General features: G+C 49.1%; 42 protein-coding genes, 3 tRNA genes and 1 pseudogene. 28 read left to right on the top strand and 18 right to left on the bottom strand.

Annotated elements, in window-relative coordinates:
• Positions 1 to 76 precede the first annotated feature (76 nt).
• The 3 genes from fusA to rpsL all read right to left on the bottom strand — a co-directional run bounded on the left by fusA (position 77) and on the right by rpsL (position 3,307).
• Entirely contained in the window at positions 77 to 2,203 is a 2,127-nt protein-coding gene (fusA, locus tag QZ311_RS09215) for an elongation factor G (protein ID WP_297066957.1), read from the bottom strand.
• Between the two features lie 58 nt (positions 2,204 to 2,261).
• Positions 2,262 to 2,738 (bottom strand): 30S ribosomal protein S7, encoded by a 477-nt coding sequence (gene rpsG, locus QZ311_RS09210; protein ID WP_123615515.1) that lies wholly within the window; start codon positions 2,736 to 2,738, stop codon positions 2,262 to 2,264.
• A gap of 185 nt (positions 2,739 to 2,923) precedes the next feature.
• Entirely contained in the window at positions 2,924 to 3,307 is a 384-nt protein-coding gene (gene rpsL, locus QZ311_RS09205; RefSeq protein ID WP_016562585.1) for a 30S ribosomal protein S12, read from the bottom strand.
• A gap of 397 nt (positions 3,308 to 3,704) precedes the next feature.
• Between rpsL and metG the strand changes: the two genes are divergently transcribed.
• Positions 3,705 to 5,747, top strand: coding sequence for a methionine--tRNA ligase (gene metG / locus QZ311_RS09200; protein ID WP_297066955.1), 2,043 nt, complete (start codon positions 3,705 to 3,707; stop codon positions 5,745 to 5,747).
• A 178-nt stretch (positions 5,748 to 5,925) separates the two neighbouring features.
• Positions 5,926 to 6,960, top strand: a complete 1,035-nt coding sequence (locus QZ311_RS09195; RefSeq protein WP_297066964.1) for an asparaginase — start codon at positions 5,926 to 5,928, stop codon at positions 6,958 to 6,960.
• A gap of 137 nt (positions 6,961 to 7,097) precedes the next feature.
• Here QZ311_RS09195 and cysK read toward each other — a convergent pair whose 3' ends face one another.
• The 6 genes from cysK to QZ311_RS09165 all read right to left on the bottom strand — a co-directional run bounded on the left by cysK (position 7,098) and on the right by QZ311_RS09165 (position 15,108).
• Positions 7,098 to 8,033, bottom strand: a complete 936-nt coding sequence (gene cysK, locus QZ311_RS09190) for a cysteine synthase A (RefSeq protein WP_297066954.1) — start codon at positions 8,031 to 8,033, stop codon at positions 7,098 to 7,100.
• Between the two features lie 72 nt (positions 8,034 to 8,105).
• Positions 8,106 to 8,816 carry a DNA repair protein RadC gene (radC, locus tag QZ311_RS09185; RefSeq protein WP_297066952.1) on the bottom strand — a complete coding sequence of 237 codons (711 nt, stop codon included), beginning with the start codon at positions 8,814 to 8,816 and terminating at the stop codon, positions 8,106 to 8,108.
• A 49-nt stretch (positions 8,817 to 8,865) separates the two neighbouring features.
• Positions 8,866 to 9,906: a glycosyltransferase gene (locus tag QZ311_RS09180; RefSeq protein ID WP_297066951.1), complete on the bottom strand. Its 1,041-nt coding sequence runs from the start codon at positions 9,904 to 9,906 to the stop codon at positions 8,866 to 8,868.
• 52 nt (positions 9,907 to 9,958) lie between these two features.
• The gene (gene nspC / locus QZ311_RS09175) at positions 9,959 to 11,089 is read right to left on the bottom strand and encodes a carboxynorspermidine decarboxylase (RefSeq protein ID WP_297066949.1); all 1,131 of its coding nucleotides are present in this window, start codon (positions 11,087 to 11,089) and stop codon (positions 9,959 to 9,961) included.
• Positions 11,090 to 11,126: 37 nt separating this feature from the next.
• The gene (locus tag QZ311_RS09170; protein ID WP_297066947.1) at positions 11,127 to 13,463 is read right to left on the bottom strand and encodes a UvrD-helicase domain-containing protein; all 2,337 of its coding nucleotides are present in this window, start codon (positions 13,461 to 13,463) and stop codon (positions 11,127 to 11,129) included.
• Positions 13,464 to 13,485: 22 nt separating this feature from the next.
• Positions 13,486 to 15,108, bottom strand: a complete 1,623-nt coding sequence (locus tag QZ311_RS09165) for a C69 family dipeptidase (RefSeq protein WP_297066945.1) — start codon at positions 15,106 to 15,108, stop codon at positions 13,486 to 13,488.
• A 698-nt stretch (positions 15,109 to 15,806) separates the two neighbouring features.
• Between QZ311_RS09165 and QZ311_RS09160 the strand changes: the two genes are divergently transcribed.
• From QZ311_RS09160 to QZ311_RS09125, 8 genes are all read left to right on the top strand, one after another.
• Positions 15,807 to 16,391 (top strand): DUF3575 domain-containing protein, encoded by a 585-nt coding sequence (locus tag QZ311_RS09160; RefSeq protein WP_297066943.1) that lies wholly within the window; start codon positions 15,807 to 15,809, stop codon positions 16,389 to 16,391.
• Positions 16,392 to 16,412: 21 nt separating this feature from the next.
• A complete protein-coding gene (locus QZ311_RS09155) occupies positions 16,413 to 17,915 on the top strand; it encodes a DUF3868 domain-containing protein (RefSeq protein WP_297066941.1) in 1,503 nt (500 codons plus the stop codon).
• Between the two features lie 70 nt (positions 17,916 to 17,985).
• Positions 17,986 to 20,196 (top strand): Mfa1 family fimbria major subunit, encoded by a 2,211-nt coding sequence (locus QZ311_RS09150; protein ID WP_297066940.1) that lies wholly within the window; start codon positions 17,986 to 17,988, stop codon positions 20,194 to 20,196.
• 51 nt (positions 20,197 to 20,247) lie between these two features.
• Positions 20,248 to 21,270, top strand: coding sequence for a FimB/Mfa2 family fimbrial subunit (locus QZ311_RS09145; RefSeq protein WP_297066939.1), 1,023 nt, complete (start codon positions 20,248 to 20,250; stop codon positions 21,268 to 21,270).
• Positions 21,267 to 22,613 (top strand): hypothetical protein, encoded by a 1,347-nt coding sequence (locus tag QZ311_RS09140; protein ID WP_297066936.1) that lies wholly within the window; start codon positions 21,267 to 21,269, stop codon positions 22,611 to 22,613. Before QZ311_RS09145 ends, QZ311_RS09140 begins: the two co-directional genes overlap by 4 nt.
• A gap of 90 nt (positions 22,614 to 22,703) precedes the next feature.
• Positions 22,704 to 26,006 carry a hypothetical protein gene (locus tag QZ311_RS09135; RefSeq protein WP_297066934.1) on the top strand — a complete coding sequence of 1,101 codons (3,303 nt, stop codon included), beginning with the start codon at positions 22,704 to 22,706 and terminating at the stop codon, positions 26,004 to 26,006.
• A gap of 198 nt (positions 26,007 to 26,204) precedes the next feature.
• A tRNA-Asp gene (locus QZ311_RS09130) sits at positions 26,205 to 26,278 on the top strand.
• Positions 26,279 to 26,592: 314 nt separating this feature from the next.
• A complete protein-coding gene (locus tag QZ311_RS09125; RefSeq protein ID WP_297066962.1) occupies positions 26,593 to 27,600 on the top strand; it encodes a YeiH family protein in 1,008 nt (335 codons plus the stop codon).
• A gap of 122 nt (positions 27,601 to 27,722) precedes the next feature.
• Here the strand turns inward: QZ311_RS09125 and QZ311_RS09120 are convergent, their stop codons facing one another.
• On the bottom strand, positions 27,723 to 28,910 hold the full coding sequence (locus QZ311_RS09120; RefSeq protein WP_297066932.1) for a lipid-A-disaccharide synthase: 1,188 nt from the start codon (positions 28,908 to 28,910) through the stop codon (positions 27,723 to 27,725).
• Positions 28,911 to 29,163: 253 nt separating this feature from the next.
• Here QZ311_RS09120 and QZ311_RS09115 point away from each other — a divergent pair, with 253 nt between their 5' ends.
• The 3 genes from QZ311_RS09115 (at position 29,164) to QZ311_RS09105 (ending at position 31,937) form a co-directional block, all read left to right on the top strand.
• Positions 29,164 to 29,622, top strand: a complete 459-nt coding sequence (locus tag QZ311_RS09115) for a PepSY-like domain-containing protein (RefSeq protein ID WP_297066930.1) — start codon at positions 29,164 to 29,166, stop codon at positions 29,620 to 29,622.
• Between the two features lie 282 nt (positions 29,623 to 29,904).
• Positions 29,905 to 30,615: a glucosaminidase domain-containing protein gene (locus QZ311_RS09110; protein ID WP_297066928.1), complete on the top strand. Its 711-nt coding sequence runs from the start codon at positions 29,905 to 29,907 to the stop codon at positions 30,613 to 30,615.
• Positions 30,612 to 31,937 (top strand): DEAD/DEAH box helicase, encoded by a 1,326-nt coding sequence (locus QZ311_RS09105; RefSeq protein WP_297066926.1) that lies wholly within the window; start codon positions 30,612 to 30,614, stop codon positions 31,935 to 31,937. Before QZ311_RS09110 ends, QZ311_RS09105 begins: the two co-directional genes overlap by 4 nt.
• 90 nt (positions 31,938 to 32,027) lie before the next feature.
• Here the strand turns inward: QZ311_RS09105 and QZ311_RS09100 are convergent, their stop codons facing one another.
• Entirely contained in the window at positions 32,028 to 32,780 is a 753-nt protein-coding gene (locus QZ311_RS09100) for a nitroreductase family protein (protein ID WP_297066924.1), read from the bottom strand.
• 207 nt (positions 32,781 to 32,987) lie between these two features.
• On the opposite strand from QZ311_RS09100, the gene QZ311_RS09095 reads away from it, so the two are divergent.
• The 6 genes from QZ311_RS09095 (at position 32,988) to QZ311_RS09070 (ending at position 37,866) form a co-directional block, all read left to right on the top strand.
• Entirely contained in the window at positions 32,988 to 34,478 is a 1,491-nt protein-coding gene (locus tag QZ311_RS09095; RefSeq protein ID WP_297066922.1) for a potassium/proton antiporter, read from the top strand.
• 214 nt (positions 34,479 to 34,692) lie between these two features.
• Positions 34,693 to 34,766, top strand: a tRNA-Asp gene (locus QZ311_RS09090).
• 112 nt (positions 34,767 to 34,878) lie between these two features.
• Positions 34,879 to 35,601 carry a DNA alkylation repair protein gene (locus QZ311_RS09085; protein ID WP_297066920.1) on the top strand — a complete coding sequence of 241 codons (723 nt, stop codon included), beginning with the start codon at positions 34,879 to 34,881 and terminating at the stop codon, positions 35,599 to 35,601.
• 212 nt (positions 35,602 to 35,813) lie between these two features.
• Positions 35,814 to 35,887 (top strand) — tRNA-Asp (locus QZ311_RS09080).
• A 260-nt stretch (positions 35,888 to 36,147) separates the two neighbouring features.
• Complete coding sequence (locus QZ311_RS09075; RefSeq protein ID WP_297066919.1) at positions 36,148 to 36,861, top strand: MIP family channel protein; 714 nt, start codon at positions 36,148 to 36,150, stop codon at positions 36,859 to 36,861.
• 135 nt (positions 36,862 to 36,996) lie between these two features.
• Positions 36,997 to 37,866: a neutral zinc metallopeptidase gene (locus tag QZ311_RS09070; RefSeq protein WP_297066917.1), complete on the top strand. Its 870-nt coding sequence runs from the start codon at positions 36,997 to 36,999 to the stop codon at positions 37,864 to 37,866.
• Between the two features lie 91 nt (positions 37,867 to 37,957).
• Here the strand turns inward: QZ311_RS09070 and bcp are convergent, their stop codons facing one another.
• Both bcp and QZ311_RS09060 read right to left on the bottom strand, forming a co-directional pair.
• Positions 37,958 to 38,413: a thioredoxin-dependent thiol peroxidase gene (gene bcp / locus QZ311_RS09065; RefSeq protein WP_297066915.1), complete on the bottom strand. Its 456-nt coding sequence runs from the start codon at positions 38,411 to 38,413 to the stop codon at positions 37,958 to 37,960.
• Between the two features lie 153 nt (positions 38,414 to 38,566).
• Positions 38,567 to 39,016: a cupin domain-containing protein gene (locus tag QZ311_RS09060; RefSeq protein WP_297066913.1), complete on the bottom strand. Its 450-nt coding sequence runs from the start codon at positions 39,014 to 39,016 to the stop codon at positions 38,567 to 38,569.
• 241 nt (positions 39,017 to 39,257) lie between these two features.
• On the opposite strand from QZ311_RS09060, the gene QZ311_RS09055 reads away from it, so the two are divergent.
• Both QZ311_RS09055 and QZ311_RS09050 read left to right on the top strand, forming a co-directional pair.
• Positions 39,258 to 39,632 (top strand): helix-turn-helix domain-containing protein, encoded by a 375-nt coding sequence (locus tag QZ311_RS09055; RefSeq protein ID WP_297066911.1) that lies wholly within the window; start codon positions 39,258 to 39,260, stop codon positions 39,630 to 39,632.
• A complete protein-coding gene (locus QZ311_RS09050) occupies positions 39,616 to 40,614 on the top strand; it encodes a glycosyltransferase family A protein (RefSeq protein WP_297066909.1) in 999 nt (332 codons plus the stop codon). Before QZ311_RS09055 ends, QZ311_RS09050 begins: the two co-directional genes overlap by 17 nt.
• 3 nt (positions 40,615 to 40,617) lie before the next feature.
• On the opposite strand, the gene QZ311_RS09045 is transcribed toward QZ311_RS09050, so the two are convergent.
• From QZ311_RS09045 to pyk, 4 genes and pseudogenes are all read right to left on the bottom strand, one after another.
• Positions 40,618 to 41,838, bottom strand: coding sequence for a cysteine desulfurase (locus QZ311_RS09045; protein ID WP_297066907.1), 1,221 nt, complete (start codon positions 41,836 to 41,838; stop codon positions 40,618 to 40,620).
• A 40-nt stretch (positions 41,839 to 41,878) separates the two neighbouring features.
• Complete coding sequence (gene sufD, locus QZ311_RS09040; RefSeq protein ID WP_297066905.1) at positions 41,879 to 43,234, bottom strand: Fe-S cluster assembly protein SufD; 1,356 nt, start codon at positions 43,232 to 43,234, stop codon at positions 41,879 to 41,881.
• The gene (sufC, locus tag QZ311_RS09035) at positions 43,231 to 43,995 is read right to left on the bottom strand and encodes a Fe-S cluster assembly ATPase SufC (RefSeq protein WP_297066903.1); all 765 of its coding nucleotides are present in this window, start codon (positions 43,993 to 43,995) and stop codon (positions 43,231 to 43,233) included. The genes sufD and sufC overlap by 4 nt, the downstream gene beginning before the upstream one ends.
• Before the next feature lie 677 nt (positions 43,996 to 44,672).
• Positions 44,673 to 46,109: pseudogene (gene pyk, locus QZ311_RS09030) on the bottom strand (pyruvate kinase); the annotation flags it as partial.
• A gap of 819 nt (positions 46,110 to 46,928) precedes the next feature.
• On the opposite strand from pyk, the gene QZ311_RS09025 reads away from it, so the two are divergent.
• The 4 genes from QZ311_RS09025 to QZ311_RS09010 all read left to right on the top strand — a co-directional run bounded on the left by QZ311_RS09025 (position 46,929) and on the right by QZ311_RS09010 (position 50,767).
• Positions 46,929 to 47,507 (top strand): hypothetical protein, encoded by a 579-nt coding sequence (locus QZ311_RS09025; RefSeq protein ID WP_297066901.1) that lies wholly within the window; start codon positions 46,929 to 46,931, stop codon positions 47,505 to 47,507.
• A complete protein-coding gene (locus QZ311_RS09020) occupies positions 47,507 to 48,196 on the top strand; it encodes a PsbP-related protein (RefSeq protein ID WP_297066899.1) in 690 nt (229 codons plus the stop codon). The genes QZ311_RS09025 and QZ311_RS09020 overlap by 1 nt, the downstream gene beginning before the upstream one ends.
• Before the next feature lie 6 nt (positions 48,197 to 48,202).
• On the top strand, positions 48,203 to 49,912 hold the full coding sequence (locus QZ311_RS09015) for a WG repeat-containing protein (RefSeq protein WP_297066898.1): 1,710 nt from the start codon (positions 48,203 to 48,205) through the stop codon (positions 49,910 to 49,912).
• A gap of 321 nt (positions 49,913 to 50,233) precedes the next feature.
• Positions 50,234 to 50,767, top strand: a complete 534-nt coding sequence (locus QZ311_RS09010) for a hypothetical protein (RefSeq protein ID WP_297066896.1) — start codon at positions 50,234 to 50,236, stop codon at positions 50,765 to 50,767.
• On the opposite strand, the gene QZ311_RS09005 is transcribed toward QZ311_RS09010, so the two are convergent.
• A complete protein-coding gene (locus tag QZ311_RS09005; protein ID WP_297066894.1) occupies positions 50,759 to 51,514 on the bottom strand; it encodes a helix-turn-helix transcriptional regulator in 756 nt (251 codons plus the stop codon). The genes QZ311_RS09010 and QZ311_RS09005 overlap by 9 nt on opposite strands.
• Before the next feature lie 417 nt (positions 51,515 to 51,931).
• Between QZ311_RS09005 and QZ311_RS09000 the strand changes: the two genes are divergently transcribed.
• From QZ311_RS09000 to QZ311_RS08990, 3 genes are read left to right on the top strand one after another with little or no spacing between them, the layout of a single operon-like run.
• Entirely contained in the window at positions 51,932 to 52,273 is a 342-nt protein-coding gene (locus tag QZ311_RS09000; RefSeq protein WP_366511799.1) for a sigma-70 family RNA polymerase sigma factor, read from the top strand.
• On the top strand, positions 52,270 to 52,929 hold the full coding sequence (locus QZ311_RS08995) for a DUF4974 domain-containing protein (protein WP_297066892.1): 660 nt from the start codon (positions 52,270 to 52,272) through the stop codon (positions 52,927 to 52,929). Before QZ311_RS09000 ends, QZ311_RS08995 begins: the two co-directional genes overlap by 4 nt.
• The gene (locus QZ311_RS08990) at positions 52,926 to 55,472 is read left to right on the top strand and encodes a hypothetical protein (protein ID WP_297066890.1); all 2,547 of its coding nucleotides are present in this window, start codon (positions 52,926 to 52,928) and stop codon (positions 55,470 to 55,472) included. Before QZ311_RS08995 ends, QZ311_RS08990 begins: the two co-directional genes overlap by 4 nt.
• Positions 55,473 to 55,691: the final 219 nt, after the last annotated feature.

Raw genomic sequence — 55,691 nt, 5'->3', positions numbered from 1 at the left:
ACCAAGTTGTAATCATAAGATTTAAGTTTGATTCTGATTGTTTGGTCCATATCTTTGTTGAATGAAAGTGTTTGTCTTACTTGATGAGGTCAACACGGCCCTGGCATTCGGTGAGCACGTTCTTTGTGATTGAGCTGCTTACCTCTGCATAGTGGCTGAATGTCATGGTTGATGTCGCACGGCCTGAAGTGATGGTACGGAGGGCTGTCACATAACCGAACATTTCGGCAAGAGGAGCCTTAGCCTTCACGATGCGTGCACCTGAACGGCTGGTTTCCATACCTTCAACCTGACCACGACGTTTGTTGAGGTCACCAATAACGTCACCCATGCTCTCTTCGGGAGTAACGACCTCTACCTTGAAGATAGGTTCGAGAAGCACAGGACCGGCCTTTTCAGAAGCCTTCTTGAATGCCTGGATAGCGCAGAGCTCGAATGAGAGCTGATCCGAGTCAACCGGGTGGAATGAACCGTCGATAACGGTCACCTTGAGCTGGTCAACGGGGAAACCTGCGAGCACACCGTTCTTCATAGCTGCTGTGAAGCCCTTCTGGATAGAGGGGATGAATTCCTTAGGAATGTTACCGCCCTTGACTTCATCAATAAACTGGAGGCTGCCTTCGAAGCCTTCGTCAACCGGCTCAACGCGAACGATGATGTCAGCGAACTTACCACGACCACCGGTCTGCTTCTTGAACACTTCGCGAAGTTCGACGGGCTTGGTGATTGCTTCCTTATAGGTTACCTGAGGACGGCCCTGGTTACATTCAACCTTGAATTCACGACGAAGACGGTCGATGATGATATCGAGGTGAAGCTCACCCATACCCGAGATGACAGTCTGGCCTGTTTCTTCGTTTGTCTCAACGCGGAATGTGGGGTCTTCCTCAGCGAGCTTCTGAAGACCGACACCGAGCTTGTCGAGGTCCTTCTGAGTCTTAGGCTCTACTGCGATACCGATAACGGGATCGGGGAATTCCATTGCTTCGAGAACAATAGGATGGTTTTCGTCGCAGAGGGTGTCACCAGTGCGGATATCCTTGAAACCAACGCCTGCACCTATATCGCCACAGTCGATTGATTCTTTAGCATTCTGCTTGTTTGAGTGCATCTGGAACAGACGGCTGACACGTTCCTTCTTGCCTGAGCGGCTGTTGAGGACGTAGCTACCGGCTACGACGTCACCGGAGTAGACGCGGAAGAAGGTAAGACGGCCTACATAGGGGTCAGTAGCAATCTTGAACGCCAGCGCACACATTGGAGCTTCCGAAGAAGGCTCACGGGTCTCGACCACATCGGCATCGTCAGGGTTAGTTCCTTCGACAGCTCCAGAATCAACAGGACTGGGAAGATAAGCGCAGACAGAGTCGAGAAGACACTGAACACCCTTATTCTTAAACGAAGAACCGCAAATCATGGGGACAACTTCCATCTTGAGGGTAGCGTTGCGGAGTGCACGACGGATTTCGTCCTCAGTGATGGTCGAGGGATCGTCGAAATACTTCTCCATGAGAGCATCGTCGAATTCAGCGATTTTCTCAAGCATCTTGTCACGCCATTCTTCAGCCTCGTCTACGAGTCCTGCGGGGATATCCTCGACAGAGTAGTCAGCGCCCATTGATTCATCGTGCCATAAAATAGCCTTCATCTTGATGAGGTCGACAACACCCTTGAAAGTTTCCTCTGCTCCGATAGGAATCTGGATAGGACAGGGATTTGCGCCGAGAACATCTTTGAGCTGACGTACCACCTCAAAGAAGTTTGCACCCGAGCGGTCCATCTTGTTGACATAACCGATACGGGGTACATTATATTTGTCAGCCTGACGCCATACGGTTTCAGACTGGGGCTCAACACCACCTACAGCGCAGAATGCAGCGACAGCGCCGTCGAGCACACGGAGTGAACGTTCAACTTCGACAGTGAAGTCAACGTGTCCCGGAGTGTCAATAAGGTTGATCTTGAACTGGTCTCCTGCATACTTCCAGAAAGTTGTGGTAGCAGCAGAAGTGATTGTGATACCACGTTCCTGTTCCTGCTCCATCCAGTCCATGGTAGCTGCGCCATCATGAACCTCACCGATCTTGTGGGTAAGACCGGTATAGAAGAGGATACGCTCCGAAGTGGTTGTCTTACCGGCATCGATGTGAGCCATGATACCGATATTACGGGTATATTTTAAATGTGCGTCTGATTTAGCCATTTTTGTTTTGTGAATCTAAATGTCCAATGAAAAATTTATTTCCGATTCAAACTTCGGCTTAGAAACGGAAGTGTGCGAAGGCGCGGTTAGCCTCGGCCATCTTGTGCATATCTTCCTTACGCTTGTAAGCACCGCCCTGATCATTGAATGCGTCTACGATTTCAGCAGCCAGCTTGTCAGCCATAGTCTTGCCGCCACGTTTGCGTGCATAGAGGATAAGGTTTTTCATCGAGATAGATTCCTTACGGTCGGGACGGATTTCGGTAGGCACTTGGAAAGTTGCACCGCCCACGCGACGTGATTTCACCTCCACTTGGGGAGTGACATTTTCGAGAGCTTTTTTCCAGATCTCAAGCGCGGTCTTCTCTTCGTTGGGAAGTTTTGCCTTCACGAGTTCGAGAGCAGAGTAGAAGATTGTGTACGAAGTATTCTTCTTGCCGTCATACATGAGGTGGTTAACGAACTTCGATACTCTCACGTCATTAAACACGGGATCGGGGAGAATCACCCGTTTCTTTGGTTTTGCTTTTCTCATTTTTTGAGCAAATGTTTTGTTTTTGGTTGCTTGGTTGCTGCATCTTTAATCTTCAACGGCCGCCCCTCCGGGGGCCATTTACTCAACCTTTGATGTTTTAGCCTTCCAATCAAATCAAAAACGAGGGGTTAACGACTCTGTTTTTAATTTAATTAATTGATTTTCAGAAAAGGAATGCGGTATGATTACTTCTTAGCAGCCTTGGGGCGCTTTGCACCATACTTGCTGCGACGCTGTGTGCGGTCCTTAACGCCGCTTGTATCGAGCGTACCGCGGACGATGTGGTAGCGCACACCGGGGAGGTCCTTCACACGACCACCGCGAACGAGCACGATTGAGTGTTCCTGAAGATTGTGGCCTTCACCGGGGATATAGCTGTTGACTTCCTTGCCGTTGGTGAGGCGCACACGAGCCACCTTACGCATAGCCGAGTTAGGCTTTTTGGGGGTGGTGGTATACACACGCACACAAACGCCACGACGCTGCGGGCAAGAGTCAAGTGCGGGTGATTTGCTCTTATCTTCAAGAGCCACGCGTCCTTTTCTTACTAATTGCTGAATAGTAGGCATCTTAGTTTATTTTGGTTTATTAAATAATGATTAGAAGTGTTTTCTTTTCTGATTATACACATCTGACACTATCTACATCACTGAATTTCAAATCATTAGCGATGCGATAACGACAGATTGCTCCTAAAAGCGTTGCAAAATTACAACTTATTTTCCTAACTGCCAAACATTTCCGCTTTTTTCTCAACAACTTCTTACCAATTCATATTTTTGCAAAAAATCAAGGATAGGTCTGAAGAGTTTTTTAAGGCAAACATCAGTTTTGATAGATATTTAAGCTGTAAACTGTCAAAAATTTTTCTCGTGCAGATGATATTTTCATTAAATATGCACTAATTTTGCACTTTAAAACAAGAATCACAACTTTTTTCGCATAATTTCATCTCAACGAACTATAATGGAAAAGAAATTCAAGCGCACTCTCATCACCACTGCCCTGCCCTACGCCAACGGGCCTGTCCATATCGGGCATCTTGCCGGAGTCTATGTACCGGCCGACATCTACGCACGCTATCTCCGCCTGCGCGGCGAGGACGTGGTCATGGTCGGCGGTAGCGACGAACACGGTGTGCCCATCACTCTGCGCGCACGCAAGGAAGGCATCACTCCTCAGGAAGTGGTCGACCGCTACCACACGATTATCAAGGAGTCGCTTGAAGAGCTCGGTGTCAGCTTCGACATCTATTCGCGCACAACTTCAAAACTCCACCACGAGACAGCTTCCGAATTTTTCCGCCACCTCTACGACAAAGACGAATTCACTGTACAGACAGCACTCCAGCCCTACGACGAGAAGACGGGCGAATTCCTCGCCGACCGCTACGTAGTCGGTACTTGCCCCCGCTGCCACAACGAGAACGCCTATGGCGACCAGTGTGAGGCATGCGGCTCGTCGCTCAACGTGACCGACCTCATCAATCCGCGCTCAGCCCTGACAGGCGAACCAGTCAAGATGCGCGAAACCACCCACTGGTATCTCCCACTCGACAAATGGGAAGGTAAGCTCCGCGAGTGGATTCTCGAAGGCCACAAGGAGTGGAAGACCAACGTCTACGGCCAGTGCAAATCATGGCTCGACGCCGGATTGCAGCCACGCGCTGTCAGCCGTGACCTCAAGTGGGGTGTCCCCGTGCCCGTAGAGGGAGCGGAGGGCAAGGTGCTCTACGTTTGGTTCGATGCCCCCATCGGCTACATCTCCAACACCAAGGAACTCCTTCCCGACTCATGGGAGAAATACTGGAAAGATCCCGAAAGCCGCATCATCAATTTCATCGGCAAGGACAACATCGTTTTCCACTGCATCGTCTTCCCCGCGATGCTCATGGCCTACGGCGACAACTTCCAGCTTCCCGACAACGTACCCGCCAACGAATTCCTCAACCTCGAAGGCGACAAAATCTCGACATCGCGCAACTGGGCCGTGTGGCTTCACGAATATCTCCGCGACTTCCCCGGCAAGCAGGACGTGCTCCGCTATGTGCTGACAGCAAACGCACCCGAAACAAAAGACAACGACTTCACATGGGCCGACTTTCAGGCAAGAAACAACAACGAGCTTGTGGCAATCCTCGGCAACTTCGTGAACCGTGCCGTCGTCCTCACACATAAATACTTCGGAGGCGTAGTTCCCGTGCGCGGCGATATGAGCGCTACCGACAGCGAAGTCTTAGCTGAACTCAACCGCATCAAGAGCGCCCTTTCCGAAGCCCTCGACACATTCCACTTCCGTGAAGCCTTGAAACAGGCCATGGAAATCGCACGCCTCGGCAACCGCTATCTGCAGGAGACAGAACCTTGGAAACTCGCCAAGACCGACATGACACGCACCGGGACAATCCTCAACGTGGCTCTTCAGCTCTGTGCCAACCTTGCAGTGGCCTTCGAACCCTTCATCCCCTTCTCGACCGGACGTCTCGCCAAGATGCTCAACCTCGGCGAACTCTCATGGGATATGTTAGGACAAACCGACCTCGTGGCCGAAGGGTCAGAAATCGCACCTGCCGAACTTCTTTTCGATAAAATCGAAGATGCCGAAGTCCAGAATCAGGTACAGAAACTCCTCGACACAAAGAAAGCTAACGAAATTGCTGCATGGAAGGCCCAGCCTCAGGCCGAGACCGTGGAATTTGACACATTCGCAGCCTGCGACCTCCGTGTCGGGACTGTGGTTGAATGCGAGAAAGTGCCAAAGGCCGACAAACTGCTCCGTTTCCTGATTGACGACGGTCTGGAAAAACGCACCATCGTTTCCGGCATTGCCAAATATTACAAACCGGAAGATCTCGTCGGCAAGCAAGTATGCTTCATAGCCAACCTTGCCCCACGAAAACTAAAAGGCATTGTTTCAGAAGGCATGATTCTATCGGCTGAGAATTCCGACGGTTCAATCGTGCTTCTTTCTCCGTCGGCAACAGTAGCCCCCGGAGCAAAAATCGGTTAGTCCACAGCTTTTGAGCATAAAGCTCTGACTAATCAACAGTTTCCAATACCACATAATTTTAAGGCCGGTGACGAGTCCGGAATTTTACCGCCGACTCGTTACCGTCCTTAAATTTCTAAAGCACATAAAAATTATACATCAAAAAGTTAACCTTTCCAACATATACCTTTACCCCATGATTCAGACACATAAACCCCGGCTTCTGATAATCTACACCGGGGGTACAATCGGAATGATCGAGAACCCGGAGACACACGCCCTCCAACCTTTTGATTTCAGCCACCTGATTGACAACGTACCCAAAATCAAAAAGCTCGATTATGAAATTGAGAACATCCAGTTCAATCCTATCGACTCAAGCGATATGGACCCGGCCGGATGGGCTGATATAGCGACCGCCATCGCCGACAACTACGACAATTATGACGGTTTCGTCGTTCTCCACGGCACTGACACCATGGCCTACACCGCCTCGGCACTGTCATTCATGCTCGGCAACCTCCACAAACCTGTCATCATCACAGGCTCACAGCTGCCTATCGGCGAAGTCCGCACCGACGGAGAGGAAAATCTAATCACCGCCCTACAGATTGCGGCGGCAACGACATTCGACGGTTCTCCCATGGTGCAGGAAGTAGCCATCCTCTTTGAAAACTATCTGTGGAGAGGAAACCGCTCGACCAAGATGAGCGCCGACAACTTCAACGCATTCAAGAGCAACAATTATCCCCAGTTGGCCAAAATAGGCCTTGGCATCCATTTTGCCGAAGAAGCTCTCTGGCGACCCAAAGAACGCAAGCCGCTTTCATTGAATACGGCTATGGACAGTGGAGTCATGTTCATCGACCTGCATCCCGGCATGACACAACAGACCCTCCGCTACCTGCTCCACACCCCCGACATACGCGGAATTGTACTGCGCACATATGGAGCCGGCAACGCCCCCACTTCCCGATGGTTTATTGAGGAAATCGCACAGGCAGTGCAGCGAGGCATCGTCATTGTCAACGTCACCCAATGCGTCAACGGTGGTGTCCACCACAGGCGCTATGTCGCAGGCGACAAACTTGCAAACGCAGGCGTTATCTCCGGCCACGACATGACCTCGGAAGCCGCCATAACAAAACTCATGTACCTTTTCGGACTTGGTCTGACACCTTCGGCAGTAGCCACACGCCTCGCAACAGACATCTGTGGAGAAGTGACACTCTGATCCGACAAACCAAAGCCCACATAACCCCATAAGAAAAAGCTGCCTTCATGCACAAAGTGAAGACAGCTTTTTTCTTATGGGGTTGTCTCTTATTCAGGGAGACTGTTTAAAATTTCATGTTTATTTTTTGACAGCCTCTAAGCTTCAGCAAAAAGTTCAGTCGAGAGATAGCGTTCACCGGTATCCGGGAGCAACACCACTATATTCTTGCCTGCATACTCCGGCATTCGTGCAAGCGACGTCGCAGCGTGGAGAGCCGCCCCTGACGAAATTCCTGCCAATATCCCTTCTGTACGTGCCAGACGGCGGGCAGCCTCATATGCCTCCTCATTACCGACTGTCACCACACGGTCAACCAAACTACGGTCAAACGTATCGGGAATAAAACCAGCTCCTATACCCTGAATTTTATGCGCACCCGGCTTTCCGCCGCTGATTACGGGCGAACAGGCAGGTTCGACAGCAACAATCTCAACGGCTGGATTCTTTGATTTGAGAAACCGTCCGACTCCGCTCACCGTGCCTCCCGTACCGACTCCGGCGACAAACACATCTACATGCCCCTCAAGAGCCTCCCATATCTCCGGACCTGTCGTGGCGAAATGAACAGCCGGATTTGCAGGGTTGGTAAACTGCCCGAGGATGACAGCTCCCGGAGTCGACATGCAGATTTCCTCGGCCTTGGCTATAGCACCTTTCATACCCTCCGCGCCTGCTGTGAGCACAATCCGTGCCCCAAGAGCCTCAAGGAGCTTACGGCGCTCTATGCTCATCGTCTCAGGCATTGTCAGTATGACCTTGTAGCCACGGGCTGCACCGACAAGGGCGAGACCGACACCGGTGTTACCGCTCGTCGGTTCTACGATTGTCGCACCGGGCTGCAATGCGCCCTCCTGCTCCGCAGTTCTTATCATGTTGAGCGCCACACGGTCCTTCACCGAGCCTCCGGGATTGAATGCCTCAATCTTGGCATAGACCGTTGCTAATGTTTTTTCTGATTTGTCATACTCTCCGAGTTTCACCAGCGGAGTATGACCGATAGTTTCAAGAATCGAATCTACGATCTTCTTCATAAATAAATAGTTTTGACGTTAAGATATATAGATAGCACTATTGCAGTATAACAACACCGACGGAATACCGGTTCATAGCCTCCCTTCGTCAGCATAGGAATAAGCTCTGTCACGCGCGATGATGACGTGGTCGAGGACACGCATGTCAAGATAGGCCGCCGCTTCTTTTATCTTTGAAGTAAGACGGTCATCCTCGACACTTGGCTTGGGATTGCCCGAAGGATGGTTATGGACGAGTATTAAGCCTGACGCAAGGCAATCGACAGCACGTTTCATCAACAGTTTCACATCGACAACAGTACCCGCAGTCCCGCCCTGCGAGAGACAGCGCCTGAATTTGATGCGGTTGCTGCGCGAAAGCATAAGCACCCAGAATTCCTCGTAATCGAGTCCTTCAAGCGACGGCGACATGAGCATCGCGACATCGGCACTCGACCTGATGGTCACTTCCCGGTTCTCGGCCATCTGCTCCCGGTTTCGTCGACCAAGCTCGAAGGCCGCGGCAAGACTCACAGCCTTGGCCGGCCCTACCCCTTTGTATTTCGACATCAGCTCATCCATGCTCAGACGGGCGAGATTATCGACCCGGTTGTCACAGTCGCGCAAAATCAATCGCGCGAGATCAATCACTGACACCCCCGGCAGACCGCCGCCGAATATCAGGCCGACAAGCTCCGCGTCGCTCAGCGCACGGATTCCGAGATTAAGGGCTTTTTCACGTGGCTTTTCGTCATCGCCGAGGTCGTGTATGCGACGGTTGGCGAAAGGGGAGAGAGTTTCCATAAGTGTTTAGTTTTAGATTTGTAGTGTGTTGAACATCATGTCCGGGCGGTCATTTCCCTTTGCGGATAAGAATTTCTTCCTCGACGTCACGCCCCCTTCCAAGTATGATTTTGATGAAATAGGCCTTGATAAAACCGCACCCGTAGCCACATATCTGGATTACACTCGCCGGCACAGCCTTGGCCGCTATGACAAGCGACCGGGTGCTTATGAGCGCCGTGACAAATATTGCAAGAAGATAGACAGCCAATGGAAGCAAGAACCACGGACTGACTATAACCGAAAGCAGCAACAACGCCACTCCGATGATTACCGCAATTGCCGGAAGCGCATGGACAGCCTTGAGCGAGCCTGGATAAAGCAGTTTGAGTGTGATGCGCGACATTCCGAAAACATAGACCTGACGCAGAAACTTACGGAAATCGACCCTGCGTTTGTGATAGACGAAAGCCGGACGGATAAGGGCGATGCTGAATCCGGCGTTACGGATACGCGTCGACATGTCAATATCTTCCGAAAACATCTCACGGAAGCCCCCTACCCTCTCGTAGACTTTTCGCGAATAGCCCATGTTGAACGTGCGCGGGACAAACTTCTCAAGACTGACTTTACCTCCGCGGATTCCGCCGGTGGTCAGAAACGAAGTCATGGCGAAATTGATTGCCTTCTGCGTAGTCGTAAACGATTCGTGAGCCGAGTCAGGGCCACCGAAACAATCCGTGGGATTTGCGTCAAGCTCGCGGGTAAGCACGGCGAAATAGTCGGGCGGAATGACACAGTCACTGTCAAAAAAGATGAAATATTCACCGTTCGCTCGCTCCAGTCCGTAGTTGCGGGCTATGGAACGACCTTCGTTCTCCTTGAAATAATATTTCACATCCACCCCTTCGGCCTCACGCACAGCATCGAGACATGGCGCGGTCGAGCCGTCCTCGACTATTATCACCTCAAAATTTTTAAGGCTTTGCCGGGAAAGGCTGTCAAGAAGGTCGCGCACTTCGTCGATACGGTTGTAGACGGGAACAATGACAGAGAATCGCGGACTCTTCTCCGCCGGATGACCGCCGATAGCATTTTGCGTTCTGTCCATAGCTGAAACGTAAGAATGTGAAAAATGGATAGGATATATTTTTTAGAGACCGTCAGCTCATACGGTGTTTGTAGTCCTCATAGGTAAACCGGCGCAGATAGGTGCAGTCGCCGTTGAGGTCACACATCACTATATCGGGATGCTGGATGCCGTTGAACATGGTTGTCTTTACGGTCGTATAGTGGTTCATGTCCTCAAGCGTGAGCCTGTCGCCTGCTTTCAGGGGATTTCTGAAACACCAGTCGCCAACGTAGTCACCGCTCAGACACGAATTGCCGCCGAGACGGTAGCGCGGAAGCCCTTCGGCCTCGTCAACACTCTCGGTGATGGCGGGTTTGTAGGGCATTTCCAGACAGTCAGGCATGTGACACGCGAAGCTCGCGTCGATGACGGCGGTCTTGATTCCCTGATTGTCGACAACGTCTAGCACTTCCGTGATGAGGTCGCCCGTGCGCCACATCCACGCGCTGCCCGGCTCAAGCACTACGCTCAGCCACGGATAGCGCGAACGGAAACCGCGGAGCACCTCTATCAGATGGGCCGTGTCATAGCCTTCGCGGGTCATGAGGTGGCCGCCTCCGAAATTCACCCATTTGAGCTGTGGGAAATAGCGACCGAACTGTTCTTCGAAAGCAGTGAGCACCTTTGCGAGATCATGGCTTGTGCTTTCACACAGAGCATGGAAATGAAGCCCCTCGATGCCTTCGGGCAATACTCCGCCGAGCTGTTCGGCCGTCACTCCGAAGCGCGAACCGGGCAGAGCCGGGTTGTACATCTCGGTCTCGATGACCGAACATTGCGGATTGACCCTCAGTCCGGGCGAAACTCCGGCTGCCAGAGTCCGCTCGCCGTAGCGTTCCCACTGGCTCAGGGAATTGAACGTCAGATGCGTCGCACGCGCGAGAAACTCCCCGATTGTCCGTTCGGTGTACACGGGGCAGTAGACATGCGCCTCACCCCCGAGCTCCTCATTGCCCAGACGAAGTTCATTGAGCGAGCTGGCTGTAAAATCACGGTTATACTCCCTGACCACCGGAAAACTCCGCCACAGGGCGTTGGCCTTGAAAGCCATGATGATATTGACCCCGGCTTCGCGCTCCACGCGTGTAATCAGTTCAAGATTCCTGCGCATGCGCTCTTCATATACTATATAATATGGTGTAGGTAGCTCAGAAGCTTTCATTTGTTCTATTCGATTTTTATGACATTGTTTAGAATATTCATCCGACTATGGCGAATTTTGCGAATTTCAGCATCAGAGTCCGCTCGTCGGTAGAATCAAACTTCACTGTGATGCGGGCGTCAGGGCCTGAACTGTCGATTTTGACAATCACTCCGCCTCCGAACTTGGCATGTTCGATACGCATATTCTCCGAAAGTTCCCCGACACTGTGGACGGCATAGCTGCCTCCGGCGGTCGGTGCTGTAGCTGTTCCGGCGACAGCCGGACGGCTTGGCGACAGCGGACGGCGGTCGGACATCGCTGGCGAACGCAGCGAATTCAGACTGCGGGCGCTCCCGGCCATAGAAGATGTGTAGTTGACAGTCGGACGGACCTTCGGGGCTGACGCTCCGAGCACGTCGTTTGTGGCAAGACGCAGGTATTCAGTGTCAATATCGCCGAGGAAACGCGACGGACGACACGCCACAGTCTGCCCGTTGCGGAAACGCGAACCGGCATAGCTGAGCATACAGAATTTGCGGGCACGCGTGATAGCCACATACATGAGCCTCCGCTCCTCCTCGATCTGAGCCGGAGAGTCCTGAGCCATAGCCGAAGGAAACAGTTCTTCCTCCACACCGACAACAAACACATTGTTGAACTCAAGACCTTTGGCCGCATGGACTGTCATCAGCGTGACGCGCTCTTCATTTCCGTCGGAGTTCGAATCCTGATCGGTGGCAAGCGACACTTCAGCCATGAAATCGGCAAGACCTGTCGCGCTGTTGCCCTCCTCGGTCCTTGTTTCGACAAATTCCTTCACACCGTTGAGAAGCTCCTGAAGGTTATCCTGCTTCGAGATGCTTTCGGGAGTGTTGTCATGGAGAAGCATCGCAAAAAGCCCGGTGCGGTCGATTATCTCCGTCGCGAGCGTGACAGCATCGTCTCCGCTGCGGTTGCTCTGCACGAACCCGGCTATCAGCCCTGCGAAGGCATCAAGCTTGCGCATTGTCCCGGCATTGAGACCGGCAGGATGTATGTCGGGCTCCTGAATGACGGTCCAGATGCTGACATTGTCGTCGATTGCACGACGGACAAGCTTATTGACCGTCGTCTCGCCTATGCCACGCGCGGGGAAATTGATGATGCGCTTCAAGGCCTCGTCGTCGTCAGGGTTGAGAGCCATACGGAAATAGGCTATGGCATCTTTCACCTCCTTGCGCTGGTAGAACGAAAGTCCGCCATAGATTCTATAGGGGACATTGCGCTTACGCAAGGCCTCTTCGAGCACACGGCTCTGGGCATTCGTGCGGTAGAGGATTGCAAATTCCTCGGCGCTGTCGCCCGACCTCATTTTGAGCTGAGAGACACGCGAGGCCACCTGATAGGCCTCCTCGAAGTCACTGTAGCATTTCACCACTTCGATCGGCGCTCCCTTCTCGTTCTCGGAATAGACCTGCTTCGGAATCTGGTCGCGGTTCTTGTCGATGAGCGAGCCGGCAGCGTTGATGATGTTGCGCGTAGAGCGGTAGTTGCGTTCGAGCTTGAAAGTCGACAGGTCGGCATATGTCTTGCGCAGGTCGAGGATGTTGCGGATATTAGCGCCACGAAACGAGTAGATGCTCTGCGCGTCGTCGCCGACGACACACAGCTTGCCACTCTCGCGGGTAATCTGCGTGACGATGACATGCTGCGCAAAATTGGTGTCCTGATACTCGTCGACAAGCACGTAGCGGAAAAATTCCCTATAGTGGCGCAGGACCTCGGGATTGTCGCGCAAAAGGACGTTCGTATAGTAGAGCAGGTCATCGAAATCCATCGCTCCGCTTGCGACACAGCGGTCACGGTAGGCACGGTAGACGGCATACATCTCCGGGCGCTTGGCACGTCGGTCGGCCTCGATCACGTCGCGGCTGATGGCATAGTCCTCCGGGGAGACAAGAGCGTTTTTCGCGCCGGAAATCGCCGAGAGCACGGCCGCAGGCTTATAGATTTTCTCGTCGAGCTGCATGTCTTTCACAATCGTCTTGACAAGCGACTTGCTGTCGGCCGAGTCATAGATGGTGAAATTGCTCTTAAAACCGATAAGCTCCGCATTGCTGCGGAGAATACGGGCGAATATCGAATGAAACGTCCCCATCCAGAGCTTCGAGGCTGTCTCACGGCCGACGAGTTCTTCGATACGCTCGCGCATCTCCCTCGCGGCCTTATTGGTGAAGGTCAAAGCCAAAATGCGCCAAGGCTCGAAGCCAAGGCGCAAAAGATGGACTATTTTATAGGTGAGCACGCGGGTCTTGCCTGAACCTGCGCCCGCAATCACGAGTTGAGGGCCGTCGCAGTATTCCACGGCAGCACGCTGCTGCTCATTGAGTCTGTCAAGATAGTTTTCTGTCATTTAATGCTTAGAGGGTGTTCCGTCACTTTATGAGGAGATGGTCGCCTGTCTGGTCGGCTATCGAACGGTAGTAGCGCTCGTCGTAGCCTCCATAGATCGGCGACACCGGCATTCCTTCGGGTGTGCGCTCGAACTTGCCGTCCTTCTCGCGCTTGATGTTTCCGTCCATGTATTTCACAAGCAGATAGTCGCCCAGATCCTTGTAGCGCTTCACATAGCGCTTCGAAGCGTCGGCCGAATGGGCGTTGAGGCGCTGGCGTGCCGTAGCGGCGTCCATAGAGGGAAGTTCGGCGATGAATTTGTCGACTTCGCCTTCGAGCGTTGCCTCCTCGGCCTTCTGCACCTTGCGGATATCGTCGATCATCTTGCTATACTGGTGATAGGCCTGATTGGCAACGTAGCTTGTCACCCAGAAGGCTGCGTCCCACGAGAGGGTGAGCAGGTCGCCGTTGCCGACTGCAAATTCGTGGGGGATGGAAGTGATGCCGTTGTACATGGGGACATACACGCAGGTGTTGGCATCATCAACGCCAAACCAGAGGATGCCGCGCATGAGTTCGGGATGAGCCGAGTTCATCTGCGACACGAACGAGAAGCCTGTCTGCTGGGTGGCGATGGCGCGTTCGTTGAGATACTCCTTGCCGTCGACCTTGAAAGTCATCGGACGCCAGCGGTAGGGAACGGCATACGGGCCTGCGCCGATGTCCTGAGTCATATCCATGGGAGTGCCTTCGAAATGGTCGCGCATCATCCACTTCATGTCGTTGACGCTGACTTTGCGGTTGGGCTTCACCCAAAGAGGGAAAGCCTCGCCCTCGCCGCGCATCACGTAGGGGAGATAGGCATCCATCCCGTCGGAGTAACGGTTGAAATAGCTCCAGACACGGCCGTCGCATCCGCGTGTGGCGGTAGCGTCTAGCTCGCCATAGGCCAGCGAGAAGCTGAAATCCTCGTCCTTGCCCTTGTAGTAGCCCATCTTGCGCGCGAAGTCGATGACATCGGGCGAATAGATGGTGTTTTCCTTATCGTTGAGGGGGAATTTGTGGATGCGCGGATGGTTGGCATGACCCGAGATGCAATCGTCGGGGATGCGGCGGGCCACCCACACAGCGCCCTTCTCCTTGCCACCCTTGCCTATGAGCTCCATGACCCAAGCTTCCTCAGAGTCGGCGATCGAGAATGACTCTCCGCTCGAATGATAGCCGTAGTCCTTGACGAGATCGGTCATGACCTTGATGGCCTCGCGGGCAGTACGCGCACGCTCGAGCGTCACGTAGATAAGCGAGCCGTAGTCCATGATGCCGGTTGTGTCGGCCAGTTCGGCACGGCCGCCCCATGTGCTCTCGGAGATGGTCAGGCCGTGTTCGTTCATGTTGCCTATGGTCGTATAGGTCTCGGCCACCTGCGGGATATCGCCGAGATACTTTCCGGTGTCCCACTCGACAATCTTGCGCACTTCGCCGGCAGCATGCTTGCCACCGGGGCGGTTATAGAGTTCGCCATAGAGCGTGTGGCTGTCGGCAGCATAGGTCACGAGGACCGAACCGTCGGCCGTGGCCTTCTTACCGGCGATAAGACTCGTACACGCAAGCGCCTCGACCGGCAACAGTGCCGCCATGGCCAGAAACAGGGATTTCATTTTCATATTTTTATAAGGTAATTGGTTTATCAGGCTGTGGATGAGATGTCGTTTATATTAAATCGGTATAGTCTCAGGCAAAGTTAAGAATTATTTTTACATTTTTGAATGATGTATCACTTTTTTTATCTAAAGTTTTGCTATTTCATAATTTATGTATAATTTTGCGTCAGAATTAGACTTTTAGCCTGATTTTGGAACTTTGTACGTTTTAAACCTGTTCTTTGATGCTTGCCGTGTATCGGCAAGCCACTCCCATCTTTTTCAGGGCTTAATGCCGCACAAAACATATGGATTAATTATTATACACAGCATCAGTAACTTCAAGACGAATGTCATGAGCGACATCTGCCATAACGCACAGACAATTTTACCCCCCCATTTGCTATAAAGTATTGGGAATCAAATATTTACCCCCCAGCCTGAAACCGGCCAAGGTTTCGGTTCGCGGGGTTTTGTTGCATAGCCCCGTCACCGGACCATCCCGGCGGGGCTTTGTTGCATTCCCCCTGCCGGAGGTAGCCGTCCCACCGCCACCCCTTCACGGGGCACTGCGGTCAGCCCTCCTCGCAATCCACACAATAATAGCTCTCCTCGCAAAGAAGTTAGGTATCCTTAAAAACTTCATCCGATTTAACGTTTCATCCGATTTATCATCACGCAACCGCTCCTGCGACAGCAGGCGGAATGTAGAAACTACACATATGAGATTCAAGATTCTTTTGGCCGGAGTCCTGCTTGGGCTTCTGAGCCTCTGTGAAGTCAGGGCGCAGGACGCAGCCGTCAAGACCAACATCCTCTCCGACATCGCGCTGTCGCCTGAGGTGAGCGCCGAAGTCGGCCTCGCGCCCAAATGGACATTCGAGCTGACAGGAAGGCTCAACGCATGGGATGTCAACGACCACTATTGGAAACACTGGCTCGTGATGCCCGAAGGCCGCTACTGGTTCTGCCGCAGATTTTCAGGACATTTTGTCGGTGCTCACATCTTAGGGGGGCAATACAACTTCGGCAACCTCGACAACAACATCAAATTTCTCGGGACTGACTTCTCGAAACTCTCCGACGAGCGCCATCAGGGATGGATGTTCGGCGCAGGCGTGGCCTACGGCTACTCGTGGATTCTCGACCGCCGATGGAACATCGAGGCCGAAATCGGACTCGGATGGGTCCACACGATCTACGACGTGTATCCCTGTGCGAAGTGCGGGACCAAGAAGCTTTCGGGCAAACACCACAACTACTTCGGCCCGACTAAAGCCGCTATCAATCTCATCTACACATTTTAACCCCCCTCATACATGCGAACCATGAAACGGATTGCAAGCATACTTGCCGCCCTCGCCTTAGCGACTCCTGCCGTCATGGCATTCAAGTCGACTGCCGACAGCACCGACATAAAGCTCTATGACATAAACGTCGCCGTCGACGAAGCGGCCGGAAAACTCAAAATCGACATCGACCTCGACATCGAGAAATACAGCGTCAATTCCGAACGCGAAATCATATTCACACCCGTCATCGTGGCCGACAATCTGTCCGACAGCCTCGCGCTCGAACCGATAGTCATCGCCGGACGCAACCGCTGGTTTCACTACCTCCGCGACGGCGAGCTTGAAGACCCTCTGAAACCCATCTACCGCGCAGGCAAGAAGAACGCCCACGCCGTCTACACACGCGAAGTCACCTTCGCCCCTTGGATGGAGCGCTCGACTGTCGAGATGCGCGCCGAATCAGCCAACTGCTGCGACGCCCCCGACCGCCTCACAGGCCCGTCGCCCTCGGGCAACATTCCCCTCGCGCAGATCGACGTGACCCGCCCCGCTTTCGAACCAGCCTTCGTCTACGCTCCGCCGGTCGACGCAGGCCCTGTCATCAAGTCGCTCAGCGGATCGGCCTTCATCACCTTCATCGTCAACCGCACCGAGCTTGAGCCCGACTACATGATCAACCCTCAGGAGCTGCGCAAAATCTACAACTCTATCCAGTATGTCAAAGACGACAAGGATGCGACCATAACCCACGTCCACATCAAGGGTTTCGCATCGCCCGAAGGTCCGTATGACAACAACGTGCGTCTTGCAAAGGGCCGTACCGAGACCCTCCGCCGTCACGTCCGCGACCTCTACCACTTCCCCGACACCGTGGTCACTTCGAGCTACGACCCCGAGGACTGGGCCGGTCTCCGCAACTATCTGACCGACTCGCTCGACTACCCGATTGAACACCGTCGTGAAATCATCGACATTGTCGACGGCCCGCTCGGCTACGATGCCCGCGACCGCGAAATCAAGGTACGCTTTCCCAAGGACTATGCCGTCATCCTCAAGCAAATCTATCCTTGGCTGCGCCACTCGGACTACACTGTCGAATATGCCATCAAGACCTATACTGACATCGCCGAAATCCGCCACGCTTTCGAGACCGACCCGACTCGCCTGCGCAACGTCGACTTCTACACCCTCGCGCAGACCTATCCCGAAGGCTCTGACGAATATTGCAAGGTTTTCGAGACTGCCGTCGAGGTCTACCCCGACGACCCGATGCTCAACCTCAACGCTGCCAACAACGACATGAAGCGCGGTGAGCTTGACGAGGCGCAGAGCCACCTGCTCAAAGCCGGCAACACTCCCGAAGCCCACTACGCACGCGGAATCCTCGCTGCCAAGCGCTCGGACTACAACGAGGCCGTCAAGCGGTTCAAGGCAGCAGCCGACGCAGGCATGGACGGTTGCGACACGCTCATCAATCAGATCAGCAAGCTTAACACATATCACCCCGTGACATATCTCATCAAACCTTCGTCTAAGTAACAGACACACAACGCATTCACCGAATTTATTCAACACATTAATATATTAAACAACCAAAATTTGTCACAAAATGAGAAAATTTAAATTCCTCAGCATGGCTGCTATTGCTGCCATGATGCTCGGAGCTTGTTCCGACGACAAACTCAGCGACGGACCAGACAGCCCGAATGGTCCCGGAACTGAAACTCAAGACGGTGTGTATTTCACCATCGACATTGACCTGCCCAATGCAAAAAGCTCCCGTAGCCAAACTGGTAATCCGGGCGACAACGGTAGCACAAGTAATTCTGGAGTAGAATATGGTAAAGACTATGAAAATATAGTCGAAAAAGCCATTATTATACTTGCTGAAGCAGAAACAAATAACTTTATAGCAGCAGCACAGATTACAAAAACAGACCTGCGTGCTTTAACAGCAGACAAGTTGACTTACCAAGCTGTTTCACAGTTCACCAAGACACAACTCAGCAATTATTATAACAAGCCGAACCATAAAACAGAAGCCAATATTTTCTTGTTCTGTAATCCCACTAACGAACTTTCGAATATAGTATTTGGACATACAGAAGGAGAAAATACTGTTGCTGGAATTGCCTCCGGCAGCAATGACTGGATTAATAAGATTGGCCATGCTACTATAGCAGCAGACGAAGCTATCTGGGCTAAAAACTCATTCCTCATGTCAAATGCGCTCATAGCCACACGCGAGATTCCTCATACTCTTCAAGATTGGAATTTCTATACATCCAAGAGCAAGCCTTTCGATCTCTCAGGCACAAACGGAGATGTAAACATTGACAATGGAACAACTGATCGCGGTGCTGTAAAGGTGGAACGTGCTGTCGCTCGTTTTGACTTCAAAGACGGCTCTATTGGAGGAAATGGATGTAATGACAAAGATGGATACAATGGTATCGGAAACCGCACATATGAAGTAGTATACACCACCGACGGCGATAAAAAAACTGCAATTGTAAACATTCAGCTTGAAAAAATGGCTCTTATAAACATGAACAAGAGCTATTACTTCCTTCGTCATGTCTCAGAAGATGGAAAGCAGACCAATGCAGAGATTTGTAAGCCAGAACTACCTTGGTATGCAATTGGAAGTGGAGAAATCACAAAGAAGGGAAATTATGTTGTCGACGCTGATTATACATGGAAGCAATCTGTAATTGCAGCAACAAATATCAATCCCATCCCCACCACTTTTGACTACAGCGAAGGTTTACACTACCCATTCTTCAAATCAGATGGTACAATCGACAATAATGGCAATGAGGATCGATGGGGAACAGTATCTTGTGAAACTGTCTTAAAAGGAATTGAAGACAACAATGACTCTTGGAATAATGGTAATAAACTCGGGGATTATCGTATCTGGCGTTATGTAACCGAAAACACAATTGCAGGTCCTGTTGAATCACAGATAAATGCAATCTCTACAGGTGTTGTATTCAAGGGTAAAATGGTTGCACCAGACGCAGCAGTTAACTCTACCGATGCTGATATCAAAGAACTTGCTGATGCAATAAATAATGAAGATGAGTCTTTTGGCGATTCATATCGTGCACCTATTCTTTACCTTTTTGCAGGCAATCTTTATCTTTCATGGACAAAAATACGCGAAGCCGCTATCAAAGCTGCTATTCCGGGATTCAAATGGGTCGCTGTTGAAGGTGAGACCGATGGAGGACACTGGGAGCCTATATCAATCAACCGCAGCAACAGCCTTTACGTTGCTGTATTCGGAACAGGCGGTTTTGGAAGTGTAGATTTTAAATATAATGTTGTAGACAGCCAGACAGGCAATGTCACTCAAGAAGGTGTTTCTATCAAATATACCGACACACTTGCAGAAGAAGTTGGTTGTGCAAACGATGCATGGAATAAATGGAATGACGCCAAAAAGCCAGCAGATGCTAACAATGAATTTAAAAACGCATTTAAGAAAGCTGTCACCGATGCGAATATAACCATTTATCAGAGAAGCAAAGACAAGGATCTTGGCTGGGGTTACTATTGCTACTACTATTACTGGAATCGTCACAATGACAACCTCAACAATGGTGTGATGGGCCCGATGGAGTTTGCTGTAGTCCGCAACAATGTCTACAAACTTGCTGTAACTAAGCTCAGCCAGTTAGGTCACCCGCGCATTTCTGAAAACGACCCCGACAAACCCACTCCCGGAACTCCTGATGAAAAGGAAGATGTTTATCTCACAGTTACTGCTCAAGTCCTTCCTTGGGTTGTTCGTGTCAATGACATCGAATTCTAATCGGAATCCACTGACGAATCATTTTTAAGAGTAATCCTTCAAAAAACAGCAATGAAACTGTTTGGACGAAATATCATCTCATCTATCATACCGGCGGCGCTTGCCGTCGCCGGTATGGTTTCCCTTTCATCGTGCGACGCGATCATCTACAACGATCTCGACCCCTGCGACGAGGGACTGCGGTTGCGTTTCGTCTATGACTACAACATGGAGTTTGCCAACGCATTCCCCTCACAGGTCGACTGCCTGACGCTCCTTGTTTACGACAAAGACGGAAAATATATCGAAACCCGCACCGAGTCAAGCGCCGCGCTGCTCTCCGACGAGAACTGGCGCATGCAGCTCGACCTCCCTGCCGGATCTTACCGCCTCCTCGCCTACGGAGGCATGGCCTGCGATGAAGCCACGTTTGGTTTCACCGCCACCCCCGACGCATCGCTCCCGATCGAGAACGTAGGCGTCAGCCTCAACCCCGGGCTCATCACATCGCCCGTCGGGACACAGCTCCACAATCTTTTCTACGGGGCGCTCGAAGTGACTGTCCCCGAAGAGTCGACCGACTACACCGAAGCCACAGTCGAAATGATGAGAGACACCAACAACATCCGCGTTGTCCTCCAGAACGTCAACAACACCTCTGTCGACAACCGCGATTTCAACTTCTCAATCACCGCCGACAACACTCTTTTCGACTGGCAAAACAACATTATCCCCACCTCCGTCACCTCCTACAGCCCGTGGGCACGCGGACAGCAGATTGCCGGAATCGACCCCGACACCGAGCAGGAATTCGAGGTAGCCTATGCCGAGTTCAGCATCTCGCGCCTCATAGCCAACCACGAGTCGCGCCTCGAAATCACCAACGCCCGCGACGGTTCGAAAGTGCTCTCGCTTCCGCTCATCAACGTGCTCCTGCTCCTCAAGAGCGACCAGTATGCATGGATGGGTTCTCAGGAATTTCTCGACCGCGAGAACACATGGAACATGGTTCTGTTTCTCCAGAACGGCTACTGGATTTCAACCCATATCACCATCAACGGATGGGTGGTGCGCATCAACAACGCAGACTTATGACGCTTAAACGATTTGGACATATAGCCCTTTGCCTCATTGCTGGCCTGGCAGGGATTTCGTGTGACGGCGACCGCAACGCCGCCACTCCTGACCCCATACCCGCCGAAAAAATGGTCAATCTGGCATTTTCAGTAGTAGCCCCCGATGCCGTCAGCCAGTCCGAATCGAGAGCCATCGTCATCGACCCCGACAAAGACAATTACTTTGAACGGGAAGATTCACAATATGAAAAAATCCACACTCTCCGCATCATAATCCTCCGTCCCGGCACTGATTTCCAAGGCAATCCCGTCAAGGACAAGGACGGAAAACCAATTCTCGACAACGACGGCAATCCATATAAAAAAATCATCGAGCACAACCGCTTCTTTACCTTCAACGATAACGGAGTGGTCCGCTACGACGATATGAACATCACGGTTCACGGAGGCGAGAACAAAACCATATATATAATAGCCAACGAGGAGGGCATCAACTCCAACCGTCCCGAGGGGGAGACAGCGGTCAATCTGAGCGACCTCACCCCCGATGACCCCTATGTGGCAGGCACTATAGAGGACATCGAGATTCACGCAGCCGGCGGCATACTCTACGACAACCGCACCGAAGCGGCGACGAAAACATATATCCCTATGGCGGAGGTCTATGAGGATGTCTACATCGAGATGCCCGAAACGCCCGAACTGCGCGAGCAGAAGGTCGGCCCGTTTTTCATCACCCGAGCTGCGGTGAAGTTCAGTTTCAACATCACGGCAGAAGACAACGAAGGTCTCTACCTCAAATCGCTGACTTTCAACAGCCTCGCCGACAAGGAGTATCTGCTTCCCCGAAACACCGAGTACAAACCGGAGAAACCAACATTCCATCAGAGCAACAACTCCGGCAAAACCGACGGCATCAAAAATCCGTCAGACACCGGCAACTCCGATATTGACCCTGACATCTCGGGCCGGTTCATTACCGAATATGAAATTCCCGAAGATGCCAAACACTCGCCGTTTACATTCAACTTCAAGGATGAAAACGGCTTTGAACTGAAAAAAAAGCAAACAGAAATCGCCCCGGTTATATATTTCTGTGAAAGCAAGTTCGGTCTGCCTTTCAATGGAGAGCCCGTTGCCAACGGCACGCCCTACTCCGTCGAACTGGTTCTTCATACGAAGTTCGGCGACCAGACAGTAGTTGCGACTTCCGAGGAACTTGCGCTCGGCAATCTGCCGATTCTTCCGAGAAACACGCACGTAAAAATCAATATCAACTTAATCAAAAACGAGGCTACGGTCGAGCTTGTGCCCTACACCGGCGTATGGCTCAATCCCGATTTCGGCATCGACCGCGAATGATGCCCCGAGCCTCCACGACATCCACCACCCCAGACATATCCACCACCTATATATATTATATAATAGTAACAGGACGTATCCATTATCACGATGAAATCGAAGATCTACAACATATTACTCACCCTCGTCATTGCCCTCGCAGCCGTAGCCTGCGCGGAAGATCCCCTCTACGACCCTTCGTATATCGGCGAAGGCGAGGCCGAAGTCACCGCCGAGGTGACTTTCACTCCGCTCTACCCATCTTTGAGCCGTTCGGTCACCGGCGGAACACCCGGCGATGCGATAAAGGAAATAGAGAATCTGTGTATCGTTTTCTATAATGAAAAAAATGAATACGTCAATCATTTCTATTATGATGAGCCACTAACGACCGAATCGAAAGAGAGGCCTGATGACTATAATGATACTAACCGCGCAGAGACAACGACAAGGAAAGCCACAGTCAAAATCCCTAAGCTTTCCTATGGAAAATATCATGTCTATGCGGTGGCCAATGTGGATAAGGGACTGTTGACCGACGAGATTGTTAAAAATATCGAAACGCTGAAGAAATTCGAGCTTGTATGGAATGAGGAAAAAGTAGCTGCCAACAATCAGATGTTTGGCTACTTTTCCGCAAATAATGCAAGCACAGGATTCGAAGCGCCAGAAATAGTCATCAATCAGAAAAGCGTCAAACTCCACGCATGGATAAAACGCGCGGCGTCGAAAGTGACAGTCGCATTCGACGGCAGAAACCTGAAGGAAGGAGTTAAAATCTTTATCAAATCCGTCGCCATAAAAGACATACCGAAATATTGCTATCTCGGAGCTGACAGCCCGGCCGAAGCTGAAAAGGAAATAGAACTTATCAAGAATGGACAGGTTATGATTTATGGAAGTGGAGATTCCTACACTGAGGACTGGATTGGATACATATCAAAAGACCATCCAATTAATGGCTACAATCAGGATATAGTGAACAGCAATGATGATGCCGACACCAAACTTAAAGCTCTTCATTCGGAAACCACCAACGCATTCTATCTATTTGAGAACAAACAAGGCATGGGGGTAGAAGGAACTCCATCCGACAAATATCAGCAGGTCAACCAAAAACACAAGGATGACCACATAGTTTCATACCCTGACGGTGTAGACCCGACCAATATAGCATGGAAAGATGCTAAAAAATATGGTTCATACATCGAGGTCAAGGCTCATTATGACTCCAACGACCCTGTTGAGCAATCAGGCGAAATCACTTATCGTTTCATGCTTGGCATGGACACGCATCTTGATTATAATGTAGAACGCAATCATCACTACCAACTAACACTTAAATTCAATGGCTGGGCTAATGACGTAGACTGGCATATTGACTACAGGAAAGGCCCAGACAATGTATTGCGCTTCCCTCACCCCTTCTACATATCATATCTGTATGGACAAACGACCATGATACCTATTGAATTCGAGGTCGATGAAGCGCGTACCATCAAAAAAGTAGAAGCTACTATAAAATCCAATGGCTGGGGACCGGCAGAAGTAAAAGATGAGACCATCGGTTATTCAGGAAGCGACCAGCCAAATGCAAATGGCGAATATTATTTTTATGTATCGTCTTCGAATGTTAACAATCCCGAAGCTTTTCCATGGAATGGCTTCTTGTCACTAACGAAACCTAAGAATCTCCTTGCCCTCACCGGCACACCACCTTGGACTGTTGAATCCAATAAAGCTCATTACTTAAGCGAGAAAGCAGACCTCAGCCATCGTGTTTACGAAGGAGACGATGTTAAAATCAGCACTATTCCACTCTACGACGCTATGGCAAATAACAAGTTGTTTGTCGAGCGCGTAGACCGTACCTATTTTGTTAAATTACCTATCTGGACGCGAGCTCGCCAGCTTATAGCGGAAACAGCCTATACAGGTAATAACCCTTATAACTCATACTATCGTCATGCAATCGTCCATGTAGAAGTCACCCTTGATGACGGCACTGTCCTCAAAAGCGACGTAGACGAGATGGGACAAATTACCGACGAGTCAAAAAAGGACGTACTGATAAAGCAAGTGAGACGACTAATCAATCCTAAAGGAATTTGGCGTAGTAACACGAATCCAAAACCTTTTCATGTCGTATTGAAAGTACTCGAAAGCGAGAATAGTGAGAATTTCATAAATCTTACAAGCGACGGTGCTTGGCGTGCCTACGTAATTCGTGATACACAAGCGGATAATGCGACAGGAGAAAGCGGATTTGTCTCTCTTAAGGGAGCAGCAGGCACAACGACCGCAACAACAACATTTGAATTTAATAAAGAAATCATGACTCGTAAATCAATTGAAGGTACTGACCAGTCTGAGATTGATTTCACGGTTAATTTTTCAGGTCCTAACACATCTGGCAAACCAAGATATGCAATTATACGAGTAGAATACAATTATTGCTCCTGTTATCACCTTATTTTCGTCCGTCAGGGATATGAGGCGGACGATACGTTTGGTGACGGACGTAAATGGTGTACTGTAAATTGTGTGAATCAAAACACACTTGCAGATAATCCTCTTGATGAAGGGTCATTATTTAGATTCAATAACTGGAATGGTATAAAATCAGAAAGCAACGTAAACAACAAGTCTCCTTGGACAAGAATAACGCCTAATGATTTTATCGGTAATGCCGGAACAAATTTGAGTACAACATCAGTCGATGGCAATAAAGATAATATAAAGTGGAGTGATTTAACTTCTGATAATCCATATACCACGGAATTTACCCCTCCAACAAATAAACTACCAAATAATAAAAAACTACGAATTGCAACCTATGAGGACTACATCAAGTTAGTTCCTAATACAGAAGATGAGGATAAAATCGAGTCATTTCCGATAAAAAACGGATATGGTGTTTTATATGGCGACGAGGCAAAAGAAACTGCAAATACTATTGAAGAAGCCTATGGATATAAGGTTTATAACAAGGATCAACAAGCATATGGAATGAGAGGATGTTTTGTATATGATATACGTACCGGTAAAAATCTCTTTTTCCCAATTGGTTCATCCGGCTATGGACATAGAAAAAGCTATACAGGTGGTTATAGCGGAGTCCTCAGATATAGCTCATCTGCCAGATGGGGTTATTTTGATGCAAAGACAGCGGACTATACAAATGGACTCTATTCTGCTCCGTTATTTTTAGATGTATTCCGTTCTTTCGGAGCAATCTATTGGTTCAATAAAAGTAAAGTAGATGATGTAACAACCAATCCTTCCGTATATAATAAACCATGTTGGGATATCAATTATTCTACATTCGATTTCAAAGCCATATATAATTCAAACGTATGGAGTAGTACTTATTTTTCAGACGCCTGCTTTGTAAGATGTATTGAAACTGATTAGCAGTTTCAATACATCCTGCGTTCCCAAAGAATAGCCGGGATTTGCAGCTAAAAAACTTTGATTTTAAACATTTCTCTGAAAAAATTTGGATATTTCAGAAAACTCACTTAACTTTGCACAAGCAAAACGGCAGTAATCACTATCGCCCATAAGAGTAGAAGCGCAGCTGCCGTCGAGCATATCTCACGTGTAAAACTTGGTGTGGTAGTTCAGCTGGTTAGAATACCTGCCTGTCACGCAGGGGGTCGCGGGTTCGAGTCCCGTCCATACCGCTGAGGAGAGAGGAGAATGAGTAATTATTAATTTCTTCGGAAATTATCTTTACTCATTCTTTTTCATATACATCGACTCTCGTCTCTCCGACATACATTAGAGAATTATATCGATACTATGTGGCGACCGCTTGCCCGATAAGCCGTCAGTCAGACACACAAGCAAATATATAATCCTTTATAATCATCGTGTCCGTATGGCGTTGCACAGCCGGACTCAGTCAATCTACAAGAAAACTTTTATACTTTTTCAATAATTAAAAATCTTTCAATTCTTCTTAACTATGCCAAAGTTTACAGAAAAGCGTGTCAGCATGATCCATGGCATACTTCTCATAGCACTCTTTGCGTGTGCAGCCTTCTACATCGGCGAAGCCCAGTTTTTCAAAGAGCTGTCGTTCAGCCCGATGATCATCGGTATCATCCTCGGTATGCTCTACGCCAACTCGCTCCGCAACAACCTGCCCGAGACGTGGGTCCCCGGCATCCAGTTCTGTTCTAAGAAAGTGTTGCGCCTCGGCATCATCCTCTACGGCTTCCGCCTGACGTTTCAGGACGTTGTCAACGTCGGCGTGTCGGGCATCGTCATCGACGCCATCATCGTCGTCACCACCATCCTCGGCGGTATCTGGATCGGACGCATGCTCAAAATGGACCGCGACACAGCGCTTCTGACCTCGATAGGCAGCGGCATCTGCGGTGCGGCAGCCGTGCTCGGCGCAGAATCGGCCATCCGCACACAGCCCTACAAGACCGCTGTCGCAGTGGCAACGGTTGTGATTTTCGGCACAATCTCGATGTTTCTCTATCCCGTGGCCTACCGTTCGGGCTGGGTCGACCTCACACCTCAGGAGATGGGCATCTATTCAGGCTCGACCCTCCATGAAGTGGCCCACGCTGTTGGCGCAGGCAACGCTATGGGCACAGAGGTGTCAAACGTAGCCATTATCGTCAAGATGATCCGCGTGATGCTGCTCGTCCCGGTGCTCATCGTGCTCGGCATATGGGTTTCGCGCCGTGGCGCTCAGACAGGCGAGGCAGGCGAAAAGGGCAAGGTCAACATTCCTTGGTTTGCAGTGGGCTTCCTCGTGGTCATCGGCTTCAACTCGTTCAACCTTCTTCCGGCAGCGCTCGTCGACGCAATCAACTATTTCGACACCTTCCTGCTGACAATGGCTATGGCCGCACTCGGCGCTGAGACCAGCATCGACAAGTTCAAGAAGGCAGGCGCAAAGCCGTTCGTGCTCGCATTCGTGCTCGACCTCTGGCTCATCGGAGGCGGCTATCTCCTTGCAAAATACGTTGCCCCGATCTGGCTCTGATAATCCGGCCGTCAACAAGGGCATCGACAAACAATCATCCGCCACGGATGTCGCGGGGACGCATTTCCCCTCCGGCATCCGTGGCGGATGATTGTTTGGTTCTATACCGACATCACCCCGGCTCAGCGTCCGCCAAGCGAGCGGTAGATGCGCTCGGCGACATTGGCCGCCGCAGAGCTGTCGGTGTGGAGTATGCCGCGCACACGGTCATAGCCGTCGAGCTGCGCACGGCGTTCGGGAGTGTCGCCGACGAGCGGAGTGAGCTGACGGTCGACCATGTCGGGAGTGCAGTTGTGGACGAGCATTTCAGGCACGACGCATCCCCTCACGCCTGTCCTGACCGCCTCGCGGTTGACCTCGTCGCGCGTCCGGCGGTCAATCCGTCCGCCGATGAGATTGGGAAGCGAGGCATAGGGGATTTTAAGAATGTGAAGGAAGATGTCGTGGGCCCACTTCCAGCCCACCGCCCTGTAGCAGACCACCTGCGGACATCCGGCAAGCGCACACTCGAGCGCCGCAGTGCCCGAAGTCACCATCGCCACACGCGAATTGGCCATCAGCCCGAGCGTAGCCCCGTCGACCACCGGGAAATCAGTGAACCGCGCATAGAACTCACGGCTGAGCGAGGGCGCACCGGCCACCACGGCCTGCAAGCCGGGATGACGGCGCGCCACAGCGTCCATCACCGGCAGATTGGCCTTGATCTCCCCCACCCTGCTTCCGGGCACGAGCGCAAGCAGCGGACGGTCGTCGAGCCCGTGGGCGGCCAAGAATTCATCGCGCGACGGCAATGCCCTGATCGCCTCCTCGACCTCCTCAACCGAAGGATTGCCGACATAGGTCACGCCGACACCGCGCTCGGAAAACCATGCGGGCTCGAATGGAAGAATCGAGAACACCTCGTCGACATAGCGTCGGATCTGCTTGATGCGATATGACTTCCATGCCCAGAGCTTGGGCGCGATGTAGTAGTAGACCTTTATGCCAAGCGACTTGGCATACTTGGCGAGCTTGAGATTGAAACCGGGATAGTCGACGAGCACCACCGCATCGGGGCGCTGGGCGCGTATGGCCTCCTTAGCCGTCGAAAGATTGCCGAGCACCTCGGGCAGATGTCTTGCCACGTCGATGAAACCCATGAAAGCCATGCGGCTGAAATGGATGAGAGGAGCGCGCCCCGAAGCGGCCGCCATGCGGTCGCCGCCGAGAAAACAGATGTCAGCCCCGGGGTCGAGCTTCAGAAGCTCCTTTATCACCTGAGCTGCATGCAGGTCGCCGGATGCCTCTCCGGCCGAGAAGAAATATTTCATAGTCTGGAATGTCAGTTAGAGGATGTCAAATAACATTAGTTAAAATCTCAGCGAAGATTTTGAATTGGATATGGCTCTGAATTGAAGGAGCATGCAAAGATAAATCATTTACGCCTCACTTCAAAACCTCCCGGTCCAAACATTAATACTTCTAAAATCGCCGGTCTGGCCACAATAAAGCCCCCTGACCGGACGTTGATATAGACGTATCATACAGAAACTATCAGAAACACACACATTTTTCAAAAGACTTATGAAGAAACTTCTGACCTTGCTGCTCGTCGTCACACTGACAGCAGGCATGGCGCATGCCTCGATTTTCGACAAGTACACATTCAAACGCGAAGACCTTCCCGAAGCGGCGCGCGAAATGCTCGACGAGTATTTCCCGAAAGCGACCGTAAACCTGATTAAAGTTGACCGCCACCTGCTCAAAAAGACCGACTATGACGTCACACTTCTCAACGGGACAAGAATCGAGTTTTCAAATGCAGGCAAATGGCAGTCGGTCGACTGCAAGAAGCGCGCAGTGCCCGAAGGCCTCGTCCCCAAGACCATACGCAACTATGTGAGCAAAAACGGCAACGGCGCAAAGATTGTCAGCATCAAGAAAAAGCTCTCCGGCTATGAAATCGGACTCTCCGACGGCATCGGGATGAGTTTCAATCTCCTCTACCAGTTCAAAGGCTTCATCACCGAAAGCGAAGAATAAGCAACCGCCTGCAAACCTTTTTTGCTGCCCGCGACAGCGACTTATGCAGCCGCCCGCTCCCTCGACAGGGAACGGACGGCTGCTTTTTTATCTGACCCGTGCCCGCCACGTGCCGATGTCAGCCCGAATGAATCCGTCATGCCTAAAAATGGCCGTGCGGAATGTAAAATTTAATGAATTTTTCCCAAAATTTCATAGTTTGGAGGATTTTTGCTAACTTGCGCGTTAATAATAGTGTCAAATTCACGTTTACTATTATTTTTATACCACTCCAGACCATCTATGCACCGTATTTTATTTCCGCTCCTGTTCATGCTCCTGCCACTTCTGTCCGCAGCCAAAACCCCTATTTTCGGGAAAGCAGAGATAGATGTCGAACTGATGTATGACTACGTGCGCCGCCATAATCCCAAATTCGAGCGTGAAGTCGCCGAAGCGTTCTACAGCGTCGGCGAACGCTACGGTATCCGTGGCGATATCGCTCTCTGTCAGGCTATAATCGAGACCGGCTGGTTCAGATTTGACAACGGGACTGCCGTGAAACCCAACGCCCACAACTATTGCGGGCTCGGAGTGAAGAAACGTGGCGACAAGGGCTGCAAGTTCCGCGACATCGAGGAAGGAGTCACAGCCATGATGCAACATCTCTATGCCTATGCCTGTTCAGGCAGTCTGCCTGACGGCGAAGACATAATCGACCCGCGTTTCACCTATGTCAAGCGCGGATGCGCCCCGACATGGGAAAAACTCGCAGGCCGATGGGCCATGAATCCACGCTACGGCAAAAACATACTCCAGATTTACTCCGGTCTCGTCACCCATGCCAAATCAGGCACTCTCGCCTCGCAGCAGAACAGCAACAAGGCCAAAGTCATCCAGCGGATTGAAGTCGAGCTCCCCGACGGACTTCTCGACATCGACCACCTCAGCCCCGAATATGTCCACGATGTGGACGACAGCGATGACGTAGCCAACAACGACCTATTCAAATGAAAGAAAAAGAAATACTCGCAAACATAGCCTCGCGCCTTGCCATAGGCGAGCTCAACGAGATGCAGCGACGCATGACCGGCCTGCAGACAAAAGGCACTGTCACACTCATCGCCCCGACAGGCTCGGGCAAGACACTGGCATTTGCAATCCCGCTGCTCAAAAGCCTCGGCGCTCCCGACGGCAAAACGAGGGCAGTCGTGATTGCTCCCTCGCGCGAACTTGTGGTGCAAATCTATGAGGTGATCCGCCCGATTGCATCAGGATTCAAGACCGTGGCCTTCTATGGAGGACACTCGATGCAGGAGGAGACAAACTCTCTGGCCGTCACCCCCGACATCATCGTGGCCACTCCCGGCCGTCTGCTCGACCATATCAAACGCGGAAATCTCGACCTCGCGACAGTGCGCACACTCGTGCTCGACGAATATGACAAGGCTCTTGAACTCGGGTTTGCCGACGAGATGAAACGCGTGTGCCGTAAACTCACATCGGTGTCGTTTGTCATCCTGACCTCAGCGACGGTGCTCGCCGAGCTGCCCGACTATCTGCCCAAAAGCACCCGCACGGAGCTTATCGACTGCAGCGGTTCGGCATCGCCGAGAAAACAGATGCAGATTGTCCACATCCCGTCGCCGTCGCGCGACAAGCTCGACACACTCATCGACCTTCTCCACTCGCTCCCCGACGGGCGTGTCATCGTCTTCGCCAACCACCGCGAGAGTGTGGAGCGCATCCATGCCGCCCTGCGCAAAGCCGGACTTCCCGCGGGACTCTACCACGGAGGTCTCGAACAGAACGAACGCGAAAACGCCGTCGAACTGCTCAACAACGGGACTACCCCGATACTCGTCTCGACCGACCTCGGCTCGCGCGGTCTCGACATAGCCGAACTGTCGGCCGTGGTCCACTACCACCTTCCCCCGTCGGCCGAGGCATGGACCCACCGCAACGGCCGCACCGCGCGTCAGGATGCAAAGGGTGAGATATATGTAATCACCGCCGAGGGAGAGAATATCCCCGACTACGTGGAATGGGACAGAGACTATGTGCCTCAGGGCACGACCGACCGTCCGATCGTATCGTCGACCGCAACCCTCTATTTCAACGTCGGGAAAAAAGAAAAAATCTCGCGTGGCGACATCGTCGGCTTCCTCATCGCCAAAGGAGGCCTTGACGCGTCACAGATAGGACGCATAGCGCTGCGCGACCATTCAGCCCTCGTCGCCGTCCCGCGCACTGAGGCCCGACGGCTTGTCAAGGAGCTCGCGTCCGAACGCATCAAAAACACCCGCGCCAAAATTTCGGTTCTCGAAGGAAAATAAAAGTAAAATCCGCCAAGCGTCAAACACCCCTGACCACGGAAATATTCTGTGGTCAGGGGCGCTTGTCAATCGGTGATACCTTACCGCGAATCACCGGACAGGGTCAAAACCGCGACGCTGGAGGGCACGGAGCATGCGGTATTGCATCGCTTCGCGATAGTAGCCCACGATATGCGAGGCCCAGTCGTTGTCGGTCTTTGCACCTTCGCGTGTCTGATTGTAGTTGCTGACAGTAGCGTCATATTCCTCAAGCTCGTCAAGCATAGCATCATCGTCCTGACGATAGTGGTCCTTGTGAATCACGAGCGACAGAGGCTGCTTAGGCTTGAGGTCAGGCATTTCACGCGGGACACCGATTGCAAGCCCACAGACGATGAAAGTCTTGTCGGGCAGCTTCATCATCGACGACAGCGCCTCAGGAGCAACTGTGCGCGCATAGCCGATGGGACATGTCCCGAGGCCGAGCGACTCAGCCATCGTCACCGCACCCATCATGGCCAGTGTGGCGTCAACCACTCCGACAATGAGTCCGTCGGCCGTATGTTCGAATTCAGGCATGTCGATATTTTTTGCCTCGCTGATGAGACGGATTTTATGATAGTCGATCATAAAAAGCAAAAAATGCGAACAAGTCTTAATCTGCTTCTGATTGGTCAGAGCATAGATCTGTTCCTTGACAGCCTGATCGGTAATATCAATTACCGAAAACTGCTGTCCGTTATAACTTGTAGGTGTGTTGCGTATAGCCTCGTAAATAAGCTGCATCTGTTCGTCGGTCACCGCCTCACGCTCATAGCGACGGATACTGCGACGATTCAGCAGACTGTCTTTAACGCTTTTCATGTCTTTATGCCGGTAAGATGATTAGTAAATTTAACTTCTCGAGATGGAGCATTAGTGCAGCCACGGATTGCCGTATAAACAAATTGAATTGTGAATATGTTTAACAAAAGCATCCGTTTAACATATTTTCAGGAATTGCTTTGTTTGGCCAAAATAGGTAACTTTGCAAAACATAACCAACCACTTGGCAACCACCACTGTTCAACTATGGATTTTATCACATCTGAAAACATACTCCTCATCGGCTCGACCCTCCTCATAGCCGGAGTGCTTGTCGGCAAATCAAGCTACCGTTTCGGACTTCCACTGCTGTTGATTTTCCTTCTCGTCGGCATGGTCTTCGGAACTGACGGCCTCGGCATCCAGTTCAGCGACATGCACACCGCGCAGTTCATCGGCATGGTGGCGCTGTGTATCATCCTTTTTTCAGGCGGCCTCGGCACGAAACTCTCCTCGATAAGGCCTGTAATCGTTCCGGGTCTCATCCTCTCTACGGCAGGTGTGCTACTCACAGCGCTCATAACCGGCCTGTTCATCATGTGGCTTTCAGGCATGGAATGGACCAACATCCACTTTGCCTTCCTCCCGTCGCTGCTGCTAGCCGCCACCATGTCGTCGACCGACTCGGCCTCGGTGTTCGGCATACTCGGAAGCCAGAAAGTGGCTCTGCGCAACCACCTCCGCCCGATGCTTGAGCTTGAAAGCGGCTCAAACGACCCTATGGCCTACATGCTGACCATAATCCTGATAGAAGCTATCTCGCTCGGCGGAGGACTCTCAGCCGGAAATATAGCCGTTGAGCTAATACTGCAATTCGGAGTCGGAGGCGCTGCCGGATTTCTGATGGGCAAGCTGACCCTATGGCTCATCGGCGCATACCGACGCATCGGACGCAGTTCGGGCGCTCAGGAAGACGCGTCGCAGGCCACTTCGATGATTTCGATATTGATGATCGGATGTGTGTTCTTCACATTTGCCATCACGACCGCCCTCGCCGGAAACGGCTATCTCGCGGTCTACATCTGCGGTATAGTCCTCGGCAACTCCACCCTCCCGAACCATCGCGGCATCTCGAAATTCATCGACGGCATGACATGGCTCGCCCAGATAGTCGTGTTCCTCATGCTTGGCTTGCTTGTGAATCCGCATGAAATGATCGACGTAGTGGCTGTCTCACTCCTTATCGGTGTATTTATGATTCTCATCGGACGCCCGCTGAGCGTATTCGTCTCACTCGCACCTCTGCGCAATATAAGCACCCGCTCCAAACTGTTCATCTCGTGGGTGGGCCTACGCGGAGCAGTGCCAATCATCTTCGCCACCTACCCCGTGGTCGCCGACATCGAAGGGGCGGGACAGATTTTCAACATCGTGTTTTTTGTCACTCTTCTTTCCCTCCTGATTCAAGGCACAACGGTCATAGCCTCGGCAAAAAAATTGAAGCTCATCGACACTGATGCAAAGGAAGAGGATGATTTCGGAGTCGAACTCGCCGACGACCTTCCGACTTCGTTGCAGACACTCACACTGACAGAGCAGCATCTTGCCGGAGGAAACACCCTGCGCGACATGCAGCTCCCGGCGGGTTCTCTCGTCATGATGATCCGACGCGATTCGCGCTACATCGTTCCTAACGGCACGCGCCGTCTCCTTCCGGGCGACACACTGCTGATAATCCGCGAAGAAAAAGACTCCTGAGCAGCACTTCAACCGCCTGATAAACCACGAAAATGACCAATCAGCCACACATCGGAATAAAAACAGAACAAAATCAAAACTTTATTTCCTTTTTGCATTAAAAAATTTGCATATCTCGGGAAACTATCGTAACTTTGCACTCGCAAAACGGAAGTAACACCGATTGATAAGAGAATCAATAATAAACGGTATCCGTAAAGCATCTCAAAACCTTGGTGTGGTAGTTCAGCTGGTTAGAATACCTGCCTGTCACGCAGGGGGTCGCGGGTTCGAGTCCCGTCCATACCGCTGAGGAGAGAGGAGAATGAGTAATTATTAATTTCTTCGGAAATTATCTTTACTCATTCTTTTTTTTATATATTTACGCAACGTCAACTCCCAAAACGATACACACCCGACTATGGATGAACTACTTTATGAATGGACAGACATGCTGGCGGCTGAAATAGTCCCCGGCAAACGCGAAGTGCTGATGCGTTTTTTCAAGACCGCACCGGGAGAGTATGGTGAAGGTGACCAATTCTTAGGCATCACAGTCCCGTCGGTCAGAAAAGTGTCAAAGCTGATGACCGACGCTCCTCTGGAAGCTATCAGCCGAATGCTTGGGTCTGAAATCCATGAACACAGGCTGTCAGCGCTGCTCGTCCTCGTCGAGCGTTACCGACGCGCCAAAAACGACAAAGGGATGAAAAAACAGATTGCAGACTTCTATCTGTCAAACACCCGTTCAATCAACAACTGGGATCTTGTTGACCTCTCAGCGCCAAAAATCATCGGGAACTTCGTTCTCGAAACCGGTGACTATGAGATTCTTTATCGCCTAAGCCGCTCGTCTGACCTCTGGGAACAGCGCATAGCAATAGTCTCGACCTACACGCTGCTTTGCAACGGCATCACTGAACCGACAGTAAGCATTTCGCAAAGCTATCTCACCCACAAACATGACCTCATACATAAAGCCACAGGATGGATGCTGCGCGAAATGGGGAAACGGACCGACGAACGCCTGCTCACAAAATTTCTTGATGAAAACACACGGCGCATGCCAAGAACAATGCTCCGATATGCCATCGAAAAGCTTTCGCCCGAACAAAGACAATATTACCTGCATCTGCCACGATGAGTAAATGAGCCTTATATTCCATCCCTACTGAAAGCAGTGTGATGCTAATCTATCCTCAAATAGAACAATTATCCATCTGTTTTTCGCAAGAATATATAACTTTGAAAAAAAGTTCAATAAAAAATTGCACAATTGAGGATTGATTCATACCTTTGCAGTCGCAAAAAGGCAGTAAGATTACAAGTCCATAGCTTTGATGCGATTCAAACCTTGGTGTGGTAGTTCAGCTGGTTAGAATACCTGCCTGTCACGCAGGGGGTCGCGGGTTCGAGTCCCGTCCATACCGCTGAGGAGAGAGGAGAATGAGTAATTGTAAATTCCTTCGGGAATTGCGTTACTCATTCTTTTTTTGTATATTTGCCTCAGACGTCCCCTATGCCATCAACCCATTGTGGCTGCCAAATGATTTCACTGATAAAATCGGCGTCTCTACAAAACATTCACTTTCCAAAATTTGTTGATGAAACGAGGGAATGTTATATATTTTGCCTACACTCAACTCAAACCTAAAAATAAATTTACGTTCAACTAAAACTCTATCAACTAATGAAAAAGTATCTTGCAGAGATGATTGGTACGTTCGTACTGGTCTTGATGGGCTGCGGTAGCGCAATTTTCGCCGGAATCGGAGTCGGGACAACCGGCTATGGAGTCACAACCCTCGGTGTCGCAATGGCCTTCGGCCTCTCGGTAGTGGCAATGGCCTACACCATCGGAAATATTTCAGGCTGCCATATCAATCCGGCAATCACTCTCGGTGTGTGGTCGAGCGGACGCATGAGCGGACGCGAGGCCGGAGGATATATGCTTTTCCAGTGCATCGGTGCTCTACTCGCCTCTTTCGTACTCTGGATTCTTGTACATACCGGCAATCAGGCAGGAATAGAAGCCGTGTTCAACGACACGACAACCACCGGAGCCAACAGCTTCATGCCCGGTAATATTGTTCCGGCGTTTATAGCTGAAATGATCTTCACGTTTATTTTCGTACTGGTAGTGCTTGGCTCTACTGACCAGAAAAAAGGCGCAGGCAATTTCGCAGGTCTTGCAATCGGTCTCACCCTTGTGCTCGTACACATCGCATGTATCCCCATCACCGGAACATCTGTAAACCCCGCACGTTCACTCGGCCCGGCCATATTTGCAGCCATCGAAGGTAACGCACAACCCATCGCACAGCTTTGGCTCTTCATCGTTGCCCCATTTATCGGTGCAATCCTCAGCTCATACGTATGGAAAGCGATTTCATCTAAAGATTAATCCATCCAACAGGAATACAACACATCATATGTGAATGTGAAGGCTGTGTCAGAAAGCCGGCAGTCGATTTTCTGACACAGTCTTTATACAATCTATTGCAGACATCAGACTGCATCACGAAAAAAATTTAAGACTATGCGACTCAACGGACGACGCGAAAGCTCAAATGTCAGCGACCGCCGCGGCAGCGGTGGCGCACGGGGTCTAAAAATCGGAGGCGGTATAGGCGCGGTCATCATCGCGGCAATCATCGCTTGGATTTCAGGAGGCAACCCGCTCGACGTAATCACCTCAAACGTCGGGAATCTGACTTCCGGCAATCAGACAACCCAAACATACACCCCGACAGAAGAGGAGGAGGAACTCGCACAATTCTCCCGGCAGATTCTCGCCGGAACTGAAGATGTCTGGACCAAAATCTTCGCCTCAATGGGCAAGGAATACGAGCCACCTACACTCGTATTGTTTACAGATGCCGTTCAGAGCGCCTGTGGCAACGCCACCTCGCAGGTCGGACCATTTTATTGTTCGGCTGACCAATGTCTGTATATCGACCTGTCATTTTTCCGGGATATGCGCAAGACGCTCGGAGCTGACGGTGATTTTGCCTACGCCTATGTTATAGCCCACGAGGTCGGCCACCACGTCCAGCATCTCTTAGGCACACTCGATCAGGCTCACTCCAAAATGAACAGAGTCAATGAAACCGAAGCCAACAATATCAGCGTGCGCATCGAACTGCAGGCCGATTTCCTTGCCGGAGTATGGGCCAACCATGACAACGCCATGTTCAACTCACTTGAACCGGGCGACATTGAAGAAGCTCTCGATGCTTCAATGAAAATCGGCGACGATTATCTTCAGAAACGGGCTCAAGGCTACTCTGTCCCGGATTCGTTCACACACGGAACATCAGAGCAACGCAGCCGTTGGCTGAAACGCGGTCTTTCGACAGGAGATATCACAAAAGGCGACACATTCTCCATCCCCTACTCATCCCTATGACATATCTGTCATTTAACAAAAATCATCCGGCGGATTCTGAGTTATTTCAGAGTCCGCCGGATGATTTTTGGTTATACGCGAAAAGAATCGACTATTCTCCGATGAGTCCGAGAAGCTGCTCACCGGCCTTCTTTGTGTCGACTTTAGTGATTATATGGGTTATCTTGTGGTCGGCATCAGTAATGAAAGTCGTACGCACCGTCCCCATATACTCACGTCCGGCCATCTTCTTTTTCTGCCACACACCGAACGCCTGATTGACCTCAGTCGATGGATCGGAGAGCAGGATGAACGGAAGCGCGAATTTATCTGCAAATTTCAAATGACTCGCAGAGGAATCCTTGCTGATTCCGATGACTGTGTAGCCCTTGGCAGTCAACTCGCTGTTATGGTCGCGGATCGAACATGCCTCAGCCGTGCAGCCCGGGGTATTATCCTTCGGATAGAAATAGACAATCAACGGTCTGCCTGCAAAATCAGAACTTTTCACCTCGTTACCCTCTGCATCGAGACCGAGAATTTCAGGAATTTTATCGCCGATATTCATATGCTAATTTTATTTTTGTGATTAGAATTCAACATGAGAGTGTTCAAATTTAATAAAACTTATACTTATAAGCAACGAACTCCACCACTATAAAGTTGTCATCAGTCAATAATAGCACGTGAAACCGAAAAATTCCCTGTTTTCAATCATGATTTACCACTTTACAGGCTCGGCAATAATATCGCCGTCCGTAATATCGTCAGCCGTAAATGTGTCGCCACGATACTGCACACAAAGCATGACGAGCGGTTGCGCACCATTGTTTCGAACCGAGCGACGCCCTGCGGGTGCAACGCGCACCACACTGCCTTCTCCTACCGGGAACACATCGCCATCAACCTGAAACTCCCCTTTGCCCGACAGGAAAAAGTAGAGTTCCTCATGGCTTTTATGAGTATGCAGGAAACCTGTCTCCTGTCCCGGCGCAAAAACCTGAAAGGAGAATTCACCGCCCGTAGCGCCGACAGCCTGACCGCCGAACACCTTACCGGGGATTTTGATTTCGGGACTTAATTCGAGTACATAGTCCTTGATTTCTGTAAGGTTGCCAAGATTGATTGCGCCATAGTTTTCAGCGCCCGAAAGTTGTTGAATCTGCTTCATGACCAATAGTATTTTAAAGTTTTCATGCTGCAAAGTTAGAGTGTTAATTCTTATCCATCAAGAAGTTACTTTCAACACACATAGTTACTTTTTTATTACTTTTGCAGAGACTCAGCTATCTACAACGATGATTTTTCCGAAAAAAATTTAAATCAACCATAGCCACATATTCAAAATCACTACTAACTTTGCAAAATAAAGCACAATGAAACCTTAATACCTTAGATTTGCAGCGACAAATATGAACGAAAAGCCCAACGACAGTAAATATCCGGTTGAAACCTGCCCTATCCGCAATGTAGTCGCACGTTTCGGCGATAAATGGTCATTGCTTGTTCTGCTCGTAATCGACAGAGAAGGGATAGTAAGGTTCAATGAACTCCACAGACTCATCCCCGACATTTCAACCCGCGTACTCTCGTCCACGCTCAAGACACTTGAAGCCGACAGCCTCATCAACCGTAAGGTCTATGCTCAAGTCCCGCCAAAAGTGGAGTACTCTCTGACAGAAACCGGAATGTCGCTGATTCCGATTGTCAATCAACTTACCCTATGGGCACAGGAAAACATGGAAAATATCATCAAACACCGTAAGGACTATGCATCGAGGAATTAATCCCAGACTAACAATATTTACAGCTCTATCAATGGTCATCCCGGTCTACAACAGGGAACACACACTGCCACGCACCTTGCGCTCGATTGAACAGTTAGGCCTATGGCCGCGACGCCTGATACTCGTCGACAACAATTCGACCGACAACTCATGGGAAATAATGCAGCAATGGAGCACCCGGATGAAAGAGCGCAAGCGAGATGTAGTATTGCTTAAAGAGCCAAAGCCGGGAGCATCCGCGGCACGCAACAGGGGACTAAAAGAGGTCGAGACCCCATACGTGATGTTTTTTGATTCCGACGACGAGATGCGATGGATGCACGTGTTAGATTTCGCACATGCAATAACGGAAGACCCTGAATATGATATTTTCGGACGAGACATATTATATGAGGATGCGGACGGACGTCGACGCAAACTATATTTCACCGCGAAGTCACCGATGTTCAATCATATTTTCCGTGGTTGCCTGTCGACACAACGCATGGTCATAAGAACGGAGCTTATCAGGGAGGTCGGAGGCTGGGATGAGACACTTCCGGCATGGAATGACTATGAACTCGGTGTCAGGCTACTGCTCGCAAGCAACCTGGTCATTGACATCGGCGAGAAACCGACTGTCGTGACCTACCATAGTGCCGATTCCATTACAGGCTCATCCTACAGCGCACGCCATGAACAATGGGAAAAATCACTCGACCGGGTGGAGGAGCATTTCAGAAAAGCCGGACGCGATGACCTTGTGAGACTTACGGACGCACGGCGTATGATACTTGCTTCGCAATATCGTCGCGAAGCAGACAAGTGCAAAGACACCGCAATGCGTGAAAATGCAATCCGTCAGGCCAAACGTCTCTATGCCGAGGTCATCGAAAAAACCGACAGCCCGAGGAAAATGAAGGCGATCTATCTTCACAACCGCCTGTTCAAACGCCTGACATGGGTGCTCGCACGGATTATCTTTCCTCTGAAAAAAGATTAGGCCTCACCGCAGCATTTCGCTCACACGCTTGAGAGCGGCGATGAAAGCATCGCATTCCTCAATTGTGTTGTAGACGGCAAACGATGCTCTGACCGTGCCCTCGATTCCAAGCGATTGCATCAGAGGCTGGGCGCAATGATGGCCGGTACGGACAGCTATGCCAAGCTTGTCGAGAAGCATGCCCATATCGTAATGGTGCTCGCCATCAACAAGAAACGAAATAATTCCACACTTGCCGGGAGCAGTTCCATAAATCTTCAGTCCGGGAACCTCTTCGAGCATCCGGCGCGTAGTATATTCAAGCAACTCATGCTCATGGGCTGCAATCTGCTCAACGCCAAGCCGCCACATATAATCTATCGCCTTCTCCAGAGCCGCAATGCCTACAAAATCAGGAGTCCCAGCCTCAAACTTATAAGGCAGGTCGGCATAGGTGGTCTTTTCGAAGCTCACCGATTCTATCATCTCTCCCCCACCCTGATAAGGAGGCATCATTTCAAGCCATTTGCGTTTTCCATAAAGCACTCCGACTCCGGCAGGGCCATACATCTTATGTGCCGAAAAGGCATAAAAATCGGCATCAATATCCTGCACGTCAATTCTTATATGCGGGGCGGCCTGCGCACCGTCAATCAGCACCGGGACATCATGGGCATGGGCCTCGGCTACGATTTCCTTGACCGGATTGACTGTTCCGAGAACGTTGGATGCATGGCAGACTGAAACAAAACGCGTATGTTCGTTGAAAAGCGCACGATAGGCATCCATATCGAGCGAGCCGTCCTCGCGGATAGGAATCACACGCAATTTTATGTCAACCCGACGCTGGAGCAGCTGCCAAGGCACAATGTTGGAGTGATGTTCCATGACCGACAGGATGATTTCATCTCCGTCACGGAAAAATGCACCGCCGTAAGAAGCGGCCACAAGATTAATGGCCTCTGTCGTCCCCCGGGTAAAGATGATTTCCTCTTCCGACGAAGCGTTGACAAAATCTCTCACCTTACGTCGCGCGCCCTCCTGAAGCTCGGTCGCCTCCATTGAAAGGGTGTGCACGCCGCGATGGACGTTGGCTTTCGTGTGGGTATAGCCGGCTACCACCGCATCGACCACCTCACGCGGTGTCTGCGATGTAGCCGTATTATCGAGGTAGACTAAAGAGCGTCCATAAATCTTACGGTCAAGAATCGGATAGTCCTCACGTATCTTAGCGATGTCCAGCATTTCTTATTGAAGTATTAAGGATTAAGTTCCAAGAATCAGGTCATTCGTGGCAGTCAGTGGTCCGGCATCCGGTGCAATCACCGAGCGTGCCGGAAAAACGACGGTCAACAAGATGAAGCAGACGCTCGCGCAGACCGCTTATGTGGACACTGTCAATGACATCGACCATGAAAGCCTGCATCAGCATCGTGCGAGCTTCGGCTTCAGGGATGCCACGCGAACGCATGTAGAAGAGCGCGTCGTTATCAAGCTGTCCTGTAGTCGCGCCGTGGGAGCATTTCACATCATCGTTGTAGATTTCAAGCTGCGGTTTGCAGTGCATACGTGCCTCGGTCGAAGCGAGTATGTTACGGTTGCTCTGATAGGCTTCGGTGAACTGTGCGCCGGGGGCGACAAGTATGCTTCCCTCGAATGCGGCAGTCGAAGCATCGTCAAGCACATATTTGAAAAGCTGGTTGCTACGGCAGCGCGGACTCAGATGGCGGATGGCCGAATCATTGTCGATGTGCATGTTTCCCGATCCGATGACCATTCCGGCAAGATGCGTCTCGGCGTTTTCGCCGTTGAGGTCAATCGAGAATTCATTGCGTGTAGTGCCGCAGGTGAGGGTCGTGGAGTTGAATGAGAAATGTGAATCTCTTTCCTGACGGACAAACATGCGGGAATAGCGCGAAGTGTTGACCGACGACTCCTCGATGGAACATGCCTCGAAACGCGCTCCCTCTCCGACATAGACCTCAGCAATCTGCGAAGCAAGATAACTGTTATCGGCATCCTGCGTATGGTCGCAGACAAGAAGCTGCATCTCCGCACCCTCATCAAGCACAATCAGCAATCGGCGGAATGCGGCAATCGAAACCGGCGACGAAAAAATATTGACAAGCTGCAACGGACGCTGAAGCTTTACCCCACGCGGGACATAAATCAACACACCGTCCTGAGCCAGAAGAGTGTTGAGTGCGACCGAAGCCTCACCCTTGGGTGCAATCTCGCCGTAATAACGGTCAAGAATCTCCGGAAGTTCCACAGCCGCGCGCTTCAGCGAACCGAAAAACACTCCTTCGGGGAGCTTCGATTCGAGCATCGATGCGGGATGAAACGAATCGTTGATGACGAGTCCAAGCAAAGTGGACAGCGAGGGGACATCGCACTTGAAGCTCGCTGCGACATCGACCGGTATATTGACACGCGAAATGTTGACCCCGTAGTCGGTAGCGAACATTCCGTCAATCGAAGTCTTTTCAAAACCTTCGCAGTTCTTGTCGGGAAGACGAGCATCGCGAAGCTGTGCGAAAGCTTCGTCACGGAGGGCATTGAGCTTTCCGGCCGAATGGGCGCACACTGTCTCACGGTTTTGCTCGAAAAGCCCGATATATTGAGTCAGTGCATTGCTCATAGGTCATTTTCCTCCTTAATCCAGTCGTAGCCTTTTTCTTCAAGTTCAAGAGCAAGCTCAGGTCCGCCGGTCTTCACGATGCGTCCCTTATATAATATATGTACGAAGTCCGGACGGATATAGTCAAGCAGACGCTGATAGTGGGTGATGACGATAGTGGCATTCTTGTCGGTCTTAAGTTTGTTGACACCACCTGCCACCACTCGAAGCGCATCAATGTCAAGACCCGAATCGGTCTCGTCGAGAATGGCTACACGCGGCTCAAGCACGGCCATCTGGAAGATTTCATTACGCTTTTTCTCACCACCCGAGAAACCCTCGTTGACCGAGCGGGAAGCAAGCTTGTTGTCAAGCTCGACAATCGCACGCTTCTGGCGCATCATCTTCAGGAAGTCGCTTGCGCTGAGTGGCGCTTCTTCAAAATATTTACGCTTTGCATTGACAGCAGCACGCATGAAGTTCACCATCGACACGCCCGGAATTTCAACGGGATACTGAAACGACAGGAAAAGGCCTTCATGACTACGGTCTTCGGGCGAAAGTTCGAGAAGATTGACACCGTGGAGAAAAGCCTCGCCACCAGTGACAGTATAGGCCGGATTGCCGGCAAGCACTCCGGAAAGGGTACTCTTACCTGAGCCGTTAGGCCCCATGATGGCATGGACTTCGCCCTCATTGACGCTGAGATTCACACCGCGAAGTATTTCCTTCCCCTCGACAGAGGCATGGAGGTCGCGCACTTCAAGTAGTTTCTTGCTCATCCTATTGTAGAATATATAATTGTAGCTGTAGTTATGTTTACTTTATTTTGTGATGCGAAATTACTCAATTTCTACCATCTACCAAAACATTTTTCCCAAGACTTTGGTTTGGAGGCCTTTCGCACGAATTTTAGGTTATCTGACAATTGATTAAAAGAGACACTGAAATGTGTTTAAACGATGTTAAATCATCAATAAAATGAAATCTATCGCGCATGAAACATTTAATAAAAGTTAAATTGTATTCATGTAACAACATTGTGTTTTCATTGTAACATACTTGTAACACCGGCACATTAATTTTGCAATGTGAAATCAATCAAGCAACTTCAATCACTATAGAAGTTCGCTGACAAGATATAGAATCAATACCTCTAACACGAAAATTTACGGTTGCAAAATAGTTTTTTAGTAGACAAAACCAAAGATTTATCACATTTTTTACGAAAAGGCTGTCGAGAACGACAGCCTTTCTCGTTTTATAACGCTTATAGCCCCCAAAAGGATTAACGCGACCGTGCATCGCGTGCAATGTTTTGAATGGCATACCGGAATTATAGAAACATATAAAAAAACCGCAGGTATTGGTTGTGATACCTGCGGTTTTTTTATATGTTTCTACAATCTTCCGGGCGAGTCAGATTGCGTAAGAAATATCAATCCGACTATGCCGGGAATCATGATTCATGAGCGGAAGTGCCATGCTCAAGAATAGCCTGCACTGAGTTTATGGCAAGGAATGTAGCACCTGTGCCATTGATTGCGCCGAGTATGGCGATGCGGTCGGAATAGTCAAGCAGCCCCTGCTCGATGAAATCGCGCAGAGCCTCGAGAGGATATCGTTGCTGCTGAGTATAGTCCTTGTAATAATAAGCCTTGATTCCATATGAAATGCTCAGCCAGCGCATCGTGCGACGACGGTAGCATATGGCGTAGACCGGGCATGCTCCACGGAAGGAGGCGATGAAACGGGCTGTACGTCCGTGATATGCGTTGGCGATGATGGCCTTCGTTCCGATTTCTCGCTCTGACACCACTGCCTGACGGGCCAGAAACGAAGTGACATGCTCGTCGGCAAGCTGAGGAATATTGTCGCTGGTAATAGTCGCTGTCAACGAAGCCTCGACTTCCTGAGCAACACTTGCCATAGTCGACACAGCTTCTACGGGATAGCGACCGTTGGCCGTCTCACCCGACAGCATCAGACAGTCGGCACGCTGGTAGACAGCATTTGCAATATCGCTGACCTCGGCACGCGTCGGGCGCGGCGAAGAAATCATCGAGTGGAGCATCTGGGTGGCCACAATCACAGGATGATGCGCGGCTATACATTTTGCAATCATTTCGTGCTGAATCACAGGGATGCGTTCAGCAGCCACCTCAATGCCAAGGTCGCCTCGGGCAATCATGATGCCGTATGAAGCCTCAAGAATAGAGTCGAAATTATCGACGCCCTGCTGGTTCTCGATTTTGGAGATTATCTTCATGTCAGAGCCGAGGCGGTCAAGTTCGGCCTGCACGGCACGGACATCATCGGCACTGCGCACAAACGAGTGAGCCACGAAATCCACACCCAGCGATGCGGCGGTGGCAAGCGTAGCCTTGTCGCGTTCGGTGAGCGAGGCAAGATGTATCTCGCTACCCGGGATGTTGACGCTCTTGCGCGATCCGAGTCCGCCGTCGTTGAGACAGCGCGCACGGATGATGCCGGAAGCCGCATCGACATCAAGAATAAGGAAATCAAGCTCTCCGTCATCAATCAGGAAATGCATTCCGGGATGCACGTCACGAGCGATCTCCGCATAATTGAGGCAGATTCGTCCGACTGTCGTGGGTTCGGATACATGACCGCAGAACTCGACTTCCATCCCTTCGCGAAACGCAATTTTTTCGTTTGGCTCAGCGTTGACCGTAGTTCTGATTTCAGGGCCTTTTGTATCAATGATTATGCCGATACGAGGCGAGACAGCCCGACAGTTCTCTACTATTTTTGCCATCCCTTCAGCCCCGAGATGAGCCGAATTCATTCTCACGACATTCATTCCTGCCATAAAAAGGCTACGGATAAACTCTACGTCACATCGACGGTCTGAAATCGTCGTTATTATTTTAGTGCTTTTTTTAGCATGTGCCTATTACTTGATTGGACGAAAAAATTGAAACTAAAACATGTATCACCCGACCTTATCTCAGTAGGCCGGATGGGAATGCGTCCATACCTCAGATGGTATATGAAACTGGATTACATAAAATTTTATGCAAAATTACTCAATTATATTGGTTAACCCACCCAATTATTAAAAATATTTTACATTTCAATCATCCGGACTTGTGTTGCAACCACCATTAAAAACACAACGCAGAATCTTCTTTGATGGTGATTCTCTAACGCGAAATTATGTTTTTCAGCACAATAAGCTGAAAATCTCGGGAATTATTACTAACTTTGTGGTCGCAGACCGCTTCGCAGAAGCCCCGGTCTGGGGTTAAGCGGAGCGGGATGTAGTGAAAATACATAAGAAAGCGTTTATCCGCGCTGATTCTTGATTGTTAGAAATTCTCGCAAAATTTCCACCTATGTCAAGGATTGAGCAACGGTAGATGCCCGTGGATATGTAATTATCTTGCTTTCGGCACGATATTTCGAGAGAAATATCGCCGGACGCATTGATTGCATATACAAGCGTGGGCTTCTGCGTTGCCGTCCAACATAGGTAAGGCAATGCGAGAAGCCTCTAACAGAAGGACGGTAACAGATACAGATTCCTACGCTTTTTTCGTACAACAGACGCCAACGAGAGGATGACCGCGGCATAGAAATATATATGACAATCGCCAAAGACCTATCTAATAACCAACTAGAGCGGCGAATTAGATAACGCCAAACATGCATCAATAACAAAGCAACATAATCAAAACTAAGACTATTAGATATGACATATAGGATTCCATTTTTGATCCTCTGTGTTGTGGCAACATTGCCTGCTCATGCAGAACGATATTCAAGTAGCGGAGAAGCATTCTTTGTCGGAGCCTTGCAAATACTATTTTTAATGTTAGTTTTTTGGGTTTGGAGACTTATCAAAGAAGGTAGACCTAAGACAAAAGAAAAACAGCACCAAAACAGAGAGAATACCATATCTAAAGTGGTTCAACCGTTATTTAGTCCATGGGAAAAATACAAGATGGATAACGCTGATATTGCAAAAGATGTGGAATCCCTTATAGAGGGAGATTTGCAATATCTTTCAGAAAAAGACATATTCGAGAAGATTGCAACATTCAAAAGGATGTCTAAACACTTCCACTGTCCAATTTCAGAATTAAAAAATGTAACAGTGAATATTTTTATCTCAAAATTTAATACTGAAGAACTAAGAGATGTTGTAGATCAATTAGCCGTAAAATCAGAAATAGAAAGTCAGGAATATTGTATCTCAGGAGAAAATACCATGTCACATTATATTCAAATATGGCTATCTGATTATTTGTATAACTCATTGAATGTGTGATGATGAAGCTTTTCTTATTTATTCTTGCATTAATCGCAATATTAAATTTCAGTGGCTGTTCTTCAAATGATAAAAGACTTGGTTATGAGTCTGAGAACTCCCCCATTGAATATGAATCAAACGCAGTCGTAGAAAATTGCGATTCAGTCATGCCACCAGAGGCCTATGACGATGATAACATAGTTGACACAACAGAATTTGAAGGAACTCCTGAGAATAAATTTCTCTCAGAAATTTATTCTAATAGTAAGTTTAGCATAAGATACCCATCGAATTGGGAAGTCGTTCAGGAGAATGCACAAGCAACTGTTAACACCACAATTGCGGTACAAATAATGCAAAAAGTAACAAATGAATATGACTTTAGACCGAATGTTAATATAATCGTTTCTAAAGATAAGCGCACCGAAACTACTGCTTCTTTAGCAAGAGTATCATACAATCAAGCGAGTAAACTAGGATTTACAACAAATCTTATTGGCATACGTGATTGTCAAGTAAACGGAAAGAACGGAAGTATAGCAGAATATATTGCGACCGTAGAAGGTTATAAACTCCATATATATCAATACATCGTTAAAAAGAAAGATAACTCGACCTTTGTTATAACGATGACTCTTGATCACAACAATCTCGGAACTCAAAAATCATTATCACAGCAAATCATTGACTCCATAAAAATATTCTAAATAAACATGAAGAACATTTGCAAGAATATCATTAATGGTACACTTCTTATCCTTACATTTTTTACATTAATGGCCTGTGAACGAGAGCCTGTGTATGTTGATAGTTACGTAATCGAAAAAGATGGGATGTTTGGACTGATTGACTCCACCGGTAACGAAATTGTCGCACCTCGTTTCCTGTCTATTGAGCCGTTACAAAAAGACGGAGTAGCACTCGCTATAATAGATACGATTCATGCCTCGGTCAGAGATTCTTCTTTCCTTGGAATTCGAAATATTCCAGTCCTAAATATAAAATACGGCTACATAACAGCTGAAGACAAGTTTTTATTTCCAGAACCGTCTTATGTTAAAATAAAGATTGAGGGCTATATGGACTCAATCCGGGCTTACTCAAGATTTTGTCAAGAAGCTTCTTTTTATGGAGGACTTGCCATTGCTCAGGACACAACAACACTTCTATATGGTTATATTGGTCTACATGGTGACACTATCATACCTGTAAAGTATCGTTCAGCCAGCAGATTTAATGAGGGTCGTGCAGCTGTACAACTTGATTACAAAGAAGGAATGAATGGTAGTGGTAAATGGGGACTCATTAATCCGGACGGGAATAAAGTCTGCGATTTTGTTTTTAACCGAATAGAAACACCTGTTAATAAAAGGGCTATAGCATCCATCACGACAATCAACAAACAAGAAGGAGAAGCAAGTGATACTCCTAGTACCACAATATTCTTGGTAGATGAAAATGGAAAGATTATTAATGAGAATCTGAATATGATGTACCGATATTCGAATTTCTCAAAAGACGGTATTGCGGTAGCTATTCCCATTCGACTAGGAGAACTTTTGGGACTTGGTTTTCGGTTCATTTCTAAAGATGGTGAATTCATAGAGACATTGGATGTTAAGAACCTTACAGAAGAGCAAACTAAAAAAATTCTTACCAGTAAACACTTTTTAGGTGAACTATTCCCAGAAGGTATTGAATTTGCAGATGCAACACGTTTCTCGGAAGGTTATGCCGCAGTTAGTCTCGGGAAAGCATGGATTTTCGTCGATAAACAACTTATACCAAGAGGTAATAATGAAAATCCAATATTTGAAAATGCTTTACCATTTTCAAATGGCTTGGCAGGCATTAAGCTGAATGGTAAGTTTGGCTATATTAATAAAGGATTCAATTTAGTTATCCCTTGTAAGTATGATTCTTGTGCAATTGCCGGAAAAAATTTGTGCCGCGTTTATGGTGGACGAAAAAATAAATATGGTTATTCAATCATCTCCTATATAGATCGTAAAGGCAATATCATATGGCAAAACATTAATTACGAAGTAAATAACCGTAAAAAAGAAACTAGAAAATCTAAACATGATTGGCGAGATTTTGATTATTCTTATATCGGTAAAAATTATTTGCCATTATTCATAATCATTCCGATTATGGTCATAATAGCCATGATAATCATCGCATCAAGACGACATAAAAAGAAGTCGGCATCTGATAAAGAGAAAATGGATGTCAATACCGATAAATTAGATGCTGATAAGTTGGATAAGCCTGCGGATACATTAATATCAGAACCCAAAATGACAAATGAAGATAATCAGTCATTGAAAAATAATGAGTTTATCCCAAATATCGACAATGACAGTCGAACTACGGAAGCATCCTCAGTGGACGAGCGACTTGATGATTTATTGAAGTTATAGCTAATTCTTTTTGGATTTAACAATACCGTATATCGGCATGGTTACAAGCCGATATCAGGGCACGATTGCCGAGTATCTTCTTTAACACAATACCCAACCCAATATAGGAGAAACTATGCTTGGCAAAAGAAAATGACCTCCCCTGATTGAGCCCCAACATCACTCGCATTTATATTCAGAGTCAGGAGAACAAGTTATCGGAAATTACTTTTGCCATATCCAAAAGTGTACAAATAAGTTTGGTAGTGAAAACATACACTTTTGGGTATGGCACAGCAATGGTGATAACCCTACTTTTGCAGTGCAAAATCAATAATGAATATGACAAACAAGGAAAAAGACCGGATTGTAGACTGCCGAATTGCAGTCGTTGGAGCGGCTGAGTTTATTGACAGCATCAAAACCGAACTTCAACAGTTGGGCTTTGAGTCCATTCAAATAATATCTTCCTCTGATAAGCAGCCTGCGATAAGCAATTTCGATGTTATTGCAGAGAATGTCAACGAAAGTAGTTCTTGTATGTCAAAGGCAACAGACATTCCTTTAATACTGCCATTCGATTTTGTTAATGGAGCAGGAGCTATCGTTGTTATGCCCGATGATGAAAGGGATATGCTATGCAAACCTGACCTCCGGCAATGGGCGGCAACATATATGGCAGGGTACTGTGCTTTCTGGAATATAGATGGTTGCGAGTGGTTGCGCGATTCATTATCCGATATCAGAAACGGCGTAACGAACAGTGTGGCACTTAAAACCGCAGCGCATATCTGCGCACGGATAGCAGCCAACATCGCAGTCGGACGTGAAGTCAAACACTTCCCCCGCTTCTATCTCTGCAAGAATTTAGAGTAGTTTGTTATTTGTAGCCGCAACGATGGCTTCGGAGATATTGCGCACATCAAGTTTCTCAAATATGCGCTGGCGGTATTTCTTGATGGTGTCGGGCGACAGACATATTCGGTCGGCAATCTCCGACATTGTATAACCCTGAATCGACAAAGTGAGCACCGCCTTTTCCCCATCGGTCAGTGTCGGCATCTGTCGCTTGTTCCATCGGCGTGTGTTGCGGTTGTATTCAAAATAATCCGGCGTACCGACACGGTGTATCTCAATGTGACCGGGTGAAGTGTGGGTAGATGCCGACACAACGCATAGCGCAAGCCACATACGGCCGTCGGAAGTCAATACAAGAGGGGTGAGTTTATGATTAACAAGAATCTTCTTGCCCCCGTTCAGTATGTGAAAGTCGTATGAGATATACCAGTCCTTGCGCTCTTCGACCGGAATTGTATTGTGAAATGAAAATCCAGCCTCGTTCAGATCAATCAAAAACTGCTGTTCATCCTCCGGTACATATTCCAGATAGAAGCGATAGCCCAGTTTCATCACCTGTTCCGGTGTCAAACCGCACAAAAACATAGGATTTGGCGACACGTACAGAAAATTCTGCTTGAAATAGTCGATGATATAGACACTCTGATATGTGGAGCGAGAAAACGCCTCAGCCGAGCGGATATATTCATCCACCCGGCTGTAATCAAGCTCCTCCGGGAGCTTGATTACATTATCAGGTATGAAAAAGTCGTCTGTCGTTTTCATCTGAAACTGTCTTCCAAGTACAAAGTTACTAAAAATCGGTGACTAAACGATTGAATGCGCTTGTTTATACTTTTCTAAGCCATAATTTTGGTTTGATTGGGGCTATATATATTCCCGGATAAACCTAAATCTTTTATTGGTGTCCAATAATATTATTACGGGATAATCCCCCTATTGTCAGGAATTTCAGTAACTTTACAGTCTGACTCAAAATTTCCCCGAATATTTTTTCACTTTTAGGGTTAGGTTTTTGAGAGGTTGTGGTTTTAATAAGTGTATGACGACAAATAGCGACATAGAAAAGCTTTTCCGAAGCAACTATACTGCCATGCTGACGCTGGCAATACGCCTGCTGCATGACACGGATACAGCAAGAGACATTGTGCACGATGTCTTCGAGTCGGTGCTGTCGGAAATCTGTCAATCGTCACTCCCGCCTATCTGCTTACCGGTGTACGCTTTGCGTGTATGAAGCATCTCCGTAGCCTTTCGCTGCGCGAGCGTTTCAACAATCTCTACGCTCTCGATCTTGACGAGATTGAAGATGACAAATGGCCCGACCCGGAGGATGTGGCGCGGTTGAACGAGCTTATAGATCAATCCTTGACCATACAAGACAGGCGAGTGGTGAAAATGCGCTTCAACGAGCGTATGTCTTACGATGAAATCGCCGGACAATTAGGCATCAGCGAGGTGGCTGTCTATAAGCATTTGCGTCATGCAATGGATGTCTTACGTAAAAATTTCAACCGCAAATGAAAGACAATATCGACCGGCTCCTCGATGCTTTGGAGCACCCCGAAAATTATAGCGATGCCGAGGTTGAGCAGTTGCTTACCGATCCTGAGGCACGCGAAGTATACGATATGCAGCACAAAACGGCTGATGTTTCCGCACCTGTACCCAAGATAAATCTTGACGAGGAATGGCGGCGCTTTGAAGCAAGGCAACTCAAGCGCAGACCCATTATCCTCCGTTGGCTATCTTTTATTGCATCGCGCAACGCGGCAGCGGTTGTAATCGCACTTGTCGGCTCCATCGCTGTGGTGGCCGCCACTATCGGTGTGACCCATTATTTCAATGCCAATAAAGAAATGGCGCAGACAGAGCAAACCGAACCGCAGAAACAAACTGCCATAGCCGACTCTAATGTTGCTCCGACTGATACCATTCCGGCTGAAGCAACTCCTTTGCCCGAAATCATTGTATTCAAAGGAGAAAACCTTGAAAGAATCCTTGCAGACATAGCCGGATATTACGGTGCGACGGTCAAGTTCAATCAAGATGCCGCCAAGTCTCTACAACTATATTTTGAATGGGAACAGTCTCTACCACTCAATGAGGTCGTAGAACAGCTAAATAACTTCGAACAAATCAACATTACACTAACCGACAAAGTATTGACCGTAAAATGAAACGCCTTATTATTCTCTTTGCGGTGATGCTTTGTGTCGCTACCGCCTTCGCGCAGAAGTTCAGCTACCGCTTCAATCAAACACCTCTCGCCGATGCGCTCGTGCAGATTGCCGGACAGCATCCCGACATTCACATCAACTTCATTTACAACGAACTCGACAAATATCCGGTTACGGCAACCATACATACAAATGATGCCTACGATATGCTCAGACAGCTGATCGGACTGAATCCGGTGTCGGTTATCAGTTCTGGCGGCAGGTACTATGTGGAAGCGTTGCAACACGGAAAGTTCAGCTACCGCGGCCGAGTCCTCGATGAGGAACACCAACCTGTTCCGGGATCTACGATATTGATTCTTGCTCCCAAAGACTCCACAGTCATCACATACGGCGTGGCAGACAATGGCGGTCGCTTTACCATCCCTTGCGACAGCCGTAATGTTATCGCAAAACTAAGTTGCGTAGGCTACAAGACCACCTACCGTCATCTGACAGACTTCAACGTAGGAGACATAATTATTCCTATTGATGCCGTGGCCTTACAGCAGGTCAAGGTCGAAGGACAGTTGGCCTCTGTATATTCCGACCGCACTGTATATCTGCCTTCACAGCGTCAGAAAAATGCCGCTCAAAACGCTATTGATCTTCTGCGTCTCATGGCTATTCCGCAAATAAAGATAAATCCGATAGATAATTCCGTCACTGACAATACCGGAGATGGCATTTCCTTGTTTTTCAATTATATGCCGGCTTCAAAGGAGGATATTGAAGGCTTGCGCACGGCAGATGTCCGCAGGGTTGAATATCTCGAATTTCCCTCTGACCCAAGGTTCAGAGGAGCGCAGAAAGCCATCAATTTCATTATTCAGGAATACGAGTATGGCGGCTATACAAAAATTACGGCAGATGAAGATTTTCTTGTAGGTCTGTCATCTGATGTCAACATCTTTTCTAAGTTTTCTTATAAGAAAATGACCTATGACATCTATGTGGCAGCCAATAATCTTAACAGCCATCACAGCGGATATGACGTTAACGGTAATTACACGCTGAAGGATTCCGACGGAAAAGATTTTACTTTGAGCCGCAACGAAACCACCGATTACGCACATTCGAAACAAAATCAATATCCGGTGACATTCCGTGCTTCTTACAACACAGAAAAAGTTCAGATTAGCAACACTTTAGGATACAGTCATTCGGCAAACCCTATTCAGGAACAGAACGGCTCGCTTACATATTCTCCAGCTGTGGGACAAGACTATTCTTACAACCGCAGCAATCCGTCTCGCAGCAATTCTTTGAGCTATCAAGGAAATTACTTCTTTGTCTTGCCTAAGGATTATTCGGTCAATTTCAATCCTCAATTCTCATATTCGCATAATAACAATTCGCTTACATATACCACTTCCTCAGCGGAGCCAATTATCCGCGATGCCCGCGAAAATGCCTATTATTATCGAGTAAATGCCTACATTAACAAGCGATTTGCCCGGAAGCATACGCTTATGCTGGGAATTAATACCGGCAATACAATCAACCGGCTGCAATACACGGGCAATGCTTTCTATTCTGACCATTTCAGCAATCCATTTGTTTCAGGACAGTTCTGTTATCAGGCACAAATACAGAAGTTCAATCTGTATGCGGATGCCGGAGTGTTATGGGAACGAACAAGTATCAACACAATTAAAAATGATGACGTATATCCCTATGTTCATTTCAACATCCGCTATACGCCCAATAATAAAAACGCATTCTCGGCTTATTTCCAGTTTGCCAACAATACACCCGGAATTGACCAAAAGGCTTCAGACCTGTTACGCGATAACGAAGTCATGTATATTACCGGCAATCCGTCACTTGACAATTCCCGTCATATTACCTTCAATGCAACATACACATGGTTGCCGTCAAATGTGTTCAACATGAGTGCATACGGACGATACTTTGAGCTTTTTGACCGATTCATTACAACATACGAACCATTCGACAATGGTCGTGCCTTGTTGCGTACTTACATCAATGACGGAAACTACGTACAAAGTAAAATCGGTATTGCTGCGACACTGAACCTTTTCAATAAGTCATTGCAATTATACATCAGTCCAAATCAGAAATTCTACCATTCTACTGGTGTGTTTGATAAAAGCTACAACTCTTTTCAGATAATGGCGCAAGCTACATACTATCTCAAACAATGGTATTTTCAGGCATACTACCAGTCGCCTCAAAAAATGATGTTCACCGGTTCTCCCACAACATATAGGTCACGAGATTTTTATGCTTTGTCTGCCGGATGGTCAAAATCTGACTTGAACATAAGCCTGAAGGCATACAATATATTCAATTCCAATTGGGACACCTCAGACCGCTATATTCAGTCTCCACTATACACCGAACATCGAACAACCTATGGAACAAATTCCCATGCCAGATTGAACCTTTCGGTAACATACACCTTCGGATACGGAAAGAAAGTTAAGCGCGGCAACGAAGTCGGCAAACAATCCGGTGCAAGTTCCGCAATTATGAAATAATTTAAAACACATTATATGAACAAACTACTCTTGTTTTTACTTACTCTCCTTGCAGTTATGTTCAATGCTTGCGATGATGATGCTCCAGACTATCCTGATACCAAACTAATCAAAGGCCAATGGCAATTAGTTGAGGTCGGGAGCAATGATAATCCGCTTATATACAATATTGTCCTAAATAATTTTTGAGTGCTACTCAACGTGCAGAGGCATCAGCCT

The organism is uncultured Duncaniella sp., from assembly GCF_910578445.1.
Classification (GTDB): Bacteria; Bacteroidota; Bacteroidia; order Bacteroidales; family Muribaculaceae; genus Duncaniella.
The sequence above is the reverse complement of the archived record's forward strand: the minus strand, read 5'-3'. Positions and strand labels throughout refer to the sequence as shown.

Excerpts from the sequence above, each read along its gene's own strand:
- QZ311_RS09110 (WP_297066928.1), top strand. The coding sequence starts at position 29,905 with ATGCACCGTATTTTATTTCCGCTCCTGTTCATGCTCCTGCCACTTCTG.
- QZ311_RS09155 (WP_297066941.1), top strand. The coding sequence starts at position 16,413 with ATGAAACGGATTGCAAGCATACTTGCCGCCCTCGCCTTAGCGACTCCT.
- QZ311_RS09075 (WP_297066919.1), top strand. The coding sequence starts at position 36,148 with ATGAAAAAGTATCTTGCAGAGATGATTGGTACGTTCGTACTGGTCTTG.
- QZ311_RS09150 (WP_297066940.1), top strand. The coding sequence starts at position 17,986 with ATGAGAAAATTTAAATTCCTCAGCATGGCTGCTATTGCTGCCATGATG.
- QZ311_RS09180 (WP_297066951.1), bottom strand. The coding sequence starts at position 9,906 with ATGGACAGAACGCAAAATGCTATCGGCGGTCATCCGGCGGAGAAGAGT.
- QZ311_RS09170 (WP_297066947.1), bottom strand. The coding sequence starts at position 13,463 with ATGACAGAAAACTATCTTGACAGACTCAATGAGCAGCAGCGTGCTGCC.
- QZ311_RS09070 (WP_297066917.1), top strand. The coding sequence starts at position 36,997 with ATGCGACTCAACGGACGACGCGAAAGCTCAAATGTCAGCGACCGCCGC.
- cysK (WP_297066954.1), bottom strand. The coding sequence starts at position 8,033 with ATGAAGAAGATCGTAGATTCGATTCTTGAAACTATCGGTCATACTCCG.
- QZ311_RS09005 (WP_297066894.1), bottom strand. The coding sequence starts at position 51,514 with ATGAAAACGACAGACGACTTTTTCATACCTGATAATGTAATCAAGCTC.
- bcp (WP_297066915.1), bottom strand. The coding sequence starts at position 38,413 with ATGAATATCGGCGATAAAATTCCTGAAATTCTCGGTCTCGATGCAGAG.
- sufC (WP_297066903.1), bottom strand. The coding sequence starts at position 43,995 with ATGAGCAAGAAACTACTTGAAGTGCGCGACCTCCATGCCTCTGTCGAG.
- QZ311_RS08990 (WP_297066890.1), top strand. The coding sequence starts at position 52,926 with ATGAAACGCCTTATTATTCTCTTTGCGGTGATGCTTTGTGTCGCTACC.
- rpsL (WP_016562585.1), bottom strand. The coding sequence starts at position 3,307 with ATGCCTACTATTCAGCAATTAGTAAGAAAAGGACGCGTGGCTCTTGAA.
- QZ311_RS09105 (WP_297066926.1), top strand. The coding sequence starts at position 30,612 with ATGAAAGAAAAAGAAATACTCGCAAACATAGCCTCGCGCCTTGCCATA.
- QZ311_RS09095 (WP_297066922.1), top strand. The coding sequence starts at position 32,988 with ATGGATTTTATCACATCTGAAAACATACTCCTCATCGGCTCGACCCTC.
- QZ311_RS09135 (WP_297066934.1), top strand. The coding sequence starts at position 22,704 with ATGAAATCGAAGATCTACAACATATTACTCACCCTCGTCATTGCCCTC.
- metG (WP_297066955.1), top strand. The coding sequence starts at position 3,705 with ATGGAAAAGAAATTCAAGCGCACTCTCATCACCACTGCCCTGCCCTAC.
- QZ311_RS09015 (WP_297066898.1), top strand. The coding sequence starts at position 48,203 with ATGAAGAACATTTGCAAGAATATCATTAATGGTACACTTCTTATCCTT.
- QZ311_RS09165 (WP_297066945.1), bottom strand. The coding sequence starts at position 15,108 with ATGAAAATGAAATCCCTGTTTCTGGCCATGGCGGCACTGTTGCCGGTC.
- QZ311_RS08995 (WP_297066892.1), top strand. The coding sequence starts at position 52,270 with ATGAAAGACAATATCGACCGGCTCCTCGATGCTTTGGAGCACCCCGAA.
- QZ311_RS09055 (WP_297066911.1), top strand. The coding sequence starts at position 39,258 with ATGAACGAAAAGCCCAACGACAGTAAATATCCGGTTGAAACCTGCCCT.
- nspC (WP_297066949.1), bottom strand. The coding sequence starts at position 11,089 with ATGAAAGCTTCTGAGCTACCTACACCATATTATATAGTATATGAAGAG.
- QZ311_RS09020 (WP_297066899.1), top strand. The coding sequence starts at position 47,507 with ATGATGAAGCTTTTCTTATTTATTCTTGCATTAATCGCAATATTAAAT.
- QZ311_RS09140 (WP_297066936.1), top strand. The coding sequence starts at position 21,267 with ATGACGCTTAAACGATTTGGACATATAGCCCTTTGCCTCATTGCTGGC.
- QZ311_RS09160 (WP_297066943.1), top strand. The coding sequence starts at position 15,807 with ATGAGATTCAAGATTCTTTTGGCCGGAGTCCTGCTTGGGCTTCTGAGC.
- radC (WP_297066952.1), bottom strand. The coding sequence starts at position 8,816 with ATGGAAACTCTCTCCCCTTTCGCCAACCGTCGCATACACGACCTCGGC.
- QZ311_RS09060 (WP_297066913.1), bottom strand. The coding sequence starts at position 39,016 with ATGAAGCAGATTCAACAACTTTCGGGCGCTGAAAACTATGGCGCAATC.
- QZ311_RS09145 (WP_297066939.1), top strand. The coding sequence starts at position 20,248 with ATGAAACTGTTTGGACGAAATATCATCTCATCTATCATACCGGCGGCG.
- QZ311_RS09120 (WP_297066932.1), bottom strand. The coding sequence starts at position 28,910 with ATGAAATATTTCTTCTCGGCCGGAGAGGCATCCGGCGACCTGCATGCA.
- QZ311_RS09010 (WP_297066896.1), top strand. The coding sequence starts at position 50,234 with ATGACAAACAAGGAAAAAGACCGGATTGTAGACTGCCGAATTGCAGTC.
- sufD (WP_297066905.1), bottom strand. The coding sequence starts at position 43,234 with ATGAGCAATGCACTGACTCAATATATCGGGCTTTTCGAGCAAAACCGT.
- fusA (WP_297066957.1), bottom strand. The coding sequence starts at position 2,203 with ATGGCTAAATCAGACGCACATTTAAAATATACCCGTAATATCGGTATC.
- QZ311_RS09050 (WP_297066909.1), top strand. The coding sequence starts at position 39,616 with ATGCATCGAGGAATTAATCCCAGACTAACAATATTTACAGCTCTATCA.
- QZ311_RS09115 (WP_297066930.1), top strand. The coding sequence starts at position 29,164 with ATGAAGAAACTTCTGACCTTGCTGCTCGTCGTCACACTGACAGCAGGC.
- QZ311_RS09085 (WP_297066920.1), top strand. The coding sequence starts at position 34,879 with ATGGATGAACTACTTTATGAATGGACAGACATGCTGGCGGCTGAAATA.
- QZ311_RS09025 (WP_297066901.1), top strand. The coding sequence starts at position 46,929 with ATGACATATAGGATTCCATTTTTGATCCTCTGTGTTGTGGCAACATTG.
- QZ311_RS09125 (WP_297066962.1), top strand. The coding sequence starts at position 26,593 with ATGATCCATGGCATACTTCTCATAGCACTCTTTGCGTGTGCAGCCTTC.
- rpsG (WP_123615515.1), bottom strand. The coding sequence starts at position 2,738 with ATGAGAAAAGCAAAACCAAAGAAACGGGTGATTCTCCCCGATCCCGTG.
- QZ311_RS09045 (WP_297066907.1), bottom strand. The coding sequence starts at position 41,838 with ATGCTGGACATCGCTAAGATACGTGAGGACTATCCGATTCTTGACCGT.
- QZ311_RS09100 (WP_297066924.1), bottom strand. The coding sequence starts at position 32,780 with ATGAAAAGCGTTAAAGACAGTCTGCTGAATCGTCGCAGTATCCGTCGC.